At 67.5% G+C, this 57,671-nt stretch carries 48 protein-coding genes (1 of these 48 running past the window's edge); 26 read left to right on the forward strand and 22 right to left on the reverse strand.

Features of this window, described 5'->3' with window-relative positions; genetic code table 11:
- Positions 1–95 precede the first annotated feature (95 nt).
- The 3 genes from sepH to map all read right to left on the reverse strand — a co-directional run bounded on the left by sepH (position 96) and on the right by map (position 2,906).
- Positions 96–917, reverse strand: coding sequence for a septation protein SepH (gene sepH, locus ACZYZF_RS23790; protein ID WP_463747125.1), 822 nt, complete (start codon positions 915–917; stop codon positions 96–98).
- Positions 918–1,011: 94 nt separating this feature from the next.
- The gene (gene serC, locus ACZYZF_RS23795; RefSeq protein ID WP_463836976.1) at positions 1,012–2,118 is read right to left on the reverse strand and encodes a phosphoserine transaminase; all 1,107 of its coding nucleotides are present in this window, start codon (positions 2,116–2,118) and stop codon (positions 1,012–1,014) included.
- A gap of 23 nt (positions 2,119–2,141) precedes the next feature.
- Positions 2,142–2,906, reverse strand: a complete 765-nt coding sequence (map, locus tag ACZYZF_RS23800) for a type I methionyl aminopeptidase (protein WP_463836978.1) — start codon at positions 2,904–2,906, stop codon at positions 2,142–2,144.
- 122 nt (positions 2,907–3,028) lie between these two features.
- Between map and ACZYZF_RS23805 the strand changes: the two genes are divergently transcribed.
- A complete protein-coding gene (locus ACZYZF_RS23805; RefSeq protein WP_463747128.1) occupies positions 3,029–4,045 on the forward strand; it encodes an AurF N-oxygenase family protein in 1,017 nt (338 codons plus the stop codon).
- A gap of 40 nt (positions 4,046–4,085) precedes the next feature.
- Positions 4,086–5,747, forward strand: coding sequence for a 4Fe-4S binding protein (locus ACZYZF_RS23810; protein ID WP_463836980.1), 1,662 nt, complete (start codon positions 4,086–4,088; stop codon positions 5,745–5,747).
- A gap of 19 nt (positions 5,748–5,766) precedes the next feature.
- Here the strand turns inward: ACZYZF_RS23810 and ACZYZF_RS23815 are convergent, their stop codons facing one another.
- The 9 genes from ACZYZF_RS23815 to ACZYZF_RS23855 all read right to left on the reverse strand — a co-directional run bounded on the left by ACZYZF_RS23815 (position 5,767) and on the right by ACZYZF_RS23855 (position 13,314).
- Positions 5,767–6,855 carry an AAA family ATPase gene (locus tag ACZYZF_RS23815; protein WP_463836981.1) on the reverse strand — a complete coding sequence of 363 codons (1,089 nt, stop codon included), beginning with the start codon at positions 6,853–6,855 and terminating at the stop codon, positions 5,767–5,769.
- Positions 6,852–7,475 carry a nicotinamide riboside transporter PnuC gene (gene pnuC, locus ACZYZF_RS23820; RefSeq protein WP_463747131.1) on the reverse strand — a complete coding sequence of 208 codons (624 nt, stop codon included), beginning with the start codon at positions 7,473–7,475 and terminating at the stop codon, positions 6,852–6,854. Before pnuC ends, ACZYZF_RS23815 begins: the two co-directional genes overlap by 4 nt.
- A 31-nt stretch (positions 7,476–7,506) precedes the next feature.
- Positions 7,507–8,058, reverse strand: a complete 552-nt coding sequence (locus tag ACZYZF_RS23825; protein ID WP_463836983.1) for an AAA family ATPase — start codon at positions 8,056–8,058, stop codon at positions 7,507–7,509.
- The gene (locus tag ACZYZF_RS23830) at positions 8,045–8,800 is read right to left on the reverse strand and encodes an energy-coupling factor transporter transmembrane component T family protein (protein ID WP_463747133.1); all 756 of its coding nucleotides are present in this window, start codon (positions 8,798–8,800) and stop codon (positions 8,045–8,047) included. The genes ACZYZF_RS23825 and ACZYZF_RS23830 overlap by 14 nt, the downstream gene beginning before the upstream one ends.
- Positions 8,797–10,281, reverse strand: coding sequence for an ABC transporter ATP-binding protein (locus tag ACZYZF_RS23835; RefSeq protein ID WP_463836985.1), 1,485 nt, complete (start codon positions 10,279–10,281; stop codon positions 8,797–8,799). Before ACZYZF_RS23835 ends, ACZYZF_RS23830 begins: the two co-directional genes overlap by 4 nt.
- Positions 10,278–10,895, reverse strand: a complete 618-nt coding sequence (locus ACZYZF_RS23840; protein WP_463747135.1) for an ECF transporter S component — start codon at positions 10,893–10,895, stop codon at positions 10,278–10,280. Before ACZYZF_RS23840 ends, ACZYZF_RS23835 begins: the two co-directional genes overlap by 4 nt.
- 57 nt (positions 10,896–10,952) lie before the next feature.
- The gene (locus ACZYZF_RS23845) at positions 10,953–11,408 is read right to left on the reverse strand and encodes a VOC family protein (RefSeq protein ID WP_463747136.1); all 456 of its coding nucleotides are present in this window, start codon (positions 11,406–11,408) and stop codon (positions 10,953–10,955) included.
- A 176-nt stretch (positions 11,409–11,584) separates the two neighbouring features.
- On the reverse strand, positions 11,585–12,199 hold the full coding sequence (locus ACZYZF_RS23850; protein WP_463747137.1) for a maleylpyruvate isomerase N-terminal domain-containing protein: 615 nt from the start codon (positions 12,197–12,199) through the stop codon (positions 11,585–11,587).
- Positions 12,196–13,314: a citrate synthase 2 gene (locus ACZYZF_RS23855; protein ID WP_463836986.1), complete on the reverse strand. Its 1,119-nt coding sequence runs from the start codon at positions 13,312–13,314 to the stop codon at positions 12,196–12,198. Before ACZYZF_RS23855 ends, ACZYZF_RS23850 begins: the two co-directional genes overlap by 4 nt.
- A 92-nt stretch (positions 13,315–13,406) precedes the next feature.
- Between ACZYZF_RS23855 and pdxH the strand changes: the two genes are divergently transcribed.
- The 14 genes from pdxH (at position 13,407) to ACZYZF_RS23925 (ending at position 35,898) form a co-directional block, all read left to right on the forward strand.
- Complete coding sequence (gene pdxH, locus ACZYZF_RS23860; RefSeq protein ID WP_463747241.1) at positions 13,407–14,042, forward strand: pyridoxamine 5'-phosphate oxidase; 636 nt, start codon at positions 13,407–13,409, stop codon at positions 14,040–14,042.
- A complete protein-coding gene (locus ACZYZF_RS23865) occupies positions 14,042–15,358 on the forward strand; it encodes an MFS transporter (RefSeq protein WP_463836987.1) in 1,317 nt (438 codons plus the stop codon). Before pdxH ends, ACZYZF_RS23865 begins: the two co-directional genes overlap by 1 nt.
- An 81-nt stretch (positions 15,359–15,439) precedes the next feature.
- Entirely contained in the window at positions 15,440–16,090 is a 651-nt protein-coding gene (locus ACZYZF_RS23870) for a TetR family transcriptional regulator (RefSeq protein WP_463836989.1), read from the forward strand.
- Positions 16,091–16,581: 491 nt separating this feature from the next.
- Positions 16,582–17,160: a hypothetical protein gene (locus ACZYZF_RS23875; protein WP_463836990.1), complete on the forward strand. Its 579-nt coding sequence runs from the start codon at positions 16,582–16,584 to the stop codon at positions 17,158–17,160.
- 4 nt (positions 17,161–17,164) lie between these two features.
- Entirely contained in the window at positions 17,165–19,984 is a 2,820-nt protein-coding gene (locus ACZYZF_RS23880) for a VWA domain-containing protein (protein WP_463836992.1), read from the forward strand.
- Positions 19,984–23,532 carry a tubulin-like doman-containing protein gene (locus ACZYZF_RS23885; protein ID WP_463836994.1) on the forward strand — a complete coding sequence of 1,183 codons (3,549 nt, stop codon included), beginning with the start codon at positions 19,984–19,986 and terminating at the stop codon, positions 23,530–23,532. The genes ACZYZF_RS23880 and ACZYZF_RS23885 overlap by 1 nt, the downstream gene beginning before the upstream one ends.
- A 2-nt stretch (positions 23,533–23,534) precedes the next feature.
- The gene (locus tag ACZYZF_RS23890) at positions 23,535–26,216 is read left to right on the forward strand and encodes a hypothetical protein (RefSeq protein WP_463836995.1); all 2,682 of its coding nucleotides are present in this window, start codon (positions 23,535–23,537) and stop codon (positions 26,214–26,216) included.
- A gap of 2 nt (positions 26,217–26,218) precedes the next feature.
- The gene (locus ACZYZF_RS23895) at positions 26,219–28,273 is read left to right on the forward strand and encodes a hypothetical protein (protein WP_463836997.1); all 2,055 of its coding nucleotides are present in this window, start codon (positions 26,219–26,221) and stop codon (positions 28,271–28,273) included.
- Positions 28,270–30,756 (forward strand): GAP1-N2 domain-containing protein, encoded by a 2,487-nt coding sequence (locus tag ACZYZF_RS23900; protein WP_463747145.1) that lies wholly within the window; start codon positions 28,270–28,272, stop codon positions 30,754–30,756. The genes ACZYZF_RS23895 and ACZYZF_RS23900 overlap by 4 nt, the downstream gene beginning before the upstream one ends.
- A complete protein-coding gene (locus ACZYZF_RS23905) occupies positions 30,756–31,682 on the forward strand; it encodes a hypothetical protein (RefSeq protein ID WP_463747146.1) in 927 nt (308 codons plus the stop codon). The genes ACZYZF_RS23900 and ACZYZF_RS23905 overlap by 1 nt, the downstream gene beginning before the upstream one ends.
- On the forward strand, positions 31,679–32,836 hold the full coding sequence (locus ACZYZF_RS23910) for a TRAFAC clade GTPase domain-containing protein (protein ID WP_463747147.1): 1,158 nt from the start codon (positions 31,679–31,681) through the stop codon (positions 32,834–32,836). Before ACZYZF_RS23905 ends, ACZYZF_RS23910 begins: the two co-directional genes overlap by 4 nt.
- Complete coding sequence (locus ACZYZF_RS23915; RefSeq protein ID WP_463747148.1) at positions 32,837–33,811, forward strand: sensor domain-containing protein; 975 nt, start codon at positions 32,837–32,839, stop codon at positions 33,809–33,811.
- Positions 33,812–33,923: 112 nt separating this feature from the next.
- Positions 33,924–34,829 (forward strand): sensor domain-containing protein, encoded by a 906-nt coding sequence (locus ACZYZF_RS23920; protein ID WP_463747149.1) that lies wholly within the window; start codon positions 33,924–33,926, stop codon positions 34,827–34,829.
- Positions 34,830–34,929: 100 nt separating this feature from the next.
- Complete coding sequence (locus tag ACZYZF_RS23925) at positions 34,930–35,898, forward strand: sensor domain-containing protein (protein ID WP_463747150.1); 969 nt, start codon at positions 34,930–34,932, stop codon at positions 35,896–35,898.
- Positions 35,899–36,143: 245 nt separating this feature from the next.
- Here ACZYZF_RS23925 and ACZYZF_RS23930 read toward each other — a convergent pair whose 3' ends face one another.
- Both ACZYZF_RS23930 and ACZYZF_RS23935 read right to left on the reverse strand, forming a co-directional pair.
- Positions 36,144–37,121: a DUF8017 domain-containing protein gene (locus ACZYZF_RS23930; protein WP_463836998.1), complete on the reverse strand. Its 978-nt coding sequence runs from the start codon at positions 37,119–37,121 to the stop codon at positions 36,144–36,146.
- A 26-nt stretch (positions 37,122–37,147) separates the two neighbouring features.
- Positions 37,148–38,266 carry a nuclear transport factor 2 family protein gene (locus ACZYZF_RS23935; protein WP_463836999.1) on the reverse strand — a complete coding sequence of 373 codons (1,119 nt, stop codon included), beginning with the start codon at positions 38,264–38,266 and terminating at the stop codon, positions 37,148–37,150.
- Positions 38,267–38,553: 287 nt separating this feature from the next.
- On the opposite strand from ACZYZF_RS23935, the gene ACZYZF_RS23940 reads away from it, so the two are divergent.
- Positions 38,554–39,858, forward strand: coding sequence for a citrate synthase (locus ACZYZF_RS23940; RefSeq protein ID WP_463747153.1), 1,305 nt, complete (start codon positions 38,554–38,556; stop codon positions 39,856–39,858).
- Positions 39,859–39,937: 79 nt separating this feature from the next.
- Here the strand turns inward: ACZYZF_RS23940 and ACZYZF_RS23945 are convergent, their stop codons facing one another.
- Complete coding sequence (locus ACZYZF_RS23945; protein ID WP_463747154.1) at positions 39,938–40,402, reverse strand: YbaK/EbsC family protein; 465 nt, start codon at positions 40,400–40,402, stop codon at positions 39,938–39,940.
- 83 nt (positions 40,403–40,485) lie between these two features.
- Here ACZYZF_RS23945 and ACZYZF_RS23950 point away from each other — a divergent pair, with 83 nt between their 5' ends.
- Entirely contained in the window at positions 40,486–41,940 is a 1,455-nt protein-coding gene (locus ACZYZF_RS23950; RefSeq protein WP_463747155.1) for an MFS transporter, read from the forward strand.
- Positions 41,930–42,367 (forward strand): MarR family winged helix-turn-helix transcriptional regulator, encoded by a 438-nt coding sequence (locus ACZYZF_RS23955; RefSeq protein ID WP_463747156.1) that lies wholly within the window; start codon positions 41,930–41,932, stop codon positions 42,365–42,367. The genes ACZYZF_RS23950 and ACZYZF_RS23955 overlap by 11 nt, the downstream gene beginning before the upstream one ends.
- Positions 42,368–42,373: 6 nt before the next feature.
- Here the strand turns inward: ACZYZF_RS23955 and ACZYZF_RS23960 are convergent, their stop codons facing one another.
- Together ACZYZF_RS23960 and ACZYZF_RS23965 are read right to left on the reverse strand one after the other, a co-directional pair.
- On the reverse strand, positions 42,374–43,930 hold the full coding sequence (locus ACZYZF_RS23960; RefSeq protein ID WP_463747157.1) for a phytoene desaturase family protein: 1,557 nt from the start codon (positions 43,928–43,930) through the stop codon (positions 42,374–42,376).
- Between the two features lie 15 nt (positions 43,931–43,945).
- Positions 43,946–44,194: a DUF2630 family protein gene (locus ACZYZF_RS23965; protein WP_463747158.1), complete on the reverse strand. Its 249-nt coding sequence runs from the start codon at positions 44,192–44,194 to the stop codon at positions 43,946–43,948.
- 31 nt (positions 44,195–44,225) lie between these two features.
- On the opposite strand from ACZYZF_RS23965, the gene ACZYZF_RS23970 reads away from it, so the two are divergent.
- The 4 genes from ACZYZF_RS23970 to arfC all read left to right on the forward strand — a co-directional run bounded on the left by ACZYZF_RS23970 (position 44,226) and on the right by arfC (position 46,527).
- The gene (locus ACZYZF_RS23970) at positions 44,226–44,588 is read left to right on the forward strand and encodes an FKBP-type peptidyl-prolyl cis-trans isomerase (RefSeq protein ID WP_463747159.1); all 363 of its coding nucleotides are present in this window, start codon (positions 44,226–44,228) and stop codon (positions 44,586–44,588) included.
- Between the two features lie 117 nt (positions 44,589–44,705).
- Entirely contained in the window at positions 44,706–45,749 is a 1,044-nt protein-coding gene (gene arfA, locus ACZYZF_RS23975; protein WP_463747160.1) for a channel-forming protein ArfA/OmpATb, read from the forward strand.
- 11 nt (positions 45,750–45,760) lie between these two features.
- Positions 45,761–45,916 carry a channel accessory protein ArfB gene (arfB, locus tag ACZYZF_RS23980; RefSeq protein ID WP_029110268.1) on the forward strand — a complete coding sequence of 52 codons (156 nt, stop codon included), beginning with the start codon at positions 45,761–45,763 and terminating at the stop codon, positions 45,914–45,916.
- The gene (arfC, locus tag ACZYZF_RS23985; RefSeq protein WP_463837001.1) at positions 45,913–46,527 is read left to right on the forward strand and encodes a channel accessory protein ArfC, sunset domain variant; all 615 of its coding nucleotides are present in this window, start codon (positions 45,913–45,915) and stop codon (positions 46,525–46,527) included. The genes arfB and arfC overlap by 4 nt, the downstream gene beginning before the upstream one ends.
- A 75-nt stretch (positions 46,528–46,602) precedes the next feature.
- Here the strand turns inward: arfC and ACZYZF_RS23990 are convergent, their stop codons facing one another.
- The gene (locus tag ACZYZF_RS23990; RefSeq protein ID WP_463837002.1) at positions 46,603–47,943 is read right to left on the reverse strand and encodes a sensor histidine kinase; all 1,341 of its coding nucleotides are present in this window, start codon (positions 47,941–47,943) and stop codon (positions 46,603–46,605) included.
- A 4-nt stretch (positions 47,944–47,947) separates the two neighbouring features.
- A complete protein-coding gene (prrA, locus tag ACZYZF_RS23995) occupies positions 47,948–48,658 on the reverse strand; it encodes a two-component system response regulator PrrA (RefSeq protein WP_003884623.1) in 711 nt (236 codons plus the stop codon).
- A gap of 106 nt (positions 48,659–48,764) precedes the next feature.
- Here prrA and ACZYZF_RS24000 point away from each other — a divergent pair, with 106 nt between their 5' ends.
- From ACZYZF_RS24000 to ACZYZF_RS24010, 3 genes are read left to right on the forward strand one after another with little or no spacing between them, the layout of a single operon-like run.
- On the forward strand, positions 48,765–50,654 hold the full coding sequence (locus ACZYZF_RS24000) for an ABC transporter ATP-binding protein (protein ID WP_463837003.1): 1,890 nt from the start codon (positions 48,765–48,767) through the stop codon (positions 50,652–50,654).
- 36 nt (positions 50,655–50,690) lie between these two features.
- The gene (locus ACZYZF_RS24005) at positions 50,691–52,640 is read left to right on the forward strand and encodes an ABC transporter ATP-binding protein (RefSeq protein WP_463837005.1); all 1,950 of its coding nucleotides are present in this window, start codon (positions 50,691–50,693) and stop codon (positions 52,638–52,640) included.
- Positions 52,637–54,499, forward strand: a complete 1,863-nt coding sequence (locus tag ACZYZF_RS24010; protein ID WP_463837006.1) for an ABC transporter ATP-binding protein — start codon at positions 52,637–52,639, stop codon at positions 54,497–54,499. Before ACZYZF_RS24005 ends, ACZYZF_RS24010 begins: the two co-directional genes overlap by 4 nt.
- A 132-nt stretch (positions 54,500–54,631) precedes the next feature.
- On the opposite strand, the gene ACZYZF_RS24015 is transcribed toward ACZYZF_RS24010, so the two are convergent.
- From ACZYZF_RS24015 to ACZYZF_RS24025, 3 genes are all read right to left on the reverse strand, one after another.
- A complete protein-coding gene (locus ACZYZF_RS24015) occupies positions 54,632–55,939 on the reverse strand; it encodes a DUF1254 domain-containing protein (protein WP_463837007.1) in 1,308 nt (435 codons plus the stop codon).
- A 17-nt stretch (positions 55,940–55,956) separates the two neighbouring features.
- The gene (locus ACZYZF_RS24020; protein WP_463837008.1) at positions 55,957–57,075 is read right to left on the reverse strand and encodes an epoxide hydrolase family protein; all 1,119 of its coding nucleotides are present in this window, start codon (positions 57,073–57,075) and stop codon (positions 55,957–55,959) included.
- A 109-nt stretch (positions 57,076–57,184) separates the two neighbouring features.
- Positions 57,185–57,671 carry the 3' portion of a LuxR C-terminal-related transcriptional regulator gene (locus ACZYZF_RS24025; RefSeq protein ID WP_463747168.1) on the reverse strand. The gene runs 353 nt beyond the window's last position, so only the last 487 of its 840 coding nucleotides appear in the window; its start codon lies off the right edge, out of view; the stop codon is at positions 57,185–57,187.

Below are 57,671 nucleotides of genomic sequence, written 5' to 3' on the forward strand. Positions count from 1 at the left end.
TTGCGTCACATCGCCGGGTAAGGCCGCAAAATGCACAACACCGAGGAATTCAGTCACATGCTGACTGAGATCCTCGGTGCTGAGTGATCAGGCGATCAGGGCTGCGTGCCTGATGAGCGCACGCCCAGCAACACGTCCTCCCAGGCCGGAACCGCGGGACGGGCCTTGCGACCGCGCTTGGCGGGTGCCGGGGGAGCCGCCGCGGGCGCGGGCGCGGGATCGGCCGGTCGGCTGAACTGCTCGGGGGCTGCGGCCGGAACGTGATGAACCTCGTCGGCCTCGTGATTGTCGAACAGATGGGGGACCGCGGCGACCGGGCGCAGTGGCCGACCCAATTCTGGGTTTATCAGCTGGCGGGCCGCGTCGTCGGAGGCGGAGACGGTGCCGCCGTGGGCCCCGGGGCTGAAGCGGAAATGCGCGACATTGTCGGACCGGCCGGCCTTCCAGGCCAGCTGTACGGTCCATCGGCTGTCTTCATTGCGCCAGGCGTCCCACGCGATCGAATCAGGGTCGAGGCCCCGGGCCACGATGGCCTGCGTGATGGTTTCGAGCAGCGTCAGCACGGCGGGTCCGTCGGCCAGTACCGGATGCGCAGCGGTGGCCAGCTCGGCCGCGCGAGCGCGCTCCAGCAGCACTGGATGAGCAAACCGCTCGACCCGCTCGATAGGCACCCCGGCTGCCGTGGCCAACTGCTCCACCGATGCGCCGGCGCGAATCTTTGCCTGAATCTCCTTGGGTCGCAGCACGTTCTGCACCTCTACATCGATCTCGGATTGATTCGAGGCGACCTTGTCTCCGCGCATCGCAGCACGCAACCGGTCGTCGACACGCAAGCTGAACGTCTCTTTGGAGTCGTCGTCTTCGCAGATGATGCGTCTGCCGTCTACGTTCAATCCAACGACTCTGAGTTCTCGCATACCGACCTGACCTCCTGCGTGCGAACCCTACTGCGTTATCAGCCCGTTACCGGGCTGACACGCTGGCGGGAGGGCCTCCGGTTCAGAGGTGTGCTCAGAGCTGGCCGACGACCCAGTCGACACAGGCAGTCAGGGCGCTCACGTCGTCAGGCTCCACGGCCGGGAACATGCCGATCCGCAGCTGGTTGCGGCCGAGCTTGCGGTACGGCTCGGTATCCACGATCCCGTTGGCGCGCAGCACCTTGGCGACAGCGGCGGCATCCACCGAATCGCTGAAGTCGATCGTCCCGACAACCTGTGAGCGCAGGGCCGGATCGGTGACGAACGGGGTGGCGAACGACGTGCCCTCGGCCCACGAATACAGCCGCTGCGAGGAGTCGGCGGTGCGCTTGACGGCCCAGTCCAGCCCGCCGTTGCCGTTGAGCCAGTCGATCTGCTCGGCCAGCAGGATGAGCGTGGCGATGGCCGGGGTGTTGTAGGTCTGGTTCTTGAGACTGTTCTCCACCGCGATGGGCAGCGACAGGAAGTCGGGCACCCAGCGGTCCGATGCACCGATCGCCTCGATGCGGGCCAGCGCCGCGGGGCTGACGATGGCCAGCCACAGGCCGCCGTCACCGGCGAAGTTCTTCTGCGGCGCAAAGTAATACGCGTCGGTGTCGGCGATATCGACGGGTAGGCCGCCGGCGGCCGAGGTGGCGTCGATCAGAACCAGCGCATCGCCGGCCGGGCGCTGCACCGGTACCGAGACGCCGGTCGAGGTCTCGTTGTGGGCCCAGGCGACGGCGTCGACAGACGGGTCGGACTGGGGCTGCGGCGCGGTGCCCGGATCGGTCTTGACGATGATCGGGTCGCCGATGAACGGGTTCTTGGCCACGCATGAGGCGAACTTGGCGCTGAACTCGCCGTAGGTCAGGTGCAGTGAGCGCTTGTCGATCAGGCCGAACGCCGCGGCATCCCAGAATGCGGTCGAGCCGCCGTTGCCCAGGATCACCTCGTACCCGTCGGGAACCGAGAACAGCTGCCGCAGCCCGTCGCGGACGCGGCCCACCAGATTCTTGATCGGCGCCTGCCGATGGGATGTGCCGAACAGGTCCCCGGCAGCGGCCAGCGCGGTCAGTTGCTCGGGGCGGACCTTGGAGGGGCCACATCCGAAACGGCCGTCGCGGGGCTTGAGGTCGGCGGGGATGATCAGTTCAGCCATGCCGACAAGCCTAAAGTCGGCCGCTAGAGGGTCAAAATCCGGGCGCCGTCGGCGGTGACGGCGACGGTGTGTTCGCTGTGCGCGGCGCGGGCCCCAGTGGCGGTGCGAAGCGTCCAGCCGTCGGGATCGTGGACGTAGCCGGTGGTGCCGTCGGCGATCAGCATCGGCTCGATCGCGATCACCAGGCCGGGCTGCAGCGCCGGGCCTGCCCCGCGCTGTCCTGAGTTGGGAACGTGGGGCGGCTCGTGCATGGTGCGCCCGATGCCGTGGCCGCCGTGGCCTGCCAGCAGGCCGTAGCCGGCGTCCCGGGCCACCGACGCGATGGCATGTCCGATGTCGCCCAGGGTGTTGCCCGGCCGGACCGCGGCGATCCCGGCGGCCAGGGCTGCGTCCGTCGCCTCGATCAACGCGGTGTCGGCCGTCCGCGGCGTGCCCACGACGAAGCTGCGGGCGGAGTCTCCGCACCACCCGTCCAGAACCGCTCCGAAGTCCACCGACACCAGGTCCCCGTCGGCCAGCGCGGTGTCATCGGGGATGCCGTGCACCACCGCGTCGTTGACGCTCACGCACAGGACTGCCGGGAACGGGCGGGGCGCCCACCGCGGGTGGTAGTCGAGGAAGGGGGAGGTGGCGTGGTGCGCGGCCAGGATTTCGGCGGCGATCCGGTCCAAATCGGCCGTAGTGTGACCTGGAACGGCCTGATCTGCGAGCATTCGCAATGTTTCCGCGACTATTTTTCCAGCCGCAGCCATGGCTTCTACCTGGTCTTTTGTCTTCAGATTGACCACGGCTAGTCACCTATCGGCAAACGATTCAAATCAGGCATGGACATTTACTCGATACCTGCGGTACCGTTTGTACAACAAGTGGGTAGATGTAAACCTCAAACGATTATAGAGAGGTCTGCAACATGGCTCGGACCAAGATGGTCAGGCGCTGGCGCAAGAACATGGACGTCAGCGACGACGTTGAGTACGTCGACATGCTCGCAACGTTGTCCGAGGGCTCGGTGCGACGCAATTTCAACCCGTACAAGGACATCGACTGGGACTCGCCTGAGTTTGCGGTGATCCCGAACGATCCGCGGTGGATCCTCCCGGGGACTGACCCGATGGGTGGTCACCCGTGGTACCAGGCACTGCCGGTCGAACGGCAGATCGAGATCGGCATGTGGCGCCAGGCCAACGTCGCCAAGGTCGGCCTGCACTTCGAGAACATCCTGATCCGCGGTCTGATGGAGTACTCGTTCTGGGTCCCCAACGGTTCCCCGGAGTACCGGTACTGCTTGCACGAATCCGTCGAGGAGTGCAACCACACCCTGATGTTCCAGGAGATGGTCAACCGCATCGGCATGGATGTGCCGGGCATGCCGCGCCTGCTCAAGTGGCTGCAGCCGCTCATCCCGCTGGCCGCCGGGCCGCTGCCGATCCCGTTCTTCTTCGGCGTCCTCGCCGGCGAGGAGCCCATCGACCACACGCAGAAGAACGTGCTGCGCGAGGGCAAGGCCCTGCACCCGATCATGGAACGGGTCATGGCGATCCATGTCGCCGAGGAAGCCCGGCACATCTCCTTCGCACACCAGTACCTGCACAAGCGGGTGCCGAACCTGCGCCGCCGTCAGCGCTGGATCCTGTCGCTCTTCGTGCCGCTGACCATGCGCATCCTGTGTTCGGCGATCATCGTGCCGCCGCGCGCGTTCTGGAAGGAATTCGACATCCCGCGCTCCGTCCGCAAGGACTTGTTCTTCTCCTCGCCCGAGTCGCGCAAGATGCTGCGGGACATGTTCGGCGATGTCCGTATGCTGTGCCACGACACCGGCCTGATGAACCCGATCGCCAAGCTGATCTGGCGGATCTGCAAGATCGACGGGCCGCCGAGCCGCTACCGTAGCGAGCCTCAGCGCGAGCACCTGGTCTCGGTCGCCTGAAGCTCGCCCCGGAAAGTCGCAAGGTCTGCAGAGGTTCTAGATGCCCCACGTGATCACCCAGTCGTGTTGTAGCGACGGGTCCTGTGTCTATGCGTGCCCGGTGAACTGCATCCATCCCTCACCGGATGAGCCGGGCTTCGCAACGGCCGAGATGCTCTACATCGATCCCGAGGCGTGCGTGGACTGCGGCGCGTGCGTGAGCGCCTGCCCGGTCGGCGCGATCGCGGCCGATACCAAGCTGACCGAGAAGCAGCTGCCCTTCATCGAGCTCAACGCCGCCTTCTACCCGAAGCGGGAAGGCAAGCTGCCCCCGACATCCAAATTGGCGCCGGTAATCGCGGCGCCCAGGGTTGAGCCTCGCGAGAGACGCCTGACGGTGGCGATCGTGGGCTCCGGTCCGGCCGCCATGTACGCGGCCGACGAGCTGCTGACGCAGCGCGGCGTGCGGGTCAATGTCTTCGAGAAGCTGCCGACGCCCTACGGGCTGGTGCGTGCCGGTGTGGCACCGGACCACCAGGGCACCAAGCGGGTGACGCGTCTGTTCGACGTTATCGCCGGGCTGCCCGGATTTAGATTCTTCCTCAACGTCGAGGTCGGTGAGCACCTGTCGCACGCCGACCTGCTGGAGCATCATCACGCCGTGCTGTACGCGGTGGGTGCGCCCAACGACCGCCGGCTCGACATCGACGGCATGGACCTCCCCGGCACCGGGACGGCGACCGAGATGGTGGCCTGGATCAACGGGCATCCCGAGTTCACCGATCTGCCGGTGGACCTCAGCCACGAGCGGGTGGTCATCGTCGGCAACGGCAACGTGGCATTCGACGTGGCCCGCGTGCTCACCACCGATCCGGATGTACTGGCCCGCACCGACATCTCCGATCATGCTCTGGCGGCCCTGCGTTCCTCGAAGATTTCCGAGGTGGTGGTCGCGGCCCGCCGCGGCCCGGCCGAGTCGGCCTTCACGCTGCCCGAGTTGATCGGTCTGACCGCGAGCTGCGATGTCGTGCTCGACGAGGCCGATCATCAGTTGGTGGTCGCGGACCTGGCGCGTGAGACGGATCCGCTGACCCGCAACAAGCTGGAGATCCTGGCCAAATTGGGCAATGCGTCCGCACCGCTCACCCGGCCGCGGATCCGGCTGGCCTACCGACTCACCCCACAGCGCGTGCTCGGCGAGGACCGGGTGACCGGCATCGAATTCGGTGTCACCGGAACCGATCAGCTGCGTACGCTCGACGCCGGCCTGGTGCTGACCTCAATCGGCTACCGTGGCAAGGCGATTGCCGATCTGCCGTTCGATGACGACGCTGCTGTCGTGCCCAACGACGGTGGACGCGTCCGCGACGCGGTCGGGGCTTACGTGGCCGGCTGGATCAAGCGCGGGCCCACCGGCTTCATCGGCACCAACAAGTCGTGTGCGGCGCAGACCGTGCACCAGCTGGTCGACGATTACAACGCCGGTGTGCTGACTGATCCGGCGCACAAGCCGGCTGCCCTGGAGAAGCTGGTGCGCACGCGGCAGCCCGCCGTGGTCGACGCCGCCGGGTGGCAGGCCATCGACGCAACCGAGATCGCGCGCGGTGGCGAAGACCGGCCGCGCGACAAGTTCACCTCGGTGGACGAGATGATCGCGGTCGCCGCGACCGCACCGAAACCGACTGTGCGACAGCGTCTTGCCGCGAGCCTGCAGACGCGTTGAGCTGCCGGGGCCCGGCTGGTTATTCGAAGCCGGGCCCGTGCAACGGCTCCCCGAAGCGCATCGAAAGATCCAACAGCGGGTCGACGGTGCGTAGGGCCACCTCGACGCGGTCGGACAGGGAACCCGTCAACAGCACCCAGGAGTGCCCGGCGGCCGTCAGCGCGTCGGCGAACCAGCCGGTCATCGCCGCCCGCATGTCCAGATCGCCCTCCCGCATGCCGTCGTCGTGCCACGGCACGTCGGCGTGATCGGTGAGTAGATACACCGCTCGGTGCGCCACCCGGGTCCACGGCTGACCGCTGCGCGCAGCCGTGCCGAGATAACGTCGCTCCCACACCGCCGTGGCGAACGCGTCGGTGTCACACACCAGGATCGGTGAACCGTCGCGGGCCGCAACCTCCTCCCGGCGGTTCTGCTCGTCCCCGATGGCATCGAAATCAGCGTGTTCCCAAACTAATTCGTCGATCGCGCGGTCGGGTTGGCGTTCCCAGAGGCGGGCCGTGTGTTCGCGGCCGTATTCCTCGACGTTGCGGGTCGCGGCCCAGACTCCACCCCGCGCCGCGTAGTGCTGCTGCAGGCGCGCGGTTACCGTCGTCGTCCCCGTCGACTCCGCGCCCAACACGACGACCCGGGTGGTGAGCCCGGCGCGGGTGGCCGGGGCCAGTTCGGGCCACCGGCCGGCCAGGTCGCGCCGGACGGCCGAGGCGCTGACCGCGCTCCGGGTGATCCGCACACTCGTGGCATCGAACCAGCGGGCCAGCTCGTCACCGTAGTCGTCGCCACAGAACACGGCGTCGACGGTGGCCAGGCAGTCGGCCGCGCGTAGCCCAGCGCGCATGGCGGCCACCTGCGCTGCCCACACCCGTTGATCGTTGACGTCCAGTGGTGCATCGCAAGGGATTCCGGCGACGGTGACATTGGTGTGGGCGGTGTGGGTATCGCGCAGCCAGGCCACCCGGTCCGCCAGCGGTACGGTCTCCGGGGCCGCCGCCATCACCAGCACGCTCACCCGGTCGCAGCGTTGCGCGGCGGCGGTGATCGCGGCGTGATGTCCGCGATGGGGCGGATAGAACTTGCCGATGAACAGGCCGTGACCGAACTCGCTCATGGCACCCGCACCTTCCGCCAGGACTGCAGCCCCGACAGACACAGCGCCAGGAACACCACGTAGATCGCCGCGGTCAGGTTCAGATCGCGGCTCAGGTAGAGCGGGATGTAGACGCAGTCGGCAGCGATCCAGAAGTACCAAGTCTGAAGGTACTTGCCGTTCAGCAGCCACTGCGCGACCAACGACAAACTCGTGGTGAGCGCATCGAGAAACGGGGCCGCGTCGTGCGCGGCGCGCAGGACGACCGTCAGAAGTGCAGTCCCCGCCACGACAATGGCTACACACCAACCGATTTGGTCCGGGCGCGCCCGGGTGACCACCAGCGGGGTGCGGCCGGCGTTGCCGTACCGCCACTGCCACCAACCGGCGAAACCCAATGCGATGTAGAGAACCTGCAGGCCGGCGTCGGCCCACAGCCGCGCCGAGGCGAACAGCACCAGGAAGAACAGGCAGTTGGCGATGCCCACCGGGAAGTTCGCGATGTGCCGGCGCACGGTCAGTGCCACGCACAGCCCGCCGGTGACGAAGCCCAGCAGCTCGGCCCAACTCACCGCGTCGCCGCCCAGGATGAACAGTGTGGTGGTGAGCGGCTGCACGAGCTGCGCCATCCAGTCCAGCATCGGCCCTCCCTCCGATCGTTTCGCGTCGACCCTAACCGGGAGCGGTGAACTCGAATCCGCGTGCGGTCAGCACCGCGATCAGATCGGCGCTCGCCCTGGGCTCAAATCGTGCGATGAACGCGTTCTCTTGAGCGGCCCACCGGTCCCAGTGCGGCCGGTAGGTCTCGCCGTCGCGTTCCAGTGCGCGACGCCTGCGCTCGGTGTCGTCGGCGTCGACCCAGATGCCCAGATCGGCCAGCGCCCGGGTGGCCGGGGTGAGCGCGCCGATGCCCTCGACGATGAGCCGTTGTCCGGGTTCGACCGTGTGCCAGCCGCTGGGCGCAGCCGTTGTCCAGTCCCATTGTCGCCAGCGTCCGGTATGTCCGGCCGCCCGCGGCTCGAGCAGTGACCGCCGCACATGTTCTGCGGCCCAGGATAATCCGTCCCACCCGGGGTAGATGTCGTCGAGACGTACCACCGCGCTGTCGGTCCAGGTGTCGTGCAGCTGAACCGCCAGCGTCGACTTGCCCGACCCGGAACGGCCGTCGATCAGTACGGTCGTCGCCGTGGGGCCGAGGCGGCCCAGGATGTCATCGAGTGCCAATGAAGTTCCAGGTTCCGGAGGCCACCGACACGGAGATGGCGGCTGCTGCGATCACGAACCCGGCTGCGATCAAGGCGAATTCGCGTGGGCCGAACGGCGACGGCCGGGCCCAGGTGCGGGTGGGGTAGGCGCCGAACCCGCGGGCCTCCATCGCGGTGGCAAGCTTCGACCCGCGCCGCACCGCGAATACCAGCAGGGCGAACGTCTGCCCGGCGATGCGGCGCATCCTGGCGTGGTCGGCCACCCCGCGGGCGCGCCGGGCGTAGCCGAGGTACTGCCAGTCCTGTCCGAGCAGCCCGACCAGACGCAGGCCGGCCAGCGCGCCGATCACGAACCGGGCCGGCAGTCGCAGCACCTGCCCCAAACCATCTGCCAATTCGGTCGATTCGACGCCGATGAACAGAATGACCGACGGCAGCGCAATCGCCAGGACCCGCAGGAATGTGGCCGCCGCCAGGGCGATGGATCCGTCACTGATCGTGACCAGGACGAAGTGCCAGTACACCGTTCCGCTCGCCTGCCCGTAGAGCAGGATGGTGATCGCGGTGAGCGTGGCCGCCAGGATGACCACTGCGCCCCGGGTCAGCGCCGCACGCAGTTTCACACCGATCAGGGCGAACAGCACGATCTCACCGACCAGCGCGGTCAGCGCCGACACCCAGTCGACCGACAGCACCAGGGCACCGGCGATGATCAGGGCGGTGAGCAGCCTCGCGACCGGGTTGATCGTGCGCGCGGTCATGGGCGCGTCTCCGCGGTGGGTTCCCAGTCGGGCAACACGATCCTTGCGTCGGCGAGCAGGCCGGCGAAGTCGAGGTCGTGGGTGGCTGCGACGACGGCCGTACCGCCATCGGCGATCTCGGCCAGCAACCTCGTCAGTTCCTCCCACGTGCGCCGGTCCTGCCCGAAGGTCGGCTCGTCGAGGATGATCACCCTGGGCGCGGTCGCCAGCATCGTGGCCACCGACAGTCGGCGCTTCTCTCCACCGGAGAGGGTGTAGGGGTTCACCGCGGCGAGATGTGCCAGGTGCAGGCGTTCGAGGAGTTCGTCGGTGCGGGTGGTGATTTCGGCAGTGGGAAGCTTGATCGCCTTGGGGCCCAACGAGAGTTCGTCGCGAACCGTGGCGGTGAGGAACTGATGCTCGGGATCCTGGAACACGCTGCCGATGCGGGTGAGCAGTTCTTTGGACCGCCATTTGACCGGATTGCGGCGCGACGGGGACGGCGAGAAGCCGGGGCGCGCCTCGAGACGTCCGGCAGGCACGGGTAACAGGCCGCCGAGGGTGAGCGCCAGCGTCGACTTGCCGGCTCCGTTCGGGCCCGTGATCACCGTGGTCTGGCCGGCGTCGATCTCGAAATTCAACCCGACGTGCATGGGGGGATCACCCGGGTGGGCCAGCGCGAGATCGGCAGCATGCAGCAATGTTTCGCGTGTTCGCGACCGGTGGCGGGTGAGGTCGGGCAGCGGGGTGTCGGGTACCCAGACACCCGATCGGACCAGGTAGTCGTGGTTGCGCCGGATGGTCGCATCAGGTGATCCGTCGGAGATCACCTGACCGTCGGCGCCCAGTACGACGACGCGGTCGATGACGGGCATCCACACCTCGGTGCGGTGCTCGATGACGATGAGGGTCGCGCCGGTCCGGGCGGCCGAAGCGGCAACCGCGTCCCGCACTTCGAGGACACCGGCGGGGTCGAGGTTGGCCGTCGGTTCGTCGAGCAGGATGAGCCCGGGATCCATGGCGATCACCCCGGCCAGCGCGAGACGCTGCTTCTGCCCGCCGGACAGCTCCGAGGTGGCCTGGGACAGACTCAGATTCAGTCCGACGGCGTCGAGGGCCGAGCGGACCCGGGGCCAGATCTGTTCGCGCGGCACGCCGAGGTTCTCCATGCCGAAGGCGACGTCATCACCGACTCGGGACAGGATCACCTGGGCGTCGGGATCCTGCAGCACCATGCCGATCCGGTGGCGTTGTTCGCCCGGCACGGCGCCGTCGACCTGGATAACGCCGGCCTCGCTGCCCTCTTCGGCGCCACCGAGCAATCCCGCAATGCCGTGCAGCAGAGTCGATTTCCCGGCTCCGGATGGCCCCAGCAGCATGACCCGCTCGCCGGGTTCGATCCGCAGATCGAGGTCCCGCACGGCCCAGGCGGCGCGACCGGCATGACACCAACCCCAGGTGTGCGCGGTGACGGTGGCACCGGCGCCGTGCGGTGAGCTCATCGAGCGTCGGGGCCGATCCGCCCTGAGGCGAACCGGCTCAGCGCCCCGGTTTTCGCCAGACCTCTGACCGCGAACCAAGACAGGAGCCCGGCGACCAGCGCGCCGGAGACGATCGCCGAAACCGTGTAGATCGCGGCGAACGCGTTGGCCGAACCGGGATACCAGAGGATGAGGTCGTTGATCGCCAGGGCCAGTCCGGCGACGCCGCCGGCGATCAAGGCGACCGGCAATCCCCAGCGACGGTAGAGGAACACCGCGAAGACCAGTTCTGCGCCGAGGCCCTGCACCAGTCCGGATTCGAGCGTGAGCACGCCCCACTGGTTGCCGACCAGCGCCGACACCGTGGCCGCGACGAGCTCGCCGTACAGGGCCGCACCCGGCTTGCGGATCACCAGGGCGGTGAGCACGCCCGCGAACAACCATCCGCCGGCGAGCAACGCCTGCAGCCCGGGAAGCACCGCCGTCAACGGTGCGCTGATCGGGTTGGACGCAATGTTCCACACGACGAACACCAGCCCGGCCGCCGTAGCGAGGACGCTGGCGACCACGATGTCCACGACCCGCCAGCGCATCGCGCGGGTGGCCGGCGTGGTGTCGGTGGGCTGGGTGTTCATCGATCTCCTTCGTGGCAGGAGATCAGTATGGACTCTGGGTGACGGCGGGGGAGCGGGCTACTGCCCGGACTGCATGGCCTGCGCGATCTCCTCCGGGCTGACCTCGCGCACCGGCTGCCCGAGCGACCACTGGTGACCGAACGGATCGCGCACCATGCCGTAGCGGTCGCCCCAGAACTGGTCTTCCAGCGGCATCACGACCTCTGCGCCGGCGTCGACCGCCTTGGCGAAACTGGCCTCGACATCGGTGACGGTGAGGTGGATGGTCACCGGGGTGCCGCCAAGGGCCTTGGGAGTTGTCGACTTGCCGTCGTTGTACTCGGGAAAGTCGTCATTGAGCATGACCGTGGACCCGTTGATGCCGAGCGCGGCGTGAATGAGTCTGCGGCCGTCGGGCCCGGGCACGCGGCCCAGCTCGGTGGCACCGAATGCCTTGACGTAGAAGTCAATTGCCGCGGCGGCGTCGTCGACAACCAGGTGCGGCAGGACTGCGGGTGTTACTTCGATCGCCATGATCTTCTCCTGGGGTTGGTGAGCGGATGCAATGCAGACCCGGCCGGCGGGCGGATCTCATCGGCGGACACCACCCATGCAACCACCGCCCTCTGACAAGAGCCCGGCCGCGAAACTACGCTTTGTGACGGAAATGGCCCTGATCTCGTCAGAAACCGTGATCTCGGCGCGCGAAGTCAGGTGACGGAGAATCCCCGCGGCAGCTCGGCCCGTCCGGTCAGGGCCATCAGCAGGGCCTCGCCCTTGCCCAGCTCCACCGCGCTCCGCGCGGCCAGGACGTTGGCCGCCTCCAGCACCTCGGCCGGCAGATCCGCCGAACAGCCGGTGGCTCGGGCGATGTCCAGGCTGTGTACGGCGAGCTCGAAGATCCGGGTCGGCAGGTAGTCGCTCAACCGGATCCCGAACCCGCCGATCACGGTGATCAACGGATCGCCTGCCTCGTCCACATCGGCCAGGGCCCGGCTGACCAGCGCATCCACCGCGGCGGCCGGATCGGAGCCCAGGTCCCGCCCGGCCTGCCTGCCGCGTTCGACGATGGCCTCGGCGCCGGCGTCGGACATGAACCCCCGCATGGCGGCGTAGTACTCGACCGGACCGGCCAGATCGGCCGTCGGCGCCGGGTCCTGCAGATAGGTGCTGACGGTGATCAGCGAGCGCGACGCGTGGCCCACCAGTGCCCGCAGATCCCACTCGCCCAGGCCGGGTCCGTCGAACGAATCCGCCGGCAGCGTCCGCACCAAACGGGCGAAAGCATGTGCTGCCGAAGCGAATTCGTCGCGAGCGTCAATCATGACGTGGCGATCTTGTCCCATCCGGCGACCGACTCGACACTGCGCGGTTCGGGGCCGACGTAAATGGCGGCCGGGCGCACCAACTTGCCCAGCCGTTTCTGTTCCATGATGTGCGCGCACCAGCCCGCGGTGCGGCCGCAGGTGAACATCGCGGGCATCATCGAGGCAGGGACCTGGGCGAAGTCCAGCATCACCGCCGCCCAGAACTCGACGTTGGTCTCGATGGCCCGGTCCGGGCGGCGCTCCCGAAGCTCGGCCAGCGCGGCCTGCTCCAGGGCCGCGGCCACCTCGTAGCGGGGCGCCCCAAGACGTTTCGCGGTGGCCCGCAACACCCGGGCCCGCGGATCCTCGGCCCGGTACACGCGGTGCCCGAAGCCCATCAGCTTGTCGCCGCGATCCAAGATGGATTTCACCACTGCGCGGGCGTCGCCGGACTTCTCGACCTCTTCGATCATCGGCAGCACCCGGGCCGGGGCGCCGCCGTGCAGCGGTCCGCTCATCGCGCCCACCGCGCCAGACAGGGAGGCCGCGACATCGGCACCGGTGGAGGCGATCACCCGGGCGGTGAAGGTCGAGGCATTCATCCCGTGCTCGGCGGCGGTGACCCAGTATGCGTCGATGGCCTCGACGTGCTTGGGATCCGGGTCGCCCTGCCAGCGGGTCATGAAACGTGCTGTGACCGTGTCGCATTCGTCGATCCGGCGTTGCGGTACCGCAGGTTGGTAGATGCCGCGGGCGGACTGGGCCACGTAGGACAGCGCCATCACGGAGGCCCGCGCCAACTGGTCCCGCGCGGTGGTGTCCTCGATGTCCAGCAGCGGTGCGTAGCCCCAGATCGGTGCCAGCATCGCCAGCCCGGCCTGGACGTCGACGCGGACATCGCCGCTGTGAATGGGCAGTGGGAACGGCTCGGCCGGGGGCAGGCCCGTGCCGAAACCGCCGTCGACCAGCAGTCCCCACACATCGCCGAAGGTGACCCGGCGGCTGACCAGTTCCTCGATGTCCACGCCCCGGTAGCGCAGCGCGCCGCCGTCCTTGTCCGGTTCGGCGATTTCGGTGGTGAAGGCAACGACGCCTTCGAGGCCGGCAACGAAGTCTTCCGGTACAGCTGGCATGGGCAGATTCTTGCACCACGCTCAGGCGTAGCGTTACCGCGGTGGCAAGACCCTCCGAGCATCCCTCCGAAAACCAGCATGACCTGGCCGCCATGCGCGCGGATTACGTGGAGAAGGACGGCCGCGGCGACCTGGACGTCGACTGGCTCGGCGAGGATCCGGCCACCGGTTGGTTGACGTTGTTGCGCACCTGGCTGGCCGATGCGTACCGCGCCGGGGTGGCCGAGCCCAACGCCATGGTGGTCGCCACCACCGACGACGAGGGAAGGCCCGTCACCCGGACGGTGTTGTGCAAGAGCATGGACGAGCCGGGCATCACGTTCTACACCAACTATGACTCCGCCAAGGGGGTGCAGCTGGCCGCGCACCCGTACGCGTCGGCGACCTTCCCCTGGTACCGGCTGGGCCGCCAGGTCCATGTGCGCGGTCCGGTGACCAAGGTCAGCCGCGAGGCCACCGAGGAGTACTGGTCCAAGCGCCCCAGGGGTTCTCAGCTGGGGGCCTGGGCGTCGCAGCAGTCGAGCCCGATCGCGTCGCGCCCGGCCCTGCTGGACCGGCTCGCCGAGGTGACCGCGCGATTCGCCGATCTCGAAGCGATTCCGGTGCCGCCGAACTGGGGTGGGTATCTGATCACGCCGGAGAGCGTGGAGTTCTGGCAGGGCCGGGAGGACCGGGTACACAACCGAATTCGCGTGACCGGCGCCCGCGCCGAACGTCTCCAGCCCTAGTGGGCAGGTTTTTCGCCGACACCACACCGCTGCGCACCCCGGATTTCCGGCGGTTGTGGGTGGCCGGAATCCCCACGGTCATCGGCGCCAACCTGACCATCTTCGCGGTGCCGGTGCAGCTGTACGTGCTCACCGAGAACTCGGCCTACGTCGGATTGTCCGGTCTGTTCGCGCTTGTTCCGCTGGTGGTTTTCGGCCTGTGGGGTGGCGCGTGGGCCGACGCGATGGACCGCAGGCTGCTGCTGATCATCGCCTCGATCGGATTGGCCGGAGCCTCCGTGCTGCTGTGGCTGCAGGCCGCGCTGGCACTGAACAACGTGTGGGTGGTCTTGTGCCTGCTCGGTGTGCAGCAAGCGTTCTACGCGATCAACAGCCCGACGCGGTCGGCTGCCATACCGCGGATGCTGCCGGGCGAGCAGTTGCCCGCGGCGAACTCGCTGAACATGACGGTCATGCAGTTCGGCGCGATCGTCGGCCCGCTGATGGCCGGATTCCTGCTCACCTGGGTGGACCTGTCGACGTTGTACCTGATCGACGCCGTGACCTGTCTGGCGCCGATCTGGGCGACCTTCCGGCTTGCTCCGATGCCGCCGGCGAGCACCGAGGAGGGAGCCTCGCGCTGGGGCCTGACGGCGGTGCTGGACGGCTTCCGCTACCTGGCCGGCAACCGGGTGGTGTTGATGTCGTTCGTCGTCGATCTGGTGGCGATGATCTTCGGCATGCCGCGCGCCTTGTTCCCCCAGATGGCGCACGAGAGTTTCGGCGGCCCGGTCGGGGGTGGGACGGCCATGGCGTTGCTGGCGGCGGCGATGTCGGTGGGGGCGGTGGCCGGCGGGGTGTTCTCGGGCTGGCTGCCGCGGATCCGTAGGCAGGGGCTGGCCGTCGTGCTGGCCATCGTGGTGTGGGGCGTGGCGATGGTCGGTTTCGGGATCGCAGGTGGGGCAGCCGGCGGCGCCACCGGCCTGGTGTTGTGGATTGCCCTGGCGTTCTTGGCTGTTGGCGGTGCCGCGGACATGGTGTCGGCCGCTTTCCGGTCGACGATCCTGCAGCAGGCGGCCTCCGACGAGCTGCGCGGACGGTTGCAGGGCGTGTTCACGGTCGTGGTGGCCGGTGGCCCGCGACTGGCCGACACGTTGCACGGCGCGGCAGCGGCGGCCGTGGGCACGACGGTCGCCGCCGCGGGCGGCGGCGCGCTGGTGGTCGTCGGCGTGGTGATCGCCGCGCTCGCGGTGCCGGCATTCGTTCGCTACCGGGTGAGTTCGAACGGAGCGAGCATCAGCGGCCAGCAGGAACAGTCCGAGCCTGACAAAGTATGACCACCGGCGAATGGCAACCGACGCCACATAGTTGCCGAATCGGTCCGAAAGTGCGGTGCACGGGCGATAACATCCGATCTCGTGGGTGACGTGATGCGGCAGGCCGAGGCCGGTTTGCGTGAACGCAAGAAGCAACGTACCCGGGCGACGTTGATCGAGGCCGCGATCGAGCTGTGCGACCGCCAGGGGTTCGAGCAGACCACCGTCGAGCAGATCGCGGCGGTCGCGGATGTCTCCCCGCGCACCTTCAGCCGCTACTTCGCGACCAAGGACGCGGTCGTTCTGGCGTTCGTCGATGAGGTGATCGAGAGCGTGGCGATCGAGTTGGCGACGCAACCGGCCGAAATCGGCCACCTCGAGGCGTTGTACCGCGCTCACGTGCAGGCGTTCGTCAAGACCAAGACCGCGCCGCCGACCCAACTCACGGCCGACCGGCTGTTGGCCTCGGCGCGCATCGTCACCTCGTCGCCGGCGTTGATGCATACGGCGTCGCAGTTCCGGGCGGATGCGGTCAACGTGGCGCTGGCGCGGCGGATGGGCGTGCCCGGCGACGATCGTCGGCTCAAGCTGACGGCCGTCGTGTGGGGTTCGATCATCATGACTGCCATCGGTGAGCTGGGTTCTCAGGCAGATTGGGCTTCGGTGAGCGTCGACGACATCGTGGGACGGGTCGAGGCGACGTATGCCGATTTCCGGTCGGTCGTCGAAGGCGTGGGTTCGGCCGGGGCCTGATCACGGCGGCCCATCCGGCAAATCTGTTGAACCGGTGGGCGGTCGCGGGAGCACCGGATTGGCGCGTGGCCGACCCCGCAGATGCGGTTAGGCTCAATCGGCCGCATATGAATGCGAAGTATCTGGCAGAGTCCGGTGGCGCGCTACAGCGAACGCTGCCGCGCACGGCGACACCCGTCCCGATTACCATCGAATCTTCGGATGGCTGTCGGCGGGCGGCCGCTTTTCGACGGGGTCAACGAGCTATGGGTGGGGAAAAGCAGATGACATGCGGCGGGCACGGGGGCGGCCCGGCTGATCCATTCGGCAACAACCCATTCGGCCGAACACGACGGGCGATCGCTTCGGCGAAGCATCGGGTCGCCGCACCGCCTGCTTCGATAGCATCACGTGGTGCGGTTCGGGGGTCTGGGTTCGCTGTCAGCGGTGGCCACACGACTCCGCATCGACTTCGCCCGACCGAGAACTGAAGACGGAAGGATTGGTGGCGTTTGAGCACCCCGAGTCCATTCGATTTCAGCGACTTCGGTCCCCCCGCGCGGCCCGGCCCAACCGGCCCTGGCGCCGGCCGGGGTGGGCATCCGGCACCAGGTCCGGGTGGGCCCTCGTCGGGATTCGATCCGTGGGCCGGGCAACCCCCGGCCCAGCCCCAGCGCGCGCCCCACGAGGTCTTCGGGGGGCAGCCGGCCGGCCATCCCATGGGGGCGCAGGATGCGTTCGGTCAGCCCATCACGGTGGGGCCCGGCGCGGCGGCACTGCGGACCACCGGACCTCCGTTGGTGTGGTTTGCGGTGGCGCTCGCATTGGCGCTGGCCGGAGTGATCGTCGCGGTGATCGGCGCGGTCCTGGGGCCGATGCCGGCCATGGCGGTGGCGGGCTGGCTGTTGGCCGGGCCGATCGCCATCGGCGCGCTGGCGGTGTACACGCGGGTGGACACCCGGCGTCGCACCGATGCGATCTACTCGGCGCCGAGTTGGACGTCCACGCTGTACTGGGCGGTGCTTGCGGTGTGCCTGGTGGGCATCGCCGTCGGGGCCTGGCAGATCGCACTGTGGGCGGGCAGGCTCTAGAGCGATGACGAGGGGATTGCGTAGGGGATTTGTGCGCGTCGTCGCCATGATGGTGCTGGTCGTGTTGACCGGGCTGGCGACCGTGCTGGTGGGTTTGACCCTCCCGACCGCGTCGGCACAGGAATCCGCCGGCGGGGCGCAGCGCTTCGGTGCGTGTCTGGCCGCACAGAAGACCGGCGACCTGCTGTTGTTGTTCGACGAGTCGAGCAGCTTGCAGCAAAGCGATCCGCAAGGTGCGCGGGTGCAGGCCGCCCGCTACTTGCTGCAGACCCTCGGCCGCTACGCCGGACGCGTGGATGCAGATCTGGAAGTCGCGTCGGCCGGGTTCTCCGACACTTATATCGCTGAGCACGACTGGACTCGCCTCACTGACGCCAACGCCGACGCGACGGCGCAGCTCCTGGGAAGCCTGGAGTCCAAGAACACCGGCATCGACACCGATTACTGGGTGGCCCTGGACGGGGCCCGCCAGGCGTTGGCGGCCCGCGCGAAGAACGCCGAGGGCGGTCAGCGCTGCCAGGCGATCGCGTGGTTCTCCGACGGCAAGATCGACTTCACCGCACGCGAGGTGGCCAAGCCGTACGCCGAGGGCGTCGACCTGAGTTCCCCGGAGGGGGTGGAGCAGGCGCGGCAGCGCGCGGTCGAGTCGATCTGCCGCTCCGGTGGGGTGGCCGACCAGGTCCGGTCGTCGGGGATCGTGATGCTCGGCATCGGCCTGGGCGCCACGACCGCCCCGGCGGACTTCGACGTGATGAGCGCGATCAGCACAGGGAAGGGTCTCGCCGGGAAGACGTGTGGGGACAAGACCGATCCGGTGCCGGGTGACTTCTATTCGGTGGCCGACATCGACGACATGCTGTTCGCGTTCGACGCGCTCAACCCGGACCCGGGTATCGAGAGCCAGGGTGCGGTGTGCCAGCTGCAGGTGTGTCCGGAGGCCAAGCACAACTTCGTGCTGGACCGCTCGATCAAGTCGGTGACCATCCTCGGCTCCGGCGACGTGCCCGGCGTGGTGCCCTATCTGGTGTCGCCGTCGGGGCAGACGGTGGAGTTGCCGCGCAAAGACGGATCCGTCGATGTCGATGTCGCGGGCGTCAAAGTGACTTACGAGTGGTTGTCCGAGACCGGGCAGAACATCGTCATGCAGAACACCGGCGGCGGCGAATGGATCGGCCAGTGGGGCATCGTCTACGTGGACACTGCCGGTCAGCACCCCGAGGCGGTGTCGAAGGTCAGCATCCACATCTCCACCGACATCTTCCCGGCCCTGATCGGCAGTGACGGTAAGCAAGGGCCTGACGTCACGTGGCACAGCGGCCAGACCCTGGACGGGCTGACCTTCGGCCTCGTCGACGGGCAGAACAAGCCGGTGACGCCCACCGACCTGGTCGGTTCGGCCACGCTGTCAGCGCAACTGGTGCCTGCCGGGGCGGCACCCATCGAACTGCTCGCCAATGTCCCGAAGGAGGACATCGGCAAACCGGTGAAGGTCGATCTGAGCCAAGTCGAACCCGGCCCGGCCACGTTGAAGATGTCATTGGTCGTCACCACCGCACCAGCAGTGGACCTGGTGGGTGTGCAGGTCGCGCCCGGTACCCAATTGTCGCCGCAGAACGTCGACGTCAACCTGCAGATCCTGCCGAAGCTCGGCCTGCCGTCGCCGGGCGAGCGGATCGACTTCGGCAGCGTCCAGGCCAAAGAGGGAGCGACGACGTCGCTGAACATCACCGGCCCGGGCTGCGTGTGGATCGCCGACTCCGACGCCGTCACGGTGGAGGCCGGCCCCGAAGGCATCGGCACACCGAAGTTGAGCTCAGCGGCCAACTCGCCGGGGAACTGCCTCAAGGTGCAGGACGGCCAGACCGGGAAGCTGGAGGTCACCCTGCGCACCGAGCAGGACGGCCACGGTGGTCTCAGCGGCACGGTGCCGCTCCACGTTGCCGCACTGGACAATCCCGATGATTCGCAGACGGTCCAGGTGCCGTTCACGGCGTCGTTGATCAAGCCGTTGAGCACCGTCAACTTCGTGCTGGTGCTCATCGCCGCGCTGCTGCTCGGTCCGGGCATCCCGCTGGGCTTGCTGTACCTGTCGAAGTGGTGGGTGAGCAAGATCCCCGACATCCCGCTGTTGGCCGAACGGATCCGGGCCGAGGTGCGCTCGGACATCGCGCTGCGTGACGGTGAGCCGTTCGCGATGGTCGACACCGATCTGGTCAATCCGGTGCCCGGGCTGGCCGGCGGTGCGCGCCGGCTGTCGGTGCTGGGGACCACGCTGACCGTGGTGATGGGCCGCAGCCCGTTCGGCGCCGGCCATGTCGGTGTCGACGCCGGGCACCTGGTCAGCACTGGCTCCGAACTGCCCGCCACCGACGACACCGGCCTGCATGCGGTGCTGCCGCTGGCAGTGCACAACACCTGGGTGGTGCTGCATGATCCGCGTGGGCCGTCGACCGACGCCGAGGTGTTGTTGCTGGTCAGTGGCAACACCGACATCGCGGCGCGGGAACAGCTCTACGAAGAGGTGGCGCGACGGCTGCCCGAGGTCCTCAACGGTCTGCGGCTGCGCGCCGTCCAGGCCGGGCTGGCCTCCCCGCACGACGACGCCGGGCCTGGCGCATCCCCGTTCCGTGAGACAGCTGTGGGTGCGCCGGTGGGCTACGACCCCTTCGCCGACGGTGCGCAGCCGATGACATCCCCGCCGATGGCGCCCCCGCCGATGCGACCGGGACCCGGACCGGGGCAGCCCGGCCCCGGGCAGCCCGGGCCGGTCCAGCCGCAGCGGTATGACTCTGATCCGTTCGATCCCTTTGGTGGAGGAGCCTGATGCGACGTTTCCTGGTAGTCGGATGCGGTGGTTCGGGTGGCGCCACGTTGGCGTTCATGATGGACCAGCTGCGTTCCGAACTGCACGCCGCCGGCGTCGACAAGGTCCTGTCCGGTTGGCAGTTCGTGCACATCGACGTGCCGAGCGCCGCCGAGTCAGGGCCCGAGGGTCTCGCCAACGTGCCCGCACAGGGCGGCAGCTACATCGGCTGTGGCCCGCAGGGCAGCAGTTACGCGATCCTCGACGGCGCGCTGTCGCAGCGGCTGGCCGCGGACGGTGCGCTGGACGCCATCGCCACCTGGGCGCCGCGTAACCCGCAAGAGGTGACCAACCCGATCTCGGCGGGCGCCGGGCAGTACCGCGCCATCGGCCGGATGATCACGCTGAGCAAGGCCAGCGAGATTCACGCCCGGTTGCAGGCGGCCTGGGATGCTCTGTTCCGGGTGGAGACCATCTCGGAGATGTCGACGGTCAGCGTGCCGGGCATGGGCCGGTTCGACCCCAACGAACCGCCGCTGGTGCTGGTGGTGTCGTCGATGGCCGGCGGTGCGGGCGCGTCGATGGCGTTGGACATCTGCCGGCTGCTGACCCTGGTCACGGGGCTGGACCCGAAGCTGATGGGCGTCTTCATGGTGACCCCCGACATCTTCGAGTCGCTGCCGGAGAGCGCTCGGATCGGCGTGCGGGCCAATGCGCTGGCCATGCTCGGTGAGATCGTGGCCAGCCAGACCGGTGCGGCCCGGGAACATGACGTGCGGATCTTGCGGGCGTTGGGCCAGCATCACGGCGACGGTGAGCCGGTGCCGTTCGCCCGCGTCTTCCCGGTGGGCCGCTACATCGGCGCCGACCGCACCCTGTTCGGCGACGGCTCCCAGTACGCGGTGTATCGCGGCCTGGCCCGCGGGTTGGCCGGCCTGATGATGAGCGGTAAGGCCAGCGACCAGTTCGTGTCCTACGACCTCGGCAACACCGCATCTCCGACCGGCGACCGAGACGTGCTCGGCTGGGGTATCTCGTCGTGGGATGTGCTGCCGTGGGGTACCTACGGTTTCTCCAGCCTGAGTATGGGGCGGGACCGCTACGCCGAGTACGCCGCGCAGCGGTTGGCCCGCAGCTGCGCCGACAAACTGTCGTTCGGGCACCTGCAGCCCGGCAACCCGGCCTCCAGCAATGAACAGCTGGACACGCTGCTGAGCAGCCAGTGGCAGGCGCACTGCAATGAGTTGAGAATGCCCGCCGCGGCCGGCGACGAGCAGGCGCGCGTCGGGATCCTCGGCAACTGGATCGCCAACGGCGCCTTCCCGCCGGACGCGGTGACCTCCACCGTCAACGGGCTGATCGAGCGGCAATTGCGCGGCTACCTGCCCAACCCTGCGGGCATGTCGGCCGAGCAGTGGGTGCCGGTGTTCCGTCAGGCGGTGCTCAACAGGCGTGCCGATCTGGCCCGGGCTTGTTCCGAGACCGCGTACGCGATGGTGTTCTCCTGGCATCGCGAGTTCGCCGACCAGGTGGAGCAGATGGTCGGCACCGCGGCCGCCTCGCTGGGCCTGCCTTATGCCCGGGAGTTGATCGACCGGCTGCGTCTGCACCTCGACAGCGTCCTGGCACCCGGCATCGCACAACTCGGCGCCATGGGCCCGCCCGACATCGTCGCCGTACCTCCGCAGGTCGACGCCGCCCTGCGGTCGCTGCGCGGCGTGATGACCAACGCCGACCAGGTGCTGGGCATCGCACTGGACGGCTTCCGGTCCACGGTGCGCCGCCAGCTCTACGCCGACGCCGCCGCCAGGATGGCCGATGTGCTGCGGGTGATGGGCGCCGAACTGCTGGCGCCGCTGCGCGACGCGTTGGGCGAGGCGATGATCCTGTTGGAGAAGGCCCGGACCCAGCCACCGTCGGACGTCGGCCTGGCCCGGCTGTCCACCAACCAGTACGTGGCGTGGCCGTCGGACGCCGACGAGCTGGTGCCGTCGCGATTCGCCGAAGCCAACAACGAGGTGCTGCTGATCAGCTCCTCGGCGTTCAAGCAGCGCTACGAAGCTGACCTGCCCAAGGCGGTGGGCGGCTCGAACGCGATGATTCCGCTGCGCACCGCCGTCGACGATGCCACCACCCGGGTGATCCTGGGCCTGTGGCAGACCACCGGCGGGACGGCAGCGCCGGGCGGGCTCGTCCAACGCACCGCGACCTGGGTGACCCGGGCACTGGGTACCGATCCGGAGAACGGACGGCCGCGGGTGCCGTCGATGGCGCAGTTCGACGTGCACACCCGGCCCGCTGAACTGCTGGCGCGGGCCCGGCTCTACGTGGGACGGCCCGGCGAAGCGTTCGAGGAGTTCTGCAAGGTTTCGTTGCGGGACTACGTCCAGGGCGCCGGCGCCTCGGAATCGGAACTGGTCAATCGGCGTCGCGATATCGACACCAAGTTCGCCGAGGCACTGTCTCTCGCCCGGCCGCTGGCCAGCGTCAACGATCAGGCGTTGCAGCGGGTGCATCCCGGCCAACAGGTGGAGTACCGGTACAAGTTCTCCGAGATCCCGTTCGCCGGTCAGCCGGTGGCCGACACGTTGGCCGAGGTGCTGCGCTCCAACCCGCGCATCGACCAGGCCACCAAGGACAACTACGGCCGGTCGCTGTCGGACGAGGACAGCGTCACCCGCATCGACATCTTCGGCTCCTACCCGAACTACTCACCGCTGGTGTTCGATTCGGTGCTCAAGCCGGCCGCGCAGCAGTGGGCCCAGACCGCGGGTCCGGGCCGGGGGGCGTTCTGGCGGTACCGTCGCTCCCGGCCGCTGGCAGCGTCCCTGCCGATGACCGACGCGGAACGTCGCACGATGACCGCCGGCTGGTTCCTCGGTCAGTTGCTCGGACGCATCCAGATCCCGGCGTCGCCGTTCACCGATCCGGTGCGTATCTACGACGGCAATGACAACCAGTGGCTGAGCTTCCCGAATCCGCTGCTGACTCCGCCGTCGGCGTTCACCGCGTCCTACGACTGGCTGCCCGCGGTGATGGAGTCGAGCCTGTTGGCCATCGCCACCTCCCATGAGCCGCCGGTGATGACGTCGCTGCGGCCGTACGGGGTACTGCGGGCGCTCTACGATTCGCACAGCCAGGACCCGGCCAGCGGCATCGTCGAACTGTCGGCGTCTGGACTGGTGCGGGAATTCCTCAAGACCGGAACGTCGGGGCCGGGGATCAGTTCCCGGGTCGGGCCGATCGCGGCCGCGCAGACCCCCGAGGACCGGCAGGCCGCCGCCGAAACGTGGTTGGGCAACGTCCGCGACGTCGCGGCCCAGTACCTGCCGGCCGACACACCCGGGGCCACTCCCGATGGTGCGTTCACCACCGTCACCACCCGGTCCAAGGCGGCGAAGACGCCGATCTTCCGGGACCTGGCACCCGATGTGTTCTGGGCGACCGAGACGCTGATCAAGCTGTTGCAGCGCGAGGGTGAGGCGTTGGCTCAGGGGCAGGCGGCCGGTGCGGGCGCGTTCTTCGATGATGGCGGCTCGGTCGTCATCCCCGACGGGGGGACGTTCTGACGATGGCGTTGCCTGGGGTAACTCCGACCGCGGCGCCGTCCCGCGCATTGACGGTGCTGCTGGCGCCCCGACCGCAGACCGAGGAGATCCTCTCGGTGCTGGTGGATTACTCCGCGGTCGGGCTGATCGGGTCGTTCGTGTGGATCGACGCCGCCGATGTCGGCGGCAGCGCCACCCACGGAACCCTGGTTCGCGACGGACAGTGCGAGCCGGTGGTGTTGCAGCAGATGCTGACCGGTGAGCGCTATGACCGGATCCGGATTGCGGTGCTCGTCCCCGTCGACGTGCCGGCTGCCGATCGGGTTCCGCTGGCGGTCGAGCAGGCAGTGGAACAGACCGTTCGGAGCAGTTCGATGGGCGCCCCGATCAACCTGCTGCGGCTGTTGTTCACGCGTGGTGACGCGATCCCCACGACGCCCGATCTGGCGCTGGTGCTCGAAGGCTGGCACAACCTGCTGATCGCGCCGGAAGATTCGGCGGCGCCCGGGTTGGGTGCAGTGGCCTGGGGGCGGCTCACCGATCCGCTGGACGTGGCTCAGCATGCGGCTCCGGTGGTGGCCGGGGTCACCGGCCTGTGGGCGGGGGTGGACCAGGGCCCCTTCGACACATTGGAGATCCTGCCGGGGCAGACCGTGCGTGCGGTGCGGGCGTTCTATCGGTGGCTCGACACCGACGGCGTGGAGGAAGGGTTGCGCGCTCACCTGTTCGATCCGACCGGCCGCCTGCCATTGCCCCGTGGCGGGCAGGTGCCGGTGATCTACATCGAGGATGTGCCCACCGCTGCCCAGTCGATGGCACGCGCGTTGTGGACGAAACACCGTGATGTGTTGCGCGGGCCCAGGATCGCCGCGACCGCGGGCCAGGAGCAGGCCATCTCGATCTGGGCCGCGATGAAGATGTTCCTCAAGTTCATGGGTGCGGCAGTGCGCAGCGCGCCCGCGGCGTGGTGGTCGGCAGTGATGGGGACGGTCACCTCGGCGGTGGTCACCACCGTGCAGAGCACCGTCTTCGGCCGAACCGACTCGGCGTTCGCGGTGGTCGCCGACACCACCCAATCCGACTGGCAGGACCTGGGGCGCAGCGCGGAAACCCTGAGCAACGCCCTCGGCGGCGGGCAGGGCGAACATTTCGTCCAGCAGGACATGAGCGGGTTGTGGACCGACTTCGTCAACGGCGCACTGACTTTGGCCGACGGTGGCCGCCGCGCTGCCGGGCTCGAACCCGTCCAGGTCGGCGCGGCCATCGGGGTCGTCTACAACGCCGCCGATGTGGTGCCGAGCGCGTCTGAACGGTTCCAGGGCATCCCGACATCGCTTGCCGCGGTGATCGGAGTCAGCTCGGTGGAGGGCGCCGACGTGCTCGGTGCGGCCAATCTGCGAGACCGGTTGCAGCGTGCCTACTCCGACCCGGCGGCCGGGGTGGAAGCCCGAAACACCGGCACCCAGCTCGATCGCTGGCAGGCATCGGTCACGAAAAGCTATGCCTGGCAAGTCAGCTCGATCCTGGCCGATTTCATGCACCGGGGCCGTGCCGAGGTGGCCGAACTGGTGTCCCAGATCCAGGCGCTGGCGAACCGTGGTGCAGTCGACGAGCGGCTGAAGGCCCGGCAACAGGCGATCAGCACCATCCTCAAGACGTTCACCTGGGCGCTGCTCGGTGTGCTGCTGACCCTGGTCGGTGTGGCGGCGATGGACTGGGTGCGCTGGAAGTTCGCCTTCGCCACCGGCGGAGCCCTGATCGGCTTGTACATCGTGGTGTCGCTGGCGTTGTTCTTGTTGGGGCAGCGAGACCTGTTCGCCGAGATGAACATGCGCAAATCGCAAGCGGCCGAGCTGGAAGCGATGCAGGCGAATCTACGTACTGCACTGCAGGACGTGGGCCGATTGTCGACGGCCTACGGCCAACTGCTGGCCTGGTGCCGAACCCTGGGCACCGTGCTGCACGCGCCGTTCGGTCCGCCACCGCCGGCGCGCCCACCGGCCGGCCAACTCGTCGCGGGGCTGCCCCGGTCGACCCAGGTCGGGGTGGCCACCGCGTCGTCTGAGCAGGCCGACAACGCCATTCACGGCATTCAGAGCCGGCTCTATGCGTTGGGCTGGTTGACCAAACCGTGGGAGGACATGGTGGGCGAGGCCGCCGCGCGGCTGCGTGAGGAACCCGCGGCGTTGTTCAGGCAGCCTGGCGTCGGCTCGTCCTCCGGTCTCGACCAGTGGTCGCAGGCTGTGATCAGCGGCCGGGTGAAGCCCGCCGGCGCCGACGCGTTGTGGGCCCGGGTCGAGCACATGTTCAACGATGACGGCGGCGCACCGCAGGGCAGTGTGAGCGACACCCTGACCCGTAACGTCCTGGTGCCCACCATCGGTCGTCAAGTACCCGCCCAGCAGTTCAGCGCCGGGATCACCGATCACCGGCCGGGCCACGCCGCACCGTTCGACGCGTCGCTGTTCACCCATGCCGCGGTGACGGCGGGACGTTCGGCGGTCGCCGTCGACAAGGTGGCCGTCAACCGCCGCGGGCTGGGCTACCGGGCGGTCGTGGTGCAGGCCAGCGATGGTCTGCCGCCGTATGACTTCGCGTTGTTCGAGACGCCGGTGTCGGTCATGCCCGGAGTCGAGGATGAGCCGACCACAATGATCAGCCGGGCCGACTTTGACGTGCCGCCCGGGGAGGACATGGTGTTCTAGCGATGAATGATCCACGTCCCGCCCCCGACAACGACGACGATCCACGGTTGGCGCCGCTGCTGGCCTGGCGGCAGCAGCTGCTCGACTCCGGGGCGGTCGCTGCCCGCAGCTTCAAGGAAGCCCATGTGCGCCTTGTGTTGCGGTCGGGTTGCACCGACGTCGAAAGGATCCGGGCCATGCTGCCGGGGTCGGTGGCCGAGCATGCCGAGGACATGGCTCGGGTGCTGGCCGAGTTGGGCGGTGTGAGTCCGGCGGCAGAGGATGCCTCGGGGCGGCACCGGACTGCCGCGTCCGCAACCGAATCCGTGACACCGCCGGCGTCGCCTGAGCTGTCTCCGCCGCCACCGCCGCCCCTACCGCCACCGGCCGAAACAGCGTTGAGCGCAGCTGATTTCGCGCCGTTCACGTTCGGCGCCCAGCAGCCGCCGAGCCACAACATCGCGCTCCGGCGACGCCCGGACGGGGCCGCGCTGGACTTGAGCTGGCCGCCCTACGAGCCGGCTGCGGCGGTGGTGCTCTACCGACTGGTCAGCGCCGAGGGCGACGCACCGTACGCGCCGGACCGTGCGGATCTGGTGGCCGCCACCGACACCCCGTACGCCGCAGACGCCCGGCCCGCCACGTCGGCGGCCAGGCACTTCCAGGTATGGGTGAACGTCGGGCCGTCGCGTGCCGACGCGCTCGCCGCCCAACCGGTGCTGTACGCGGCCGGAGTGCTGGTCAGCCCGCTCACCGCATTCGACATCCGCGAGGACTCCGGACGGGTCATCGGTCAGTGGGCGGTCCCGCCCGGGGTGAGCGCGGTGTTCATCTACCGCATCCCGGCCGAAGACGCCGGACGTGACGGCCCTCAGTATCGGATCCTGGCCGACAGTGCCAACCTTTCCGGGTTCATCGACACCGACACCGTTCGCGGACAGCGCTATCTGTACCGGGCCCGTTGCGCGGCCACCGTGGACGGCGTGCTGCGGCTGTCCGAAGCGGTCCAGGCCGACGTCGCGGTGTCGGCGGTCTTGGAGCCGGTCACAGACCTGGCTGTGGTGGCCGGTGGTGACGGCTCGGTGTTCGACCTGACCTGGACGCCTCCGCCCGCCGGACGTGTGGTGATCTACCGCAGCGAGAACGGGCCCAACGCCGGCGCCGATTCCGCCGAACTGGCCGAGGACGCCCTCGAACAGGTAGGGCTCACTCCAGAACTGCAGCTGACCCAGCCGGTGGTCACGCGGCACACACCGGACGGCCGGCCGGAGTCGGTGTTGGTCGCGGTGTCGTGGCCGGCCGATTGGAGCCGTGCGTACCTGACTCCGGTGACCCTGCTGGGCGGGCGTGCACTGCTGGGCAAGACGCTGTCCTCGGTGCGCACCGGGACCATCAGCGACGTCGAGCTGGCCGAGTACTGCAACAAGCAGGTGCTGACATTCGACTGGCCCGACGGCGCGGCAGGTGTCGTGATGTACCTGGCTCCCAAGGGCCACGATCCGCGTGACGGGCTCACCGGCAAGTCCTTCGAGATCTCTCTTCAGGAGTACGAGAAGTACGGCGGCATGCAGTTGACGGGGCAGCTGCCGGTCGGCGGCTGCTCGCTGCACCTGGCGCCGGTGGCGTTCTCCGGTGGACGGCGTGTGACCGGTGCGGTCACGAGCACTGAATACGCCGGTCTGCTCCGGCTGCAGTACGCCGTGCAGATTGTTCGTGACCCCAACGGTTTTCCGGTTTCCGCCACTATCGCGATGCGCTCCGAACACGACCTGCCGGGGTCTCCGGCGTTCGTGTTGGTCAACAATCCGCAGCGGATTCCGCTCGGCGTACATGACGGTCAGGCCGTCGACGTCGCTCCGCTCACCGAGCAGGGTCAGATCGGCGACCGGCCGTCGAAGGAGTTGCGCTGGACGGCCCTCACCACGACGGGCGCGGGCGAGCTGTGGGCCGCCGATGTGCGCGGCTTGCAAGGATGGATCAGGTTGTTCGTGAACACTCCCACGCCCGCGCGGCTTCGGGTCATCGCTTTGCTCGACCCGCCGGTGGAGACCCTGCGACTCAGCCCGCCGGCGCGATGACCACGCGCTACGGCCAGTTGGCCTACACCTCGTTCGACAAGGTCGGGTCTGCCGGCGGCTGGCAGGTCAAGGAGTCCACCGGAGGGTTGACTGCCGACGAGACACAACAGCTGATCGCCGGTGTGCGTACGGTGTTCCATCCGGTCGAGCCGTTGCCTGCCTATCCGACACCTGAAGAGTTGGAGCGGGGCCCGCGCCGGTTCGCGTACCGCCCGCTGGACAGCGGTGCGGCCGGCTACTGGCATTCGATCCCGGCCGGGTCCGACAGCACCGGCCGTCCCGGCAACGTGTTCGCCCACGTGTTGCTGGACCGTCAACCCGATGCCGCGCGCCGGCCGATCGAATGGTGGCGGTCGGCGCAGTGGCTGCGCCCGTACGGACCGGCGGCCGTCGCCCGTGCGGCCCTGCCGCCGCGCGCCCCGGAGCCGGGTGTGGTGGTGACGAAGGACAGTGTGATCGCGTTCGCACTCGATTCCACCACGTGGCGCCTGACCACCCTGTTCGGGCTTTTGGACGCGGTTCTCGCCGCCCTCGCCGGTGGTCCGCCGGTGGTGCTGGGGGCTGAATCGGCCGAATCGGCCGCGCACTGGATCGGGCTGGTCAGCTTCCTGATGTCGTCCGGAACCGCGACAGATCTGAGTTTTTCGACGTTTGACCGCGCCGATCAGCTGGCCCTGGCTCTGCAGAGCGGCCAGCACCTGACCGCGGTGCCGATCGGGGACCTGGACGCGGTACCGGCGGGAGTGGTCGGCATCGGCGAGGCCGACCTGATCTCTCTCGGTGAACTGGGCGGGGAACCCCACCGCACCGCGGCCGGGCAGGCCATCGAGGTCACCGCATGGTCGGCCATGGCGCAGGTGGTGTTGCTGGACCCGGCATCGGCGCGGACTGTGCTCGACGATATCGACCGGTTCGCCGGGGAGGTGTCCGATGCCGGATTGCATCCGGCATGGCCGATGGCGATGGCAGTGGCGGCCAACGCGGAGTTCGCCGACGCGATCGATGAGGCGCACGACGTCATCACCACGTATTCGCCACCGGGGGTGGCTACGGGATCTGCTGCAGCCCAGACTATTTCAGGTGTCATGGGGGAGGTGGTGGGAACGACCACCGCCGAGGCCTGGCAGGCGGTGCAGAGCCTGGCAGGTGGCGCCGCTGCTGATTTCGCCGATGTCAGCTACCTGTGCCGAGCGCTTACCGACGACGCCTGGCTGGCACGGCCTGGTCCGACACCGTTGGGGCCGAGGGTGTTTCATGGTAGATCGACGCCGCCCGAGGTGCAGGCGGCGATCGGACCGGCGCTGCAGCGGGCCCGCGATACCGGACCCGAGCGGGTGCTGGCCGTGGTGGACCTTCTGCAGCGGGCGGGTGTGCGGGACGACCGGCTGGTGGCAGCATTGCGTAGCGACCTGGTGGCGCAGATCGAAGACCCGTCGCACGCCGCAGAATTGAGTCGACGACTCGGCTCCCAGGGCAAGCTGACATTGGCTGCCGCACTGTTCCGCACGTCGCCCGGCGACGTGGCGGCCGGGGTCATCGGTGACGGCTTGCTGGACTGGCTGGCCGACGGGGTCGACTTTCCTGCCGCTGCAGAGCTTTCCCGGTCGCGGCCGTGGGATTCCGGCTGGACCCGGGCAGCGGTACGTGGGGTAAGAGCCGCGCGGCGGGGTCCGTCTGCCCGGGGAGACCGGGTGGCCGAGCTCTGGTGGCTGGGGGTGTCGGGCTCGCCGAGGTTCGTCCAGGTGGCGGGTGATTCCGTGTGGGATCCGGCTGATCTGCTGGCTGTCGTCGGCGACGGTGCACTGCCCGGCGCGGCCGCTGTCCGCACACTTCTGGGCGCACCCGATTCGCCCGAGTTGGACCGGTTGGCCGCCAAGGTGATCGACGGCAATGACGACAGTGCTGCTGTTGCCCACGCGGCGGTACGGCACATCACCCCGCTGCAGTGGATGCAGCAGCGTTATGTGGATACCCATCAGCGGGCTTACCTCCCGTTCTGGGAGCAGGCGCTTGCCACGGCTCGGCAAGGCGACGTCCACCGCGATTTCTCGGCGGGGCTGCTGACCTTCGCGCTGCTGGGAACCATTGCCGGACAACCCTTCCCGGATGGCTGTCACATGCTTGCGGCGGATCCTGACCTGGCCGCGGAGGCGGTCCGCCGGGTGCTCCCACTGGTGGACGGATGCGAGATTTCCCCGCACGTGGTGCTCGCGGTCAGCCTGCTGCATACGGTGGCAGCCGAGGATAACGAGACCCCGCTGAGCGGTGTCGAGGCGGTCCTGGCGCAGCTGGCCGAGCACGTGGCAGCACCCTTACAGAATGACGATCACGAGGTCGAGGGGGCGGCGATGTTGATGGCGCAGATGTCCGGAGACATGTCCGACGGCGCGCTGCGCCGATACCGAAAAGTGGTGAGCAGGCTGTTGACGCGCCGCGCTGATGTACAACCGACGCTGGCAGCCCGACTGCGGGGGAGCCGCTGATGCCGATCTACGTGATGGGTGCACGCAATCAGCGTGTGCAGATTCCGAATCAGGCTCTGACCGTGTCGATCACCGGCGCCGTCGGTGGCGCCGCGTTGGAAGTGCAGGGTGGTCCGGACCAACCGGTGGTGCGCTCCACGGCACACCAGGCGGTGCTGCCGAGCCTGACCGGGCCGGTGACGATCGTCGTGCGGCCCGTCGGTGCCGACCGGTTCGGTTCGGGCACGCTCATCCATTTGGCGATCGCGCACGACAACCCCGGTGACGTCGACCCGGTCCAGGTGATGTTCGATCCTGTCGACGTCGGCGGCGACACCGTCGTCACTTTCGCCGCGCTCACCCCGAACGGCACGCAGATCGAGGTGGCCGTCAGTGCGGTGGCCGATACGCCGATGAGCCCCTTGGCATCCGCGGCCCGCACGTCCGCGCGCAAGGTCACCGGACGGGGCCCGGGGAATTCCGAGGGCTCGGTGGTGCTGGCCGTCGACACGTCGGCGTCGATGCGGCGGTGGTTCGCCGACGGCAGCACGTTCGCGGCAGCCGACATCGTGGTCGGGGTGGCCGATGCGATCGGCGTACGGGCCGTATCGGCGGTGTTGGTCGGTGCCGAGGTGACGCCGGTGCCGGCAGGCGACGCCGCTGCGCTGGTGGACGCGCTCCGCCAGGCCGAACCGCGGTGGTCGGCAGGGGCCCGGTGGTCACGCTTGCCCGCCGGCCCGGCGCGTACCGTCGTCTGTTCCGACTTTCCCACTTTGGCGGTGCGGCAGCAGTTTCCGGTATTGGCGCTGTCCAACGACCGGCGCCTCGACGCGGACGGTGCGCGGCTGCCGTCACCCCGTCCGGGTAACGAGGCCGGGGCCGAACTGCTGGCCCATCCGCCGGTGCTGGATCGCATCACGGCGGCGTTGGTGCGGGCGTTGACGTGACGAAGTGCCCACGCTGCTTCTCGCTGCTGAATCCGAACCACTTCCTGTGGACGTTGATTCCCCAGCCGGGCGCGGCCCGCTACCGCGACGACGTCGCCTCGGCCTACCTCGGTGCGCCGGCCGAGTGTGGTCCGCTCTACACCTGGACCCGCACGCCCGGCCACAACGGTCCACCGCCGTCGACGGCGGATGCGAGCCACGCCCTGCAGGGACCCGCAGTCGAGATCTGCACGGTGTGCCACTACACGCTGCCCGAGGGCTGGCGGCACGGGCATGCGATCTGCATCGCGATGGCCGGTGCCCGGGCTACCGGTAAGAGTCTCTACATCGCGGTTCTGGTCAAACAGCTGGAGCTACTGTGCGAACGGCTCGGTGTGTCAATGGAACCCGTCACCCGAGCCACCGCGCAGGCCTATGAGGCGAACTACGAAACTCCGCTCTACGTGCAGCGCGGGCTGATCCCTCCCACGCCCACGATGCACACCCAGGCGTCCAGCCAGCGGGAGCCGCTGGTGTTCTCGATCGGTGGTTGGCACGGGGTGCGGCGGTTCCTGGTCCTGCGCGATGTGGCCGGTGAGGACATGGAATCCGGCGATCTGCACACGCCACCGTTCCGGTTCTTCGCCAACGCCGACGCGGTGTTCTTCATGTTCGATCCCCTGCGGGTGCAGACGATCCGCGATCAGTTGCGCGATCTGTTGCCGGCCCAGCAGTTCAGCGGCGGCGATCCTCGCTCGGTGCTGAACAACCTGCTGATGGCTGTGGGGCAGGGGCAGCCGAAGCTCGCGGTGATCCTGTCGAAGTTCGATGCGCTTCGGACGTTGCGGAATGTCGAGGGCTCCGAGTGGAGCATGATCATGTCCAACACCGGCGCGGCCTATCTGCGGGATACCTCCGATGCCCCGCGTTATGACGAACTCGGTGGGCAACTGTTGCACGAGGAAGTGCGAAGTCTGCTGACTCGTCTGCACGGCGGCGCGATCGTGGCCGCGGTGGAGAACCCGTCGACGGGAATCGTGTTGCCGCATCGCTATTTTGTGGTGTCTGCGCTCGGGCAGCCGCCCAGCGGCAACAAGCTGCATTCCCGGGGGATCGCCCCGTTCCGGTGCGCCGACCCGATCCGGTGGGTCACCTCGAGCTTCGGGGTGTTGTAGGTGACCACTCAAGATCCGTTCGGGGGCAACCCGTTCGGACAGAATCCGTTCGGGCAGCCGCCGTACGCGGGTCCGCCGATGGCCCCTGCGGGGCCGCCGCCGCATGACGAGGTCAACTCGTTGGCGACGTTGTCGGTGGTGTTCGCGTTCGTGTTCGCCCCGGTGGGTGCGGTGTTGGGCCATCTGGGACTGTCACAGATCAAGCGCACCGGGCAGCGAGGTCGTGACCGTGCGCTGGTGGGGTTGACCCTGTCGTATGCGGTCATCCTGCTGGCTGTGGTGGGGCTGGTGGTGTGGGCCGTCATCGATACCAAGGGCGTCGACTCGAAACCGGTTACATCGCAGACGAGTTCACCGTCCGCATCGCCAACGAGCACCAGTTCGCCGCCGGCGGAGCCGACCGTGGCAGCCAAGGACCTACCCAGCCTGGTGCCCAACCTGGCCGAGATGCGTGACCTTCTCAACGACGACACAGTGACCAGCTCACAAACCCAGACCCGGGTCCAGGATCAGCCGCCCGACGTGTTCACGTTCGACCCGGCCGAATGCGCCGGCTCGTTCGTGGCTCTTACGCCTCAGGGGTATGCGGGTAGTGACTACCGTGAGGTGTACGGGCCGTCCCATGTGGCTGCCGACAACGTCGTCACCGGTGAGGCTGTCGTCCGGTTCCCCAGTGCCGCGGCGGCCAGACAGGCGCTGGTGGGCTATCAGGACGTCTGGCACCGCTGTGCGGGCCGGGTCCTGAAGGTCACCTCGGGGTCTGGTGGGGTTATGGATTTCAATCTCGGCGCACCCGAGGTTGATGGCGATGTGACCTCGTTGGTCAGCGTCAGTCCGGGTTCCCCGGAAGTGGTGATGAGCCGCGCGATTGCGGTCAAGGCGAACGTGTTGGTGGATACGCAGGTCTTTGCGCAGCGGCACGGCCGCGAGCACGTCGTGATCGCCAATCACATTCTCGACAAGATTCCGGGTTGACATGACGCAAGGTGGTTTCGGGGGTCCACAGGATCCCTTTGGTGGTTCTCCGTTTGGCAGTGCGCCTTTCGGGCAGTATTCGTCAGGTCAGCCGCCATACGGTGGGCCGCCGATGGTTCCGGGTCCACCGCAGCCGCCGGCGCCGCCGAATGACGAGGCCAATACGTTGGCGACGTTGTCGGTGGTGTTCGCCTTCGTGTTCGCCCCGGCGGGGGCAGTGTTGGGGCATCTGGGTCTGTCGCAGATCAAGCGCACCGGGCAGCGGGGTCGGGATCGTGCCCTGGTGGGGCTGAGTCTGTCGTACGCGCTGATCGTGGTGGCCGTTGCGGCGCTGGTGATTTGGGCGGTGGTGCCGAGTTCGTCGACCACCACGACAACTGAAGCGACGACGAAGAATACGGCTCCTGCCACTACAACGACGACGACCGTCGCGCCGCCACCGCTCGTCACCGAGCCTCAGATGGCGGGCCTGCTCCCGAGCCTGGCCGAGATGCAAGAGATCACGAAGAAACCGCAGCTGATCACCGACGGGAAGCCGCAGGACATCGGCCTACCGGAAGGTCACACGTACAGCCCGGTCGAATGTGCCAGTTCGTTCAGCATGTTCATGCCACTGCCGTACGAGAACAGCGGCTACCTCAAGACCGCGGGAATCTCGCAGTACGAGAGCCCCAATGCCGACCTGCAGGCCTACGAAGGCGTGGCGACGTTCGCTGACGCCGCGACGGCGCAGCGGGCACTCGCCCGCAACCTCGAACTGTGGCGCGGGTGTGCCGGTAAGACATTCACGTGGACCATCCCAGACGGCCGATCGACGCACTTCGTCCTCGGCGGGCCGGAGGAACAGGAAGACGGAATTATCGCGTTGCGCAGCAGCAATCAGGGATCGCAATCGTGGATGCTGCGCGCGATCGGCGCCAAGGCCAATGTCCTGGTCGACGTGCACGTTCTCGGCGTCGGAGTGACCGACGAGGCGGTCACCGTGGTCAAACGAATCTTCGACAGAATTCCGGGTTGATATGACGCAGGGTGGTTTTGGGGGTCCGCAGGATCCGTTCGGCGGTTCTCCGTTTGGTGACGCACCGTTTGGGCAATATCCGTCGGGGCAGGCGCCGTACATGGCGCCGCCGGTTGTTCCGGCAGGTCCGCCGCCACCGCTGTCGCCGGCGCCGCGCGATGAGGCCAATACCTTCGCGACGTTGTCGGTGGTGTTCGCGTTCCTGTTCGCTCCGGTGGGTGCGGTGTTGGGCCATCTGGGTCTGTCGCAGATCAAGCGCACCGGGCAGCGGGGTCGGGATCGTGCCCTGGTGGGGCTGAGTCTCTCGTATACGTTGATCGTGGTTGCCGTTGCGGCGCTGGTGATCTGGGCGGTGATCCCGAGTTCGTCGAACACCATGACAACCGAGGCCAAGACGACCGTGCCCGCAACGCACAGCCCGGTGACCACCACGGCAACGACCACAACGACGCCGCAACCCCCGCCGTTACCGTTGGTCACCGAAGCACAGCTGCCCGGCTTGCTGCTCAACCTCGATGACGCCGTCCGACTCGTCGGCTTGAACGACGGATACAGCACGTTCGACTTGACCGTATTGAGAAACGCTGCCGAATTGACAACCACACCAACGGAATGTCCCCCGGTCATAGCCACCGGAAGCCCCGGCATTTACGCGAACAGCGGCTACACCGCGACCCAAGATCGATCTTTCGCCAGCGTAGATGTGAAGACGATGTTTGCACTGGGCATCCTCGATGAACGAGCGACGCTGTACGCCGATGCATCCGCCGCGAGCCAACAGGTCGACGCGATCGAGAAGGTATGGCAGGGATGCCTCGGGACTGTCACGCACACAACCCCAGCCGGGCCGGTCGTCTACGACGTCGGTACGGTGACCCGCTCGGCGACGAACTCGTCGATCATGCTGCTGAGCAGCACTGTGGTGGAAGGGCAGTTGCGAGGTCAGCGTCCTACGCGTGCTGTGGTGGCCAAGTCGAACGTCGTAATCGACGTGGTGTTCATGAGCCCGGACCCGGGCGGCCGCGCGGAAGCGGCCGCCGCTGAGATCCTCTCGCGGATACCGGGATAATCGTCGACCGCGCCGCCGTCGTACGCGCGAAGCGCCCCGGTCCGCATCGAAACTGAGGCCAGGGACAACATCAGCACCATTTCTGTCCCTCAGCGCAATCTCGGTGCGGCACTGGCCCATTGGTGGTCGCGTCAGTAACGCTGTGGCGGAAATCCACGCCGAAAATCGCCACAGTGTTACTCACGCGGGGCTTGATTCGCGATACGCATCATCACCGTCTGGCTGCCCCAGTTGTCAGACGCGCCCTAGTCGATCCGGCGCAGTGTCCCCACGATCTGGTCGACCACACTCGGATCGGCCGCGCCGGGAAAGCCCTGCTCCAGATCGATGATGAAGTTCACGGTGCCGGACTGACCCGGCACGGTGGTGGACACCACCGAATAGAGCGCCGAGCTACCGGTGCAGTCGTCTTGAATGCCGGTGACGGTCGCCACCACTTGGGCTGCGGGCGCTCCGGAGACGGTGAGGCTGCGTGGTGCTCCGAGCGAGACCGACGGCACCGCGCCCTTGTCCGAGGTGAAGATCTTGGTCGCGAGCTTGGCGTCCAGCGTGGCGGACTCGTTCACATCCGTGACGTCCGTGATCGACGCCACTCCGGTGACGGCACTGCTGCCCTTCGGGCACAGCTTGTTGGGCATGCTGGCCGCGCCCTTGAGGAGCCGCACTGGGCAGTAGCCGAACGGTCCGTCGGGGCAAGGCTTTTCCCAGCCGACACCGGTGCTGCATTCCTCGACCGTCCAGTCCCCGGGGACGTCGTAGGCGAGTCCCCGAGCAGTGGTCACCGTCAACCATCCGGCCGGTGTCTGGGGACCCGGACCGGCGGTGCGGCCCTCACAGCCGGCCGGGGCGGCCGGGGCGGCCGGGGCCGTCGAGGAGGGAGTCGTCTTGGTGGTGCTCGGCGCGGCCTTGGTCACCGACGAGGTCGTGGTGGAGTCGGCGGTGTGCTTGGTGTCGTTCTTGTTCCCGTAGTTCAGCTTCCAGAGCAGACCGCCGAGGAGGAGCGCGACAATGAGCACTCCGGCGACCGTGCCCAGGATCCACCCGGTGTTGTTCCGATTGGGCGGCGGAGCGTCGGAAGGCGGTGCCTCGCCGTACCCCGACCACGTCGGCGGCTGCTGGCCGTAATTCGGCCACTGAGGGGTCTGCCCGAACGGATCGTTGGAGCCAAATGGACTGCCAGAGGGTTGGTTCCACCCCGGCGGTGGCTGTGGTGGGTATGTCATCGGCGTTCTCCCCGCTCGTTCAGGTCTCAGTTCCAGGTCAGCTTGGGTGGGCTTGTCGACAGGTCCGCGGTCCCGGACACCGGCACTGTCACGGTGTTCGTCGGGACGGCGCCGCCGCTGTGCTGCGCGGTGATCGTCGTGGTGAGCGTGCCGATCAGCGAGGCCGTCATCGCACTGGTCAGCGGGATGATCTTGAACGTGTCGGCGCCTTCGATGGGGCCCCATTCGGCTGTGCCGTCAACGTAATTCGGCGCCTCGATCCGCACCGGGCAGCCCGGCGGCCTGATCAGGTTGGAATTGGTGCACAGTGCGAACGAGTCCGTTATCGCGGCGCGGATCGCCTGCTCGCCGGAGTCGCTGAGCTTGAAACTCATCGACATCACCGACGCTCCGGTGGCCAATTCCTGAAGCATCATCGGTTTGGACGTGACGCTGAGGTACGGGCTGCTGCTGCCGACGTCGACAAAACCGGGAAACACATAGCGGGGCTGGTCGACGGGTTTGCCGAACACGGTGAGGGTTTCCGCGTCCTTCTGCCCGATCTGAGTCTTGTCGATCTTGATGGACGCGTTCGAGATCTTCCACCCGTCGTGCTTCTCCACGAGCAGCTTGGCCTCGGAGACCTCGTCGCCGAACTTGGCCGTGACGTGCACCTGGGATACGGCGCTGTTGCCGGTGGTATCGAGCACGCGGATGTCGGTGATCGGCGACTTCGCGATCTGGCGGCCGAGGATCTCGTCGGTCAGCAGTTCGGTGGAGACAGGCTGGGACTTGCCGTAGGACAGGGCGGTGGCGGCATCACCGCGGGCCAGCGCTTCCAGATACGCCACCACCGCGGCTTGCGGGCTTTCGCTGCCCGTGCCGCTGCCGTCGGCCGAGTCCGAGCGCGTGATCACGACGGTCAGCGCCGTCAGTACGGCGAGCACCGTCACCACCGCGGCCGCCACCAGTCCGATGACCATGCCTTTGCGGCGCTTGGGCGGCGGCGCTCCCGGCGGTGCGCCGAAGACCGGCGGCGGTGTGGACAGTGGGTAGTCGGAAAAGTGGGGCGGCGGCGCGGACGAAAAGTTTGGATTCGTCGTCGGCCAACCTGGTGTGGGCGGCTGCCCACCGACGCCGAACTGGCCCCCGGACCAATCGGCCACGGCCCCCTCCTTGACTGTGTGCGGCACCACGTCGGTATCGCGCACGGGGTTGCCGTGAGCAGTATAAGTGGGGGGCGGCAGGCGTCTGCGCGCCAATTTGGAACTGTCGCTGAGCTGGGATCTCAGGCACATCGGGGCACTGTGAGGCAGGCCCGTCACCAAGCGGAGAGCGGTGCGTGGTGACCCGTTGGTAACCCCCCGCGGGCAGCGCTGATCGATTGCGACTACCTTTTGTAGAGCAGTTAGTCGGTTCCCAACGACTTCCCAACGAGGATGAAGGGATTCCCGTGGCCGAAAACCCGTCGAGTGGGCAGGACCTTGCCACTCTCAAGTACCCCGGTGGCGAGATTGATCTCGATATCGTCCATGCCACCGAGGGCAGTGACGGCATCGCGCTCGGTCCGTTGCTGGCCAAGACCGGCTACACCACGTTCGATGGTGGCTTCGTCAACACCGCTTCCACCAAGTCCGCGATCACCTATATCGATGGTGATGCCGGCATCCTGCGGTACCGCGGTATCCCGATCGAGCAGCTCGCCGAGAACTCCACGTTCATCGAGGTCAGCTATTTGCTGATTTACGGTGAGCTGCCGACGGCCGAGCAGCTGGAGGCGTTCACCACCCAGATCCAGCGGCACACCCTGCTGCACGAGGATCTCAAGCGGTTCTTCGACGGCTTCCCGCGTAATGCGCATCCGATGCCGGTGCTGTCCAGTGCGGTCAACGCGCTGAGCGCCTACTACCAGGATTCGCTGGATCCGCTGGACAACAAGCAGGTGGAGTTGTCGACCATCCGCTTGCTGGCCAAGCTGCCGACCATCGCCGCCTATGCGTACAAGAAGTCCGAGGGGCAGCCTTTCCTGTACCCGGACAACTCGCTGACGCTGGTGGAGAACTTCCTTCGGATGACGTTCGGCTTCCCGGCCGAGCCCTACGAGGTGGATCCCGAGATCGTCCGTGCTCTGGACATGCTGCTGATCCTGCACGCCGATCACGAGCAGAACTGTTCGACCTCGACGGTGCGTCTGGTGGGTTCGTCGCAGGCCAACCTATTCACCTCGATCTCCGGTGGCATCAACGCGTTGTGGGGCCCGTTGCACGGTGGCGCCAACCAGGCCGTGCTGGAGATGCTGGAGAAGATCCGCACCGGCGACGACGATGTGCAGACGTTCGTCAAGAAGGTCAAGAACCGCGAAGACGGCGTGAAGCTGATGGGCTTCGGTCACCGGGTGTACAAGAACTACGATCCGCGCGCCCGCATCGTCAAGGAGCAGGCCGACAAGATCCTGGGCAAGCTCGGCGGCGACGACGAACTGCTCGACATCGCCAAGCAGCTCGAAGAGATCGCGTTGACCGACGACTTCTTCATCGAGCGCAAGCTCTACCCGAACGTCGATTACTACACCGGCGTGATCTACCGTGCGATGGGTTTCCCGACCCGCATGTTCACCGTGCTGTTCGCGCTGGGCCGGCTGCCCGGCTGGATTGCGCACTGGCGTGAGATGCATTCGGAGCCCAACAAGATCGGCCGTCCGCGCCAGATCTACACCGGCTACACCGAGCGCAATTACCTGGACATCAACAAGCGCTGAGTCTCCCTCGCGAGCAGACGTAAAACTGCCCTAAAACTCCGGTTTTAGGGCAGTTTTGTGTCTGCTCACCGGCAGTGGGTCACCGCACCGGCAGGGCGAGTCCGCCGGTGAGTGTCAATAGCTGCTCGTAGGTCAGCGGCATTACCGAATCGGCGGTGCCGGCCGCCGTCCAGATGACCGGGTAGGACGCGAGCGTCGGGTCGACGACGGTGCGCAACGGTTCGGGGTGCCCGACGGGCGCCACCCCGCCGATGATCTGTCCGGTCGCGTCGCGGACGAGTTTCGGGTCGGCCTTGCGGATGTCGGTGGCGCCGAGATGATTCGCGACGACGCCGGTGTCGACCCGGGCGGCGCCGCTGGCCATCACCAGCAGCGGCTCGCCGTCGCACTCGAACACCAGGCTGTTGGCGATCGCGCCGACTTCGCAGCCCAGTTGTTCGGCTGCCGCAGCGGCGGTCTTGGCGTCGGCGTCGAGGATCCTGATGGCCGGTTCGATTCCGGCTGCGGTTACCGCGGCCGCGACGCGGGCGTTCCGTTCGTTCACGGTGACGATTGTCTCCCAACGCCATTCGGTGGACCGGGCGACTCGATTTGCCCGAACGACAGTTGTAGTTTCACAATAGTTGTGTGAATACAACCATTGGCACCCTCAGCGCGCGGCGCAAGGCGATCATCCTCGTCTCGTGCTGTCTCAGCCTGCTGATCGTGTCGATGGACGCCACCATCGTCAACGTCGCGCTCCCGAGCATCCGCGACGATCTGGGTGCTTCGCCGTCGCAGCTGCAGTGGATCGTCGACGTCTACACCTTGGTGCTGGCCTCGCTGCTGCTGCTGTCCGGCGCCACCGGCGACCGGTTCGGCCGTAGGCGGACATTCCAACTGGGCTTGACGATCTTCGCGGTGGCCTCGCTGCTGTGCAGTCTCGCACCCAACATCGAAACCCTCATCGCCGCCCGGTTGCTGCAGGCCATCGGCGGTTCGATGCTCAACCCGGTGGCCATGTCGATCATCACGCAGGTTTTCACCGGCCGCGTCGAGCGCGCCCGCGCGATCGGCGTCTGGGGCGGCGTGGTCGGTATCTCGATGGCCCTGGGCCCGATCGTGGGCGGCGCGCTGATCCAGTATGTCGATTGGCGCGCGGTGTTCTGGATCAACCTGCCGATCTGCGCACTGGCCGTCGTACTCACCGCGATCTTCGTGCCCGAATCGAAGTCGGCGACCATGCGGGACCTCGACCCGGTGGGCCAGGCGCTCGGGGTGGCGTTCCTGTTCGGCGCCGCGTTCGTGCTCATCGAGGGTCCCGGATACGGCTGGGCCGACCCGCGCACGCTGGCCGTCGCCGCTGTGGCTTTCGTGGCCCTGGCGGCGTTTCTGCGGTACGAATCGCGTCGCAACGACCCCTTTATCGATCTGAGGTTCTTCCGCAGCGTGCCGTTCGCCTCGGCGACCCTGATCGCGGTCTGTGCGTTCGCCGCCTACGGGGCATTCCTGTTCATGATGTCGCTGTACCTGCAGACCGAACGGGGCTATTCGGCGATGCACACCGGTCTGATCTACCTGCCGGTGGCCATCGGGGCCTTGATCTTCTCGCCGCTGTCGGGCCGGCTGGTCGGCCGGTACGGTAGCCGGCCCTCGCTGTTGGTGGCCGGAGCCACGATCACCGTCGCGACGCTCTTGTTGACCCGGCTGACCGCTGACACTCCGGTGTGGCAGCTGCTGGTCATGTTCGCGGTGTTCGGCATCGGCTTCTCGATGGTCAATGCGCCGATCACCACCACGGCCGTCAGCGGTATGCCACTGGACCGGGCGGGTGCGGCCTCGGCGGTGGCCTCGACCAGTCGTCAGGTCGGGGTGAGTGTCGGTGTGGCTCTGTGTGGTTCGGTCGCCGGTGCAGCTCTGGCCGGGACGGGCGCCGACTTCGCCGTCGCCGCCCGGCCGCTGTGGTTCGTCTGCGCCGCACTGGGTTTGGTGATCTTCGCGTTGGGCGTGGTTTCCACCACGCCGTGGGCGCTGCGCTCGGCGCAGAAGTTGGCGCCGCTGATCGGTGAGCACGATGCGCGGGAGGTGAGAAATGTCGGGTAAGAGTCAGTCCGAACTGGCCGACGAGGTGTGGCGGGCGCTGACCCGGTTGGTATTCGATCACCGCGACAGTTGGAAGCGCGCGGTGATCGAGGAGAGCGGCCTGCCGTTCAGCCGGATCCGCATCCTGCGCCGCCTCGAGCGGGCCCCGCTGACAGTCAAGCAGCTGGCGCATGCGGCGACAGTCGACGCCCCGGCCGCCACGGTGGCGGTCAACGACCTTGAGGAACGCGGATTGGTGGTGCGTGAGATCGACCCGACCAACCGGCGCAGCAAGCTCGTGTCGCTCACCGGAACCGGCCGTGCGCTGCTGGCCCGTATCGACCGGGTCGACGATCCGGCGCCCGATGTGTTGGCCGCGCTCAGTGCCGCCGATCTCGAAACCCTGCGCGCCATTCTCTCTCGGGCCGGCGAGCCGGCCGAATCCTGAGGCTCGCTAGCCTTCGAGGACTGCCATCGCGGCGTTGTGGCCGCCGATTCCGGAGACCGCGCCGCCGCGCACCGATCCTGAGCCGCACAACAGGATCCGGTCATGGCCGGTGGACACGCCCCACCGCTGGGCCGGGGTTTCCCGGGGCGTGTCGTCCTCGACGAACGGCCAGCGCAGCGCGCCGTGGAAGATGTTGCCCGCGGTCATCCCGAGGGCCTGTTCCAGATCGGCGGTGGTCTTGGTCTCGATACACAGCCGGCCTGCAGCGTCCTCCATCAGGACGTCCTGGATCGGTTCGGCCAGAACCGAATTGAGCGAGTTCAGTACCGCCGAGGTCAGCCGGTCCCGCATCCGGTCGGGGTTCTTCAATGTCAGTGAGTGCGGGGTGTGCAAGCCGAAGACAGTGAGGGTCTGCGCCCCCGAAGCGCGCAGGTCCTCGGACAGGATGCTCGGATCGGTCAAGGAGTGGCAATAGATTTCGCAAGGCAGCGGGTCCGGTACGCGCCCGGCGGCGGCAGTGTCGTAGGCCCCGGCCAGCTGGCTGAAGGTCTCGTTGATGTGGAACGTTCCACCGAAAGCCTGCTCAGCCGTGACGCGCTCGTCGCGTAGCCGGGGGAGCCGACGCAACATCAGGTTGACCTTCACCTGCGCCCCGGTGGCGGTCGGAGGTGCCGGTTCGCCGAGTAGTTCGGCCAGCACGGCGGGCGTGACGTTGGCCAGGACCCGGTCGGCGCGTACCCGTCGCGCGGACCCGCCCAGTCGATAGCGCACCTCACCCTCCGCGCTGACGGCGTAAACGTCTGCACCGGTGATGATTTCGGCTCCATGGCCCGCCGCGGCGGCCGCCAGGGCTCCGGTGACCGCGCCCATCCCGCCGATCGGGACGTCCCAGTCGCCGGTACCGCCGCCGATCAGGTGGTAGAGAAAACACACGTTCTGGATCAGTGAGGGATCGTGCATGCCGGCAAAGGTGCCGATCAGGGCGTCAGTGGCCATCACGCCGCGCACCAGATCGTGTGACACCGCTGCGGCGATCGCCTCGCCGATGGGCTGCTCGATCAGTGCATCCCAGGTGGCGGCGCTTTCGGTGTCCTGTCCGCCCAGCACCTCCCGGCGCATCTCGGATCGGGTGCGCAGCGGCTGCAGCAGCGTCGGCCAGATTCGGCCGGTGACCAGCCCACAGCGGCGGTAGAACTCGTGGAACCCGGCCACGTCTTTGCCGGCGCTGATCGCGTCGAATGTCGGATGCGGACCGATCAGCAGGCCAGTGGCCCCGCCCGTGACCGGATCCGGTGTGTAGGAGGAGTATCGGCGCCGCGACAGCCGGATTCGGGCACCGAGATCGGTGATGATGCGCTGGGGGAGCAGGCTGACCAGATACGAGTACCGTGACAGCCGCGCATCCACACCGTCGAAGGGGTGTGCCGAAACCGCCGCACCGCCTACGTGGTCGAGGCGTTCGAGTACCTGCACCCGGCGGCCCGCGCGAGCCAGGTACGCAGCAGCCACCAAGCCGTTGTGTCCGCCGCCGATGATGACGGCGTCCAACGAGCCTTCGGTCACGTCATACCCGTCCGGTCAGCCCTTGTAACCTTCGACTTCGTCGGCCCCGCGGGGGTGGGCCAGTCCGGGGTCCTGCCCGGTTTCGCGGAGCGCCCGGCGCTGCCGCAACAGGTCCCAACACTGGTCGAGGGCGACTTCCAGCGATCTCAGGCGTTGTTGCTCGTCGGATTCGTCTATTTCCCGGCGCTGCAGTTTCGACCGGAGCTCCTGCTCTTCGGCAACGAGCCGGTTAACTTCGCCGAGGATGTCCTGATCTTTGGCCACACAACCAGTCTGCCCGACTACCGTTGATCTGGTGAGTACAAAACCTGAGATCGAGTTTCCGGACGAACCCGCCCCCACCGAATTGGTGATCAAGGATCTGGTGGTCGGCGATGGCTCCGAGGCAGTGCCCGGTGGCACTGTCGAGGTGCACTATGTGGGCGTCGAATACGACTCCGGTGAGGAGTTCGACAGCTCGTGGAATCGCGGAGAATCCATTGAGTTTCCGTTGCGGGGCCTAATTCAGGGCTGGCAGGACGGAATTCCCGGGATGCGGGTGGGTGGTCGTCGCCAGCTCGTCATTCCGCCGGCCCAAGCCTACGGTCCGGCGGGTTCGGGGCACCGGCTTTCCGGTAAGACGCTGATCTTCGTGATAGATCTGCTCGCCACTCGTTGATGTCGCCGTGGATTCGGAGAGTATTAGCCGAACCTAACCGTCAAATTCCATTTACTGCTACCGTCAACCTGTTTCGCTGCTGTAGATAACTGTTCGTCGACTTCAGGAGTGCCCAAAATGTCGGGTTCGGACGAATCTCGGACAATCACAGGCTGGCAAACAGCCTCCAAGTTATATCGACGACCACCTGGTTTGGGTTGGTTGTTGGCGCTGGCGGCAGTTCCCTTGTTGCTGGGGCTGATCGGATGGGGTGGGCTCGACCGCTCCGGCAAGAACTCCGATCTCACACTTCCCAATGTCAATCCCACTGCGACGTTGACCGCTCCGGACGTGAATGCCCCGGACGTCAACGCACCCAACGTCAATATGCCGAACCTCTCGTTCGCGCCGTTGTCGATCACACGTAACGGCAACGATTTCACCCTCACCGGCGATCTGCCCGACGCGGCCGCCAAGACCTCGCTGCTGGACTGGCTGCGCGGAAAGTTCGGTGGAGACGTCAATCTGGTCGACAATCTGAATCTGCGTCCGGGCGTGAGCACCCCCGATGTTTCGGCTCTGGGCAAGGTATTCGACGCCGCAGCTGAGGGCATTCCGGATTTCAGTTTCAGCATCGACGGTGACACGCTGACGTTGACCGGTACCGCGCCGTCGGCACAGGTGCGCGACGCGGTCGAGGCGGCCGCGAAGGCGGCATGGCCGAACATCAAGCTCGTCAACAACATTCAGATCGCCGCAGCGCCGGCTGCCCCTGGGCCTCCGCCCGCTGCGGCTCCTGGTGCACCGGGTACACCCGGACCCTGCGCCGTGCTGCAGAACGATGTGAGTGCACTGCTGCGCACACCGATCAACTTCAGTACCGACGGGTTCGTCGTGGCCCCGGCATCGCAGCAATTGCTGTCGCAGGTCGCCGACAAGCTGAAGTCCTGCGCGGGCGCGCAGGTGGCTGTCACCGGTTACACCGACAGCTCGGGCAATGACGCGATCAATGTCCCGTTGAGCGGCAATCGCGCGAAAGCCGTTGCCGATTATCTGGTTTCACAGGGTCTGGCGGCCGATCACGTGACGTCGTCGGGCGCGGGTTCGGCGAATCCGATCGCCAGTAATGACACCCCAGAAGGCAAGGCGCAGAACCGCCGTGTCGAGATCACGGTCAACTAGGGAGATTCGACATGGACTTCGTAATCCAATGGTTGTGGTATCTGCTCGCGTTCGTGGTGGGGTCACTGGTGGCCTGGCTGATTTCGGTGGTGACCGTCAAGCCCACCAGTGAGGAAGAGGCGTTCGCCGAACTGCCCGGCTCGCGTGAGATTGGAGCACGACGATGAGCGATGTCAACTGGTGGTTGATGGCCCTGGCTTTCGTGCTGGGGCTGGTACTGACGCTGGCGCTGACCTTGCGCCGGGTGAAGCGGGAGGTGCCGGTGTACGGTGCCCTCGGCCGTCGTCCCGACGGTGCTGCCAAGGGCGCAGCTGCGGCCAAGGCCGCAGGCGGCGGGACTGCCGCCACCGCAACGGCTGTCACCGATGACGCCACGACACGGCTGCCGAAGGTCGGCTCGGGCGACGAGCCCACCACGAAGCTGCCCAAGGTCACCAGCGCCGGTGCCGCGGCGGCGGGTGCGGCTGCCGCGGGTGCGGCGGGTGCAGCCAAGTTCGCGTCCGGCGGAGGTGCCCATGAGGCTGCTGACGACGGAGCCGATGACGTCAAGGTCGTCGAGGAGACGCCCTACGGCGCCGGATCGGTGCGGGTCTCGGGTGCGGGCACGCCGGCGGGTTATCTGATCAAGGGCAACGAGGATTCGATGCTCTACCACTCGCCGGAGAGCCCGTCCTACTCGGTGACCGTCGCCGAGATCTGGTTCGCCGACGTCGAATCCGCGGAGAAGGCCGGGTTCAACCGGTGGGACAGCGGTAAGTCCCAGCGCGAGAAGAAGTAACCCACTCGCCGAGCAGACATAAAACTGCCCCTTTTCGCGCGAAAAGGGGCAGTTTTATGTCTGCTCGCACCGAAACTAGTGCGGGCCGGGCAGGCGTAACAGCAGTCGCGCCCCGCCCAGTGGGCTTGATTCCAGAGTTGCGGTGCCGCCGTGCAATTCGGCCTGCTGGGCCACAAGCGCAAGCCCCAGTCCGGAGCCCAGCCGTGATGCGGTCGATCCACGGGAGAAGCGGTCGAACACCATCTCGCGTTCTTCCTCGGGTACGCCCACTCCGTCGTCGTCGATCGCGATGTCGACACCCTCGCGGGAGCTCACCGCCGACAACTGCACCCGGGTGGCGCCACCGTGCTTCACCGCATTGGCGATGGCGTTGTCCACGGCCAGCCGCAGCCCGGTCGGCAGCCCGATGATGATCACGGTCGGTGACGGCGCCAGCGAGACCTCGAGGTCGGGGTAGACGCGCATGGCGTCGTGGGCGGCGCGGTCCAGCAGTTCGGTGATGTCGACGGTGACGTGGTCGTCGGTGGTGGTCAACTCGCCTTGGGCGAGGCGCTCCAGGGCTCCGAGGGTGGCCTCGATACGCGACTGGGTGCGGATGACGTCGCCGACCACTTCCTTGCGTTGATCGTCGGGCAGGTCGAGCGTGGACAGGACCTCGAGGTTGGTCCGCATGGCGGTGAGCGGGGTGCGAAGTTCGTGGGCCGACACCGAGGCGAAGTCGCGGGCCGAGGTCAACGCGGCCTTGGTGCGGCCCTGTTCGGACCAGATGCGTTGCAGCATGCCGTTGACGGCGTCGGCGATCTCGACGGCCTCGCTGGCGCCGCGTACCTCGACGTCGGGCGCCTCGTCGCTCGCCTCGATCTCCCGGGTCTGCTCGGCCAGCCGTTTGAGTGGGCGGACCGCGAATGCGGCCAGTACCCACCCCAGCACGGTGGCCGCGCCGACGGCGAGCAAACAGATGATGAGCACGCGGCGGTGCAGGTTGTTGGTGTCGGCGATGGTGGCGTCATAGGTCGCGCCGACTGCCACCCACATGGGCCCCGGGGCGGGGATCTGTACGGTGCGCACCCGCCAGCGCACGCCGTCGATGTAGGTGTCGGCGTAGCCGTCGGGCAGTTCGGGCAGGACCACGTTCGAATTGGACGAGATGTCACCGGCCTGGCGGACGGTGATCACCGCGTCCTGATCGCTGGGGGAGCGGGGGATCTCGCCGAGGCCGCGCGGCAGGAATGGGATGGCGAATCCGGCGGCCTCGTCGAGGCGGCGGTCCAGCCGTTCCTTGCGGTCGTTGGTGATGCCGACCCAGACGATGGTGCCGACGATGACGACGACGATCGCCGCGCCGATGGCGGTGGCGAACGCGACCCGGGTCCGCAGCGAGGGGGTGCGGCGGAAGATCCGGGTCAGCGGTCTCATGTCGCTACTGCGTCCTGAGGACGAATCCGACCCCGCGGACGGTGTGCAGTAGCCGCGGCGCGCCGCCCGCTTCGAGTTTGCGGCGGAGGTACCCGATGAACACGTCGACGACGTTGGTGTCGGCGGCGAAGTCGTAGCCCCAGACCAGTTCCAGCAACTGTGCCCGGGAGAGCACCGCGGTCTTGTGCTCGGCCAGGACGGCCAGCAGGTCGAACTCGCGTTTGGTCAGGTCCACGTCCACGCCGTTGACCCGGGCACGGCGGCCCGGGATGTCGACCTCGAGCGGGCCGACCTGGATCGTCTCGGACGAGAAGGTGGCCGACGCACCGCGCCGGCGCAGCAATGCCTTGACCCGGGCCACCAGCTCCTGCAGCACGAACGGTTTGACCAGGTAGTCGTCTGCGCCCGCCTCCAGGCCGGCGACGCGGTCGTCGACGCTGCTGCGGGCCGAGAGCACGCAGACGGGCACGTCGTTGTCCATCGCGCGCAGGGCGGTCACCACGCTCACGCCGTCGAGTACGGGCATGTTGATGTCGAGCACGATCGCGTCGGGTCGGGTCTCGGTGGCGCTGCGCAGCGCCTCGGCGCCGTCCACGGCGGTCGATACGGTGAACCCGGACAGCCGCAGCCCGCGTTCCAGCGAGGCGAGCACGTCAGGGTCGTCGTCTACGACGAGGACCCGGGGCGAGGCCATGCCACCGGTAGCGCTATCCATGACCGCCATCTTGCCCGATGAACTGCGACGAATCGCGCAGGCTCCCAGGGAAGTCCCCGGGGATGTTATTGACCTCAATATTTGTTCAGGTTTTACGGTGATGCTCATGAGTATGGAAACGGTGGCCAGACAGGCGCTGTATCGGCAGGCCCACGCCCGTGACGGCGACCTGCGCGCCCTGGCCGACCGGCGGCTGTTGTCCCGGATCTGGCGGTTTTCCGCGCGCCACCATCGCAGGCTCGGCTGGTTTGTCGCGATCAGCGTGGTCAGCGCGCTGTTGACGGTGACGACGCCGGTGCTGGCGGGCCGTGTGGTCGATGCGATCACGCAGGGCGGCCCGGCGTCGGCGGTGGTGCTGCTGGCTGCCGTGATCGCCGCGGTGGCCGTCGCTGAGGCCGCGGTGGGCCTGTTGACCAGGTGGTTGTCGTCCAACATCGGTGAGGGTCTGATCCTGGATCTGCGCACCGCGGTGTTCGACCATGTGCAACGCATGCCGGTGGCCTTCTTCACGCGCACCAGGACCGGCGCATTGGTGAGCCGCCTGGGCAACGACGTGATCGGCGCGCAGCGGGCGTTCTCCGACACGCTCTCGGGAATCGTCGCGAACCTGGTGACCCTGACTTTGACGCTCGTGGTGATGCTCAGTATCTCCTGGCAGATCACCCTGCTGTCGTTGGCGCTGCTGCCGTTGTTCGTGCTGCCCGCGCGTCGCATCGGCACCCGCATGGCCGGGCTGTCACGCGAGGCGGCCACCCACAACGCCACGATGAACACTCAGATGACCGAGCGGTTCTCCGCCCCGGGCGCCACCCTGGTCAAGCTGTTCGGCAGCCCGCAACGGGAGTCGGACGAGTTCGCGGTGCGGGCCGACCGGGTGCGTGACATCGGGGTTCGCACGGCCATGTTGCAGTCGACTTTCATGAACTCGCTGACCCTGATGTCGGCGCTCGCCCTGGCGCTGGTTTATGGGCTGGGCGGCGTGCTGGCGATCGGCGGTCAGTTGCAGGCCGGTGCAGTGGTATCGCTGGCGCTGCTGCTGACCCGGCTGTATGCGCCGCTGACCGCACTGGCCAACGCACGGGTCGAGATCGCCAGCGCGCTGGTGAGCTTCGAGCGGGTCTTCGAGGTGCTCGACCTCGAACCGCTCATCGCCGAGAACCGCGACGCCGTGGAAGTTCCCGAGGGAGAAGGCATCTCATGCGCCGTTGAATTCGACAACGTCCGGTTCGCCTACCCGTCGGCGGACAAGGTGTCGCTCGCCTCGCTCGAAGAGGTGGCGGTGTTGGACGAGCGCGGTGGAGAGGAGGTGCTGCACGGTATTTCGTTCACCGCCCGTCCCGGTCAGATGGTGGCGCTGGTCGGATCGTCGGGCGCGGGCAAGTCGACCATCGCGTCGCTGCTGGCGCGGCTCTACGACGTCGACGGCGGTGCGGTGCGGTTGAACGGCGTCGACGTGCGTGACCTGACGTTCGACTCGCTCAAGGACACCGTGGGCATGGTGACCCAGGACGGCCACCTGTTCCACGAAACGATCCGGTCGAACCTGCAGTTGGCCGCCCCGGGTGTGGGCGAGGAGCAGTTGTGGGACGCGCTGCGCCGGGCCCGGCTCGAAGACGTGGTGGCGGCGATGCCCGACGGTCTGGACACGGTTGTCGGTGAGCGCGGATACCGTCTGTCCGGAGGGCAGCGGCAGCGGTTGACCATCGCGCGCCTGCTGTTGGGACGATCGCGGGTGGTGGTGCTCGATGAGGCAACGGCGTCGCTGGACTCGGCCTCGGAGGCGGCCGTGCAGCAGGCCCTGGCCGAGGCACTGGACGGGCGCACCTCGATCGTCATCGCCCACCGGTTGTCCACGGTCCGCGCCGCCGATCTCATCCTGGTCGTCGAGGACGGGCGCATCGTCGAGCGTGGCACCCACCGCGAACTGCTGGCCCGTGCCGGTAGGTACGCCGAGCTGTACGACACGCAGTTCGCCGAGGAGGCTCCGGCCGCGTGAGGTTAATCGCTTGCTTTTGATGGGAGGATTGATTCAGTGAGTCAAGCCGCGATCGCCCCATCTCCGAAGCGGGTCCGGACCAGTTCAGATCTGTGGCGGCTGTTGCCCTATCTGTTGCCGTACCGGACCCGCTGGATCGTGATGGTCGTGGTCGCGGTGATCAGCCTGGCCGCCACGGTGGCGATTCCGCTGATGACCAAGGCCGTGATCGACGGCCCGGTGCGCCACCAGGATCCGCACGGGCTGTGGGTGCTGGGTTCAGCCGCCGTCGCGGTCGGCATCTCCGAGGCAGTGCTGTGGTTCATCCGGCGCTGGCTGGTGGCCCGCGCCACCATGGGCGTCGAGGCCGACATCCGCAAGGATCTCTACGCGCGGCTGCAGATCCTGCCGATGAGTTTCCACAGCCGCTGGCAGTCGGGGCAGCTGCTGTCGCGGGTGATGAACGATCTGTCCACCATCCGCCGGTTCCTGTCCTTCGGGTTGGTGTTCCTGATCCTCAACACGCTGCAGATCGTGGTGGTGACCTCGATCCTGCTGGCCATGTACTGGCCGCTGGGCGTGGTGGTGTTGGTGTCGATCGTGCCGATCGCGGCGACCGTGCTGCATTTCGAGCGTGAGTACACGCGGCTGTCGAGGCTGGCGCAGGACCAGACCGGCCATGTCGCAACCCATGTCGAGGAGGCCGCGCTCGGCCTGCGGGTGGTCAAGGCCTTCGGCCGGGAGGACTACGTCTTCGACCGGTTCGACGAGCAGGCCACGCAGTTGTATGACACCCAGGTCGCCCGGGTGACGGTGTCGGCGAAGTTCTGGACCGTGCTGGAGGTCATCCCCAACCTCACGCTGATCGTGGTGCTCGGTTTCGGTGCGTATGCGGCGGGCCACGGCCACGTCACGATGGGGACGCTGGTCGCGTTCATCACGATGATGCTGTCGCTGGTGTGGCCCATCGCCTCGCTCGGCTTTCTGCTGTCGATGACGCAGGAGTCGTTCACCGCGGCCGACCGGATCGCCGAGATCTTCGATGCGCCGATCGATATCGCCGACGGCCCGGTGTCGCAGCCGCCGCACGGCGGTCGGCTGGAGCTGCGGGATGTGGGCTTCAGGTTCCCCGATGCGGACCAAGTGGCGCCGTCCGGCTCGCCGGACCAAATGGCGCCGTCCGGCTCGCCGGATCAATGGGCACTGCGGCACGTCGACGCGGTGGTGGAACCGGGCCAGACGCTCGCTCTGGTCGGCGCGACCGGGTCGGGCAAATCGGTTCTCGCCGCGTTGTTCTCGCGGTTGTACGACGTCACCGAAGGTCAGATTCTGATCGACGGCCGCGATATCCGGGAGCTGAGCCTGCCGGTACTGCGGCAGGCCGTCGCCACGGCATTCGAGGATCCGACGCTGTTCTCGATGTCGGTGGCCGAGAATCTGCGGCTGGGTCGTGCAGACGCCACTGATGAGCAGCTGGGCCAGGCCATCGAGATCGCGGCGGCACAGTTCGTCTACGACCTGCCGTTCGGCCTGGACACCCGGATCGGGGAGCAGGGCATGAGCCTGTCCGGCGGCCAGCGCCAACGTCTTTCGCTGGCCCGCGCGATCCTGGCAGCACCCAAGATCCTGGTGCTCGATGACACGTTGTCGGCGCTGGACGTGCATACCGAGGCCCTGGTGACCGAGGCCCTGCGGCGCGTTCTGCGCGGAGTCACGGGCATCATCGTCGCGCACCGCGCGTCGACCGTGCTGTTGGCCGACAAGGTCGCGCTCCTGCAGGACGGAACCATCACCCACATCGGGACACACACCGAATTGCTGGCGCAGGTACCGCAATACCGCTACCTGCTGGCCGCCGACGATCAACTCGACGATGCGAGCGAACGCAGTTGCGACTGGGAGGACGACGAAGAGTTGGGCCGGTTGCAGCGCGGGCATGCCGAACGCGCGGTCATTGACGAGGTGGGCGGGCCCCCGCATCTCAGTGCGGAGGTGCAGCGCCGATGACCACCACACAGTGGCGGGGGCGGGTCACCGACGAGGACAACCCGGACGACCGGGACGGCGCCGCCGGCGGCAGCGGCGCCTCGGCCCTCCCGATCGACGAGAGCGTGCCGCTACGCCGGGAGGCCCGGGCGCTGCTCATGTCATTGCTGCGCCCCTACCGGTGGACGGTCGCGGTGCTGGCGCTGGTGGTCGTCGTGGAAAACGCTGCCCGGCTGTCGGTTCCGATCCTGGTGCAGCGTGGTATCGACCATGGCATCCCGCCGATCCTGGCGGGCGGTCCGGCCCGTGAGCTGATGCTGATTGTCGCGACGTTGTGCGTCGTGGTGATCGTGCAGGCGATCAGCCGGATGTACTTCCTGCGGCGCTCCGGGCGGATCGGGCAGCGGGTGCTCCTGGAGCTGCGGCGCCGGGTGTTTCGGCATTTCGAGCGACTCGATGTGGCGTTCCACGATCGGTATACCTCCGGCCGGGTGGTCAGCCGGTCGACCAACGACGTCGAGGCCATCCAGGACATGCTGGAAACCGGTTTCGACAGCTTGATCACCGCGGTGTTGACGTTGTTCGGCACGGCGGTGCTGTTGGTGGCTCTCGATTGGCGTCTCGGCCTGATGTGCCTGGCGGCGTTCCCGATCCTGGTGGCCCTGGTGTGGTGGTTCCGCAGCGAGTCGGGCAAGACCTATCGACTGGTGCGCGAGAGTGCGGCCCTGGTGATCGTGCAGTTCGTCGAGACCATGACGGGCATCAAGGCCGTGCAGGCCTATCGCCGTGAACCCCGCAACCAGGAGATCTTCGACGATGTCGCCGATGGGTACCGGGCGATCAACGAGAAGACCTTCAAGTTGCTGGCCGTCTTCATGCCCGGGGTCAAGCTGGTCGGCAACCTCACCACGGGCGTGGTGCTGCTGTACGGCGGGTACCGGGTGCTGAACGGCGAGATGACGATCGGCACGCTGGCCGCGTTCCTGCTCTACCTGCGGATGTTCTTCGAGCCGATGCAGGAGATCTCACAGTTCTTCAACACCTTTCAGTCGGCGTCCTCGGCGTTGGAGAAGCTGGCCGGGGTGCTGGCGCAGCAGCCCGCCATCGCGGATCCGGCGCAGCCTCAATCACTGCCGGAGCCCAGGGGCGACATCGAGTTTCACGATGTGCGGTTCGAGTATTCGCCCGGCAGGCCGGTGTTGCCGGGCCTTGAGCTGGCGGTGCCGTCGGGTCAGACCGTGGCCCTGGTGGGTACCACCGGTGCGGGCAAAACGACCATCGCCAAGCTGATCGCCCGCTTCTACGACCCCACGGCCGGGTCGGTGACGCTGGACGGCGTGGATCTGCGTGAGCTTGCGCAGTCCGAACTGCGCCGGCACGTCGTGATGGTCACCCAGGAGAACTTCATGTTCTCCGGGACGGTCGCCGACAACATCCGGTTCGGGCGGCCCGATGCCACCGACGCGCAGGTGCGGGCCGCGGCTGCGGCGGTCGGCGCGGACCGCTTCATCGAGACGTTGCCCGACGGGTATGCCACCGATGTGGCCAAGCGCGGCGGCCGGCTCTCGGCGGGCCAGCGACAGCTGGTGGCGTTCGCCCGGGCGTTCCTGGCCGACCCGGCGGTGCTGATCCTGGACGAGGCGACGTCGTCCCTGGACATTCCGAGCGAGCGACTGGTGCAGCGCGCGTTGGAAACTGTTCTGGCCGACCGCACCGCCCTGGTGATCGCGCACCGGCTCTCCACAGTGCAGATCGCCGACCGGGTGCTGGTGCTCGAGCACGGCCGCATCATCGAGGACGGTGCGCCGGCGGATCTGATCGGCCGGACCGACGGTGCCTATGCGGCGTTGCACCGGGCCTGGGTGGATTCTCTGGCCTGAGCCGGGGCGGGGCGGGGCGGGGCGGGGCGGGGCGGGGTGTGGCGGGGTGTGGCGTGCCCGCCTTCGCCGATTTCTACCCCTTGGCTGCTGCCGGGCCAAATCCACAGCCCAGGTGCAGAAACGGACGCGCGATCACAGCTTTTCGATGTCGGACAGTGTCCAGGTCTTGTCGAACAGTGCGGGTTTCGGACCGTAGAGCCGGAACAGCACCTCGAACCGGCCGTCGGGTGAAGTCGGGATCCAGTTGGACTGCTTGCCTTCTGGAGCTGTCGGGCCGAAGTAGATGTCGACGGATCCGTCGGAGTTCGTCTCGAGGTCGGGCCGGTGCGACGATCGGCTGGCGTACGGCAGGTCACGGATCATCGCGTGGGTTGCCCGGTCGTACACCGTCGCCGACCAGTACAACGAGACGGGCGGGTCGGCAGGCACCCGCAGTCGATAGGTGGCGGCGCCGTCGAGGGACTCGCCGTCGCGGTCCACGATGGTCATCACGTAGAACTGGCCCTGCCCAAGGTGTTTGGCGCTGAAGTAGACGAACGAGTACAGCAGGCCACGATCGTCGACAGGGTAGCTGTCCGGGTTGGCAAAACCGTTCTGCATGCCTTGCACCACTTCGGGCGAGGCGGGTACGGCCCAGTGGGTCCCGTCGAAGTACGGCGAGGTGAAGAATTTCGGATAGGCGGCGTCGAGCCAGTCGTGCGCTTCGGTGGCAGCGTCGTCGAGCACCGATTTCAGTTCGGCATCGGGGTCGAAAGGCTTTCCCTGCTCGATGCCGATGGACTGCAGGATCGAGATCATCACGCGATCGCGCTGCAGCCAGGGCTCACGTTGGACGAACTGGTGCAGCAATTCGAAGAACCGGACATCGTAGGGAATCGTGCTGTCGTACAACGTGCCCGATGCGTCGACAAAGGCCGTCGGTGCCGGACCTGACAGCGGATAGACCTTGATGCGTTTGCCGTATTCGGCTGCCGTGGCAACATCGGCGTCGCCGCTCGATGCGATGTTGGACCGCAACGCCCCGAACCCGGCATACGTTGCCGACGGCATCGGGATGTAGCCGTCGGGAACCTCACCGTCGAACCCCGGCGGCAGGATCAGGTACTTACCGCCCGCGCCCTTGTCGACGCCGGCAGGACCGACGTCCTCGAGCGCTTCCTGCCAGCTGTTGTCCACCGACCCGGTGATCGAACCATCCTGCGCGGGTGGGATTTCCAGCACGACGGGGCCGGCCTGGGTGTTGTAGAACGGGAAGAAGTACAACGTGTCCGGGTTGGGCGTCAGGGTCTGGTTCTTCCAGTCCAGCAGCTTCGACCAGAACACCACCTGGTTGTCGGTGGCACCGAGTCCCGCGGCCGCCTCACGCAACAGCTCGAAGTTCACGGCGGGCATACCCCAGATGACCGCCTGGATCGCACGGGAACGCATCAGAGGGTCCATGCCATGACGCTAGTACCTCAGCGCACGGTGTCGAAGAATGTCTTCACATCTTCCACGAACAGCTCCGGTTGCTCGAAGGCCGCGAAGTGTCCGCCGCGGGGCATCGTCGTGTAGTGCGTGACGTTGTAGCCGGTCTCGCACCAGCTGCGTGGGGCGCGCAGGATCTCCAGTGGGAACGACGCGACCCCGGTGGGCAGGCTGACGTATTCGCCACCGCCCCAAGTGCTGTGGCTCTCCCAGTACAGCCGGGCCGACGATGCGGCCGACGCGGTGAGCCAGTAGAGCATGACGTTGTCGAGTATCTCGTCGCGGTGTACCACGTTCTCGGGGTTTCCGTCGCAGTCCATCCAGGACCAGAATTTCTCCACGATCCAGGCCAGCTGACCGACGGGGGAGTCGACCAGGCCGTAACCGACGGTCTGTGGCCGGGTGGACTGCTGCTTCATGTAGCCCGAATCCCATTTGCGGTAGTAATCGATGCGGGCCAGGGCCTTCTGGAGGTCCTCGGTCATCTCGCCGATGCCCTCGGCGGGCGGCTGCGCGATCGGCATGTTCACGTGAATGCCCACGCACGAGCCGACGTTGCGGCCGATCTGCGTCGTCACCGCGGCGCCCCAGTCGCCGCCCTGTGCGCCGTAGCGGGCGTAGCCCAACCGCGTCATCAGGGTGTCCCAGGCCTGTGCGATCTTTGCGATGCCCCAGCCCGTCGCGCTCGGCTTGCCGGAGAACCCGTAGCCGGGCAGCGACGGACACACCACGTCGAACCCGGCCTCGGTCAGTGGCTCGATCACCTTGTGGAACTCGACGATGGATCCGGGCCAACCGTGGGTGATCAGCAGTGGGAACGCGTCGTCACGTCCGGATCGCTGGTGGATGAAATGGATGTCCAGCCCGTCGATCTCGGTGGTGAAGTGGTCGAACCGGTTGAGTGCGGCTTCGCGGGCGCGCCAGTCGTACTCGTTGGCCCAGTAGGCGGCCAGCTCCTTCGTGTAGGTGAGCGGGATGCCCTGGGTCCAGTCGTCGACGCACTCGGCCTCGGGCCATCGGGTGCGGTTCAGCCGCTGCTTGAGGTCGTCGAGATCGGAATCGGGGACGGCGATGCGGAACGGGCGGATTGACTGGCGGCTCGAGGTCATATGGAGATCCTCCCAGTGCGAGGTGGTATGCGGTGGCGAGCATTGCGCTGAAGATTGCTGCCACCCGGTGACCGCAATCTTCAGCGCGAGTGTCTCTGACGTCCCACGGTCAAGGGATCTGTCGCAGCCGTCGGGCCTTGGACACCGCTTCGTGGCGGTTGCGGGCCCCGAGTTTGGCCGCCGCACTGCGCAGGTAACTCTTCACCGTTTCGGGCTTGAGTGAAAGCCGCTGGGCTGCTTCAGAATTGGTGCAACCCAGGGCGACCTGCGCCAGCACATCGACCTCGCGGACAGTCAACGGTGCGCTGGCCGGCGGGTCGCCGCGCAACGCCACCGCCAACCGGTCGGCAAGTTCGCGCAACGGCCCGGCCAGGTCCGGAGTGTCAGCGGCCAACCGGCGTAGGTCGGCGTGTACTTCACGGATCTGCTCGGTGTCGGCCGGTGCGTCGGTGAAGTTGGTCAGGGCGGACTCGCGCATCCGCATGCGGCGGTCCACCTCGTCGCGTACCCGTAGTTCGGCGCTCAACCGCTGCGCCGAGGCCACCATCGCGGCCGCGGTGCGATCGCCGATCGGCGCACTGGTGCGGTGGGCGCCG

This window comes from Mycobacterium sp. IDUB_24 (assembly GCF_055419385.1).

Coding starts and splice junctions, on each gene's coding strand:
- serC (WP_463836976.1), bottom strand. CDS start 2,118: ATGGCTGAACTGATCATCCCCGCCGACCTCAAGCCCCGCGACGGCCGT.
- ACZYZF_RS23835 (WP_463836985.1), bottom strand. CDS start 10,281: ATGAGCTCACCGCACGGCGCCGGTGCCACCGTCACCGCGCACACCTGG.
- ACZYZF_RS24000 (WP_463837003.1), top strand. CDS start 48,765: ATGAGTATGGAAACGGTGGCCAGACAGGCGCTGTATCGGCAGGCCCAC.
- ACZYZF_RS24020 (WP_463837008.1), bottom strand. CDS start 57,075: ATGACCTCGAGCCGCCAGTCAATCCGCCCGTTCCGCATCGCCGTCCCC.
- ACZYZF_RS24015 (WP_463837007.1), bottom strand. CDS start 55,939: ATGGACCCTCTGATGCGTTCCCGTGCGATCCAGGCGGTCATCTGGGGT.
- ACZYZF_RS23815 (WP_463836981.1), bottom strand. CDS start 6,855: ATGAGCGAGTTCGGTCACGGCCTGTTCATCGGCAAGTTCTATCCGCCC.
- ACZYZF_RS23890 (WP_463836995.1), top strand. CDS start 23,535: ATGGCGTTGCCTGGGGTAACTCCGACCGCGGCGCCGTCCCGCGCATTG.
- arfC (WP_463837001.1), top strand. CDS start 45,913: ATGAGCGATGTCAACTGGTGGTTGATGGCCCTGGCTTTCGTGCTGGGG.
- ACZYZF_RS23885 (WP_463836994.1), top strand. CDS start 19,984: ATGCGACGTTTCCTGGTAGTCGGATGCGGTGGTTCGGGTGGCGCCACG.
- ACZYZF_RS23955 (WP_463747156.1), top strand. CDS start 41,930: ATGTCGGGTAAGAGTCAGTCCGAACTGGCCGACGAGGTGTGGCGGGCG.
- ACZYZF_RS24010 (WP_463837006.1), top strand. CDS start 52,637: ATGACCACCACACAGTGGCGGGGGCGGGTCACCGACGAGGACAACCCG.
- pnuC (WP_463747131.1), bottom strand. CDS start 7,475: ATGCTGGACTGGATGGCGCAGCTCGTGCAGCCGCTCACCACCACACTG.
- ACZYZF_RS23845 (WP_463747136.1), bottom strand. CDS start 11,408: ATGGCGATCGAAGTAACACCCGCAGTCCTGCCGCACCTGGTTGTCGAC.
- arfA (WP_463747160.1), top strand. CDS start 44,706: ATGTCGGGTTCGGACGAATCTCGGACAATCACAGGCTGGCAAACAGCC.
- ACZYZF_RS23805 (WP_463747128.1), top strand. CDS start 3,029: ATGGCTCGGACCAAGATGGTCAGGCGCTGGCGCAAGAACATGGACGTC.
- arfB (WP_029110268.1), top strand. CDS start 45,761: ATGGACTTCGTAATCCAATGGTTGTGGTATCTGCTCGCGTTCGTGGTG.
- ACZYZF_RS23905 (WP_463747146.1), top strand. CDS start 30,756: ATGCCGATCTACGTGATGGGTGCACGCAATCAGCGTGTGCAGATTCCG.
- ACZYZF_RS23810 (WP_463836980.1), top strand. CDS start 4,086: ATGCCCCACGTGATCACCCAGTCGTGTTGTAGCGACGGGTCCTGTGTC.
- ACZYZF_RS23920 (WP_463747149.1), top strand. CDS start 33,924: ATGGTTCCGGGTCCACCGCAGCCGCCGGCGCCGCCGAATGACGAGGCC.
- ACZYZF_RS23900 (WP_463747145.1), top strand. CDS start 28,270: ATGACCACGCGCTACGGCCAGTTGGCCTACACCTCGTTCGACAAGGTC.
- ACZYZF_RS23840 (WP_463747135.1), bottom strand. CDS start 10,895: ATGAACACCCAGCCCACCGACACCACGCCGGCCACCCGCGCGATGCGC.
- prrA (WP_003884623.1), bottom strand. CDS start 48,658: ATGGATAGCGCTACCGGTGGCATGGCCTCGCCCCGGGTCCTCGTCGTA.
- ACZYZF_RS23855 (WP_463836986.1), bottom strand. CDS start 13,314: ATGCCAGCTGTACCGGAAGACTTCGTTGCCGGCCTCGAAGGCGTCGTT.
- ACZYZF_RS23930 (WP_463836998.1), bottom strand. CDS start 37,121: ATGACATACCCACCACAGCCACCGCCGGGGTGGAACCAACCCTCTGGC.
- sepH (WP_463747125.1), bottom strand. CDS start 917: ATGCGAGAACTCAGAGTCGTTGGATTGAACGTAGACGGCAGACGCATC.
- ACZYZF_RS23895 (WP_463836997.1), top strand. CDS start 26,219: ATGAATGATCCACGTCCCGCCCCCGACAACGACGACGATCCACGGTTG.
- pdxH (WP_463747241.1), top strand. CDS start 13,407: ATGCGCGCGGATTACGTGGAGAAGGACGGCCGCGGCGACCTGGACGTC.
- ACZYZF_RS23990 (WP_463837002.1), bottom strand. CDS start 47,943: ATGAGACCGCTGACCCGGATCTTCCGCCGCACCCCCTCGCTGCGGACC.
- ACZYZF_RS23880 (WP_463836992.1), top strand. CDS start 17,165: ATGACGAGGGGATTGCGTAGGGGATTTGTGCGCGTCGTCGCCATGATG.
- ACZYZF_RS23830 (WP_463747133.1), bottom strand. CDS start 8,800: ATGACCGCGCGCACGATCAACCCGGTCGCGAGGCTGCTCACCGCCCTG.
- ACZYZF_RS23925 (WP_463747150.1), top strand. CDS start 34,930: ATGGCGCCGCCGGTTGTTCCGGCAGGTCCGCCGCCACCGCTGTCGCCG.
- ACZYZF_RS23850 (WP_463747137.1), bottom strand. CDS start 12,199: ATGATTGACGCTCGCGACGAATTCGCTTCGGCAGCACATGCTTTCGCC.